Origin of the sequence: Cryobacterium sp. M25, assembly GCF_002929635.1 — a bacterium.
In the GTDB taxonomy this organism is placed as follows: domain Bacteria; phylum Actinomycetota; class Actinomycetes; order Actinomycetales; family Microbacteriaceae; genus Cryobacterium; species Cryobacterium sandaracinum.
The window spans coordinates 1-57,671 of the sequence record NZ_PJJU01000044.1 but is presented as its reverse complement, the minus strand read 5'-3'; the positions used below and the strand labels follow the sequence as shown (position 1 = coordinate 57,671).

General features: G+C 63.5%; 49 protein-coding genes, 2 tRNA genes and 7 pseudogenes (1 of these 58 running past the window's edge). 23 read left to right on the top strand and 35 right to left on the bottom strand.

Annotated elements, in window-relative coordinates; all coding sequences use genetic code 11:
* The 4 genes and pseudogenes from CXY81_RS05625 to CXY81_RS05610 form a co-directional block, all read left to right on the top strand.
* Window positions 1–70 (top strand): annotated as a pseudogene (locus tag CXY81_RS05625) (IS30 family transposase) (its annotated part extends 167 nt beyond the left edge of the window); the annotation flags it as partial.
* A 42-nt stretch (window positions 71–112) separates the two neighbouring features.
* Window positions 113–334: pseudogene (locus CXY81_RS17415) on the top strand (transposase); the annotation flags it as partial.
* A 100-nt stretch (window positions 335–434) separates the two neighbouring features.
* Entirely contained in the window at window positions 435–1,379 is a 945-nt protein-coding gene (locus CXY81_RS05615) for an IS3 family transposase (RefSeq protein WP_104194251.1), read from the top strand.
* The gene (locus tag CXY81_RS05610) at window positions 1,262–2,458 is read left to right on the top strand and encodes an IS30 family transposase (protein WP_104194250.1); all 1,197 of its coding nucleotides are present in this window, start codon (window positions 1,262–1,264) and stop codon (window positions 2,456–2,458) included. The genes CXY81_RS05615 and CXY81_RS05610 overlap by 118 nt, the downstream gene beginning before the upstream one ends.
* Window positions 2,459–2,695: 237 nt before the next feature.
* Here CXY81_RS05610 and CXY81_RS05600 read toward each other — a convergent pair whose 3' ends face one another.
* The 3 genes and pseudogenes from CXY81_RS05600 to CXY81_RS05590 form a co-directional block, all read right to left on the bottom strand.
* A complete protein-coding gene (locus CXY81_RS05600) occupies window positions 2,696–4,474 on the bottom strand; it encodes a molybdopterin-dependent oxidoreductase (RefSeq protein ID WP_199182973.1) in 1,779 nt (592 codons plus the stop codon).
* Window positions 4,475–5,086: 612 nt separating this feature from the next.
* Window positions 5,087–5,317 (bottom strand): annotated as a pseudogene (locus CXY81_RS17410) (transaldolase family protein); the annotation flags it as partial.
* A gap of 443 nt (window positions 5,318–5,760) precedes the next feature.
* Window positions 5,761–6,780, bottom strand: a complete 1,020-nt coding sequence (locus CXY81_RS05590) for a type I glyceraldehyde-3-phosphate dehydrogenase (protein WP_104194246.1) — start codon at window positions 6,778–6,780, stop codon at window positions 5,761–5,763.
* 545 nt (window positions 6,781–7,325) lie between these two features.
* Here CXY81_RS05590 and CXY81_RS05585 point away from each other — a divergent pair.
* Window positions 7,326–8,219 carry an IS30 family transposase gene (locus CXY81_RS05585; RefSeq protein WP_255408680.1) on the top strand — a complete coding sequence of 298 codons (894 nt, stop codon included), beginning with the start codon at window positions 7,326–7,328 and terminating at the stop codon, window positions 8,217–8,219.
* 308 nt (window positions 8,220–8,527) lie between these two features.
* Window positions 8,528–10,306, top strand: a complete 1,779-nt coding sequence (locus CXY81_RS05580; protein ID WP_104194245.1) for a glycoside hydrolase family 15 protein — start codon at window positions 8,528–8,530, stop codon at window positions 10,304–10,306.
* On the opposite strand, the gene CXY81_RS05575 is transcribed toward CXY81_RS05580, so the two are convergent.
* On the bottom strand, window positions 10,293–11,336 hold the full coding sequence (locus CXY81_RS05575) for an SMP-30/gluconolactonase/LRE family protein (RefSeq protein WP_233194009.1): 1,044 nt from the start codon (window positions 11,334–11,336) through the stop codon (window positions 10,293–10,295). The genes CXY81_RS05580 and CXY81_RS05575 overlap by 14 nt on opposite strands.
* On the opposite strand from CXY81_RS05575, the gene CXY81_RS05570 reads away from it, so the two are divergent.
* The 3 genes from CXY81_RS05570 (at window position 11,271) to CXY81_RS16035 (ending at window position 13,881) form a co-directional block, all read left to right on the top strand.
* Window positions 11,271–12,071 (top strand): SDR family NAD(P)-dependent oxidoreductase, encoded by an 801-nt coding sequence (locus CXY81_RS05570; protein ID WP_104169451.1) that lies wholly within the window; start codon window positions 11,271–11,273, stop codon window positions 12,069–12,071. The genes CXY81_RS05575 and CXY81_RS05570 overlap by 66 nt on opposite strands.
* Before the next feature lie 25 nt (window positions 12,072–12,096).
* The gene (locus tag CXY81_RS05565; RefSeq protein WP_104169450.1) at window positions 12,097–12,993 is read left to right on the top strand and encodes an SDR family oxidoreductase; all 897 of its coding nucleotides are present in this window, start codon (window positions 12,097–12,099) and stop codon (window positions 12,991–12,993) included.
* A 531-nt stretch (window positions 12,994–13,524) separates the two neighbouring features.
* Window positions 13,525–13,881, top strand: a complete 357-nt coding sequence (locus tag CXY81_RS16035; protein WP_146067624.1) for a hypothetical protein — start codon at window positions 13,525–13,527, stop codon at window positions 13,879–13,881.
* A gap of 173 nt (window positions 13,882–14,054) precedes the next feature.
* On the opposite strand, the gene CXY81_RS05555 is transcribed toward CXY81_RS16035, so the two are convergent.
* Entirely contained in the window at window positions 14,055–15,026 is a 972-nt protein-coding gene (locus tag CXY81_RS05555) for an ATPase (RefSeq protein WP_104194242.1), read from the bottom strand.
* 484 nt (window positions 15,027–15,510) lie between these two features.
* On the opposite strand from CXY81_RS05555, the gene CXY81_RS05550 reads away from it, so the two are divergent.
* From CXY81_RS05550 to CXY81_RS05545, 3 genes are all read left to right on the top strand, one after another.
* Window positions 15,511–15,975 (top strand): cytidine deaminase, encoded by a 465-nt coding sequence (locus tag CXY81_RS05550; RefSeq protein WP_199182969.1) that lies wholly within the window; start codon window positions 15,511–15,513, stop codon window positions 15,973–15,975.
* Between the two features lie 292 nt (window positions 15,976–16,267).
* On the top strand, window positions 16,268–16,537 hold the full coding sequence (locus CXY81_RS16030; protein ID WP_158252005.1) for a hypothetical protein: 270 nt from the start codon (window positions 16,268–16,270) through the stop codon (window positions 16,535–16,537).
* A 78-nt stretch (window positions 16,538–16,615) separates the two neighbouring features.
* The gene (locus tag CXY81_RS05545; protein ID WP_104194241.1) at window positions 16,616–17,152 is read left to right on the top strand and encodes a GNAT family N-acetyltransferase; all 537 of its coding nucleotides are present in this window, start codon (window positions 16,616–16,618) and stop codon (window positions 17,150–17,152) included.
* Window positions 17,153–17,272: 120 nt separating this feature from the next.
* Here CXY81_RS05545 and CXY81_RS05540 read toward each other — a convergent pair whose 3' ends face one another.
* On the bottom strand, window positions 17,273–17,761 hold the full coding sequence (locus CXY81_RS05540) for a MarR family winged helix-turn-helix transcriptional regulator (RefSeq protein ID WP_104194240.1): 489 nt from the start codon (window positions 17,759–17,761) through the stop codon (window positions 17,273–17,275).
* 44 nt (window positions 17,762–17,805) lie between these two features.
* Between CXY81_RS05540 and CXY81_RS05535 the strand changes: the two genes are divergently transcribed.
* The 4 genes and pseudogenes from CXY81_RS05535 to CXY81_RS05520 all read left to right on the top strand — a co-directional run bounded on the left by CXY81_RS05535 (window position 17,806) and on the right by CXY81_RS05520 (window position 22,202).
* On the top strand, window positions 17,806–18,762 hold the full coding sequence (locus CXY81_RS05535; protein WP_104194239.1) for a DMT family transporter: 957 nt from the start codon (window positions 17,806–17,808) through the stop codon (window positions 18,760–18,762).
* A 53-nt stretch (window positions 18,763–18,815) separates the two neighbouring features.
* Entirely contained in the window at window positions 18,816–19,346 is a 531-nt protein-coding gene (locus CXY81_RS05530; protein WP_104169443.1) for an AAA family ATPase, read from the top strand.
* Window positions 19,347–19,601: 255 nt separating this feature from the next.
* Window positions 19,602–20,430 (top strand): annotated as a pseudogene (locus CXY81_RS05525) (Abi family protein).
* Window positions 20,431–20,792: 362 nt separating this feature from the next.
* The gene (locus CXY81_RS05520) at window positions 20,793–22,202 is read left to right on the top strand and encodes a CoA transferase (RefSeq protein ID WP_104194238.1); all 1,410 of its coding nucleotides are present in this window, start codon (window positions 20,793–20,795) and stop codon (window positions 22,200–22,202) included.
* 90 nt (window positions 22,203–22,292) lie between these two features.
* Here the strand turns inward: CXY81_RS05520 and CXY81_RS05515 are convergent.
* The 3 genes and pseudogenes from CXY81_RS05515 to CXY81_RS05505 all read right to left on the bottom strand — a co-directional run bounded on the left by CXY81_RS05515 (window position 22,293) and on the right by CXY81_RS05505 (window position 25,167).
* Window positions 22,293–22,907 (bottom strand): annotated as a pseudogene (locus tag CXY81_RS05515) (recombinase family protein).
* A gap of 439 nt (window positions 22,908–23,346) precedes the next feature.
* Window positions 23,347–24,174 carry an SDR family oxidoreductase gene (locus CXY81_RS05510; RefSeq protein ID WP_198411902.1) on the bottom strand — a complete coding sequence of 276 codons (828 nt, stop codon included), beginning with the start codon at window positions 24,172–24,174 and terminating at the stop codon, window positions 23,347–23,349.
* Between the two features lie 399 nt (window positions 24,175–24,573).
* Entirely contained in the window at window positions 24,574–25,167 is a 594-nt protein-coding gene (locus CXY81_RS05505; RefSeq protein WP_146067622.1) for a DUF416 family protein, read from the bottom strand.
* A 407-nt stretch (window positions 25,168–25,574) separates the two neighbouring features.
* Between CXY81_RS05505 and CXY81_RS05500 the strand changes: the two genes are divergently transcribed.
* Window positions 25,575–26,192, top strand: a complete 618-nt coding sequence (locus CXY81_RS05500) for an AbiV family abortive infection protein (protein ID WP_104194236.1) — start codon at window positions 25,575–25,577, stop codon at window positions 26,190–26,192.
* Between the two features lie 462 nt (window positions 26,193–26,654).
* Here the strand turns inward: CXY81_RS05500 and CXY81_RS05495 are convergent, their stop codons facing one another.
* Together CXY81_RS05495 and CXY81_RS05490 are read right to left on the bottom strand one after the other, a co-directional pair.
* Window positions 26,655–26,945 carry a DUF1905 domain-containing protein gene (locus tag CXY81_RS05495; RefSeq protein ID WP_104169438.1) on the bottom strand — a complete coding sequence of 97 codons (291 nt, stop codon included), beginning with the start codon at window positions 26,943–26,945 and terminating at the stop codon, window positions 26,655–26,657.
* Between the two features lie 589 nt (window positions 26,946–27,534).
* Window positions 27,535–28,596 carry a zinc-binding dehydrogenase gene (locus CXY81_RS05490; RefSeq protein WP_104194235.1) on the bottom strand — a complete coding sequence of 354 codons (1,062 nt, stop codon included), beginning with the start codon at window positions 28,594–28,596 and terminating at the stop codon, window positions 27,535–27,537.
* A gap of 73 nt (window positions 28,597–28,669) precedes the next feature.
* Here CXY81_RS05490 and CXY81_RS05485 point away from each other — a divergent pair, with 73 nt between their 5' ends.
* Window positions 28,670–29,065 carry a TetR/AcrR family transcriptional regulator gene (locus tag CXY81_RS05485; RefSeq protein ID WP_199182967.1) on the top strand — a complete coding sequence of 132 codons (396 nt, stop codon included), beginning with the start codon at window positions 28,670–28,672 and terminating at the stop codon, window positions 29,063–29,065.
* A gap of 457 nt (window positions 29,066–29,522) precedes the next feature.
* Entirely contained in the window at window positions 29,523–30,059 is a 537-nt protein-coding gene (locus CXY81_RS05480; protein WP_104194234.1) for a GNAT family N-acetyltransferase, read from the top strand.
* 84 nt (window positions 30,060–30,143) lie between these two features.
* On the opposite strand, the gene CXY81_RS05475 is transcribed toward CXY81_RS05480, so the two are convergent.
* From CXY81_RS05475 to CXY81_RS05465, 3 genes are all read right to left on the bottom strand, one after another.
* A complete protein-coding gene (locus CXY81_RS05475; RefSeq protein WP_104194261.1) occupies window positions 30,144–30,800 on the bottom strand; it encodes a CatA-like O-acetyltransferase in 657 nt (218 codons plus the stop codon).
* Between the two features lie 82 nt (window positions 30,801–30,882).
* The gene (locus CXY81_RS05470) at window positions 30,883–31,224 is read right to left on the bottom strand and encodes a hypothetical protein (RefSeq protein WP_146067621.1); all 342 of its coding nucleotides are present in this window, start codon (window positions 31,222–31,224) and stop codon (window positions 30,883–30,885) included.
* 75 nt (window positions 31,225–31,299) lie between these two features.
* On the bottom strand, window positions 31,300–31,737 hold the full coding sequence (locus tag CXY81_RS05465) for an ASCH domain-containing protein (RefSeq protein ID WP_104194232.1): 438 nt from the start codon (window positions 31,735–31,737) through the stop codon (window positions 31,300–31,302).
* Between the two features lie 352 nt (window positions 31,738–32,089).
* Here CXY81_RS05465 and CXY81_RS05460 point away from each other — a divergent pair.
* Window positions 32,090–32,305 (top strand): annotated as a pseudogene (locus CXY81_RS05460) (transposase); the annotation flags it as partial.
* Window positions 32,306–32,614: 309 nt separating this feature from the next.
* Here CXY81_RS05460 and CXY81_RS05450 read toward each other — a convergent pair.
* From CXY81_RS05450 to CXY81_RS05435, 4 genes and pseudogenes are all read right to left on the bottom strand, one after another.
* A pseudogene (locus CXY81_RS05450) lies at window positions 32,615–33,853 on the bottom strand (IS110 family transposase).
* A 662-nt stretch (window positions 33,854–34,515) separates the two neighbouring features.
* Window positions 34,516–34,589: transfer RNA gene (locus tag CXY81_RS05445), tRNA-Ile, on the bottom strand.
* Window positions 34,590–34,688: 99 nt separating this feature from the next.
* A complete protein-coding gene (locus tag CXY81_RS05440) occupies window positions 34,689–35,933 on the bottom strand; it encodes a glycosyltransferase (protein ID WP_369828343.1) in 1,245 nt (414 codons plus the stop codon).
* Window positions 35,934–36,116: 183 nt separating this feature from the next.
* Window positions 36,117–37,031 carry a DMT family transporter gene (locus CXY81_RS05435; RefSeq protein ID WP_104169698.1) on the bottom strand — a complete coding sequence of 305 codons (915 nt, stop codon included), beginning with the start codon at window positions 37,029–37,031 and terminating at the stop codon, window positions 36,117–36,119.
* A gap of 41 nt (window positions 37,032–37,072) precedes the next feature.
* Here CXY81_RS05435 and def point away from each other — a divergent pair, with 41 nt between their 5' ends.
* Window positions 37,073–37,639 carry a peptide deformylase gene (def, locus tag CXY81_RS05430; protein WP_104169697.1) on the top strand — a complete coding sequence of 189 codons (567 nt, stop codon included), beginning with the start codon at window positions 37,073–37,075 and terminating at the stop codon, window positions 37,637–37,639.
* 40 nt (window positions 37,640–37,679) lie between these two features.
* Here def and CXY81_RS05425 read toward each other — a convergent pair whose 3' ends face one another.
* The 15 genes from CXY81_RS05425 to recO form a co-directional block, all read right to left on the bottom strand.
* Window positions 37,680–38,558 carry a sensor histidine kinase gene (locus CXY81_RS05425; RefSeq protein ID WP_146067620.1) on the bottom strand — a complete coding sequence of 293 codons (879 nt, stop codon included), beginning with the start codon at window positions 38,556–38,558 and terminating at the stop codon, window positions 37,680–37,682.
* A gap of 88 nt (window positions 38,559–38,646) precedes the next feature.
* A tRNA-Asn gene (locus CXY81_RS05420) sits at window positions 38,647–38,719 on the bottom strand.
* Window positions 38,720–38,783: 64 nt separating this feature from the next.
* The gene (locus tag CXY81_RS05415) at window positions 38,784–39,791 is read right to left on the bottom strand and encodes a D-isomer specific 2-hydroxyacid dehydrogenase family protein (protein ID WP_104194230.1); all 1,008 of its coding nucleotides are present in this window, start codon (window positions 39,789–39,791) and stop codon (window positions 38,784–38,786) included.
* Complete coding sequence (locus tag CXY81_RS05410) at window positions 39,775–40,686, bottom strand: ATP-binding cassette domain-containing protein (protein ID WP_104194229.1); 912 nt, start codon at window positions 40,684–40,686, stop codon at window positions 39,775–39,777. Before CXY81_RS05410 ends, CXY81_RS05415 begins: the two co-directional genes overlap by 17 nt.
* 4 nt (window positions 40,687–40,690) lie before the next feature.
* Window positions 40,691–42,379 carry an ABC transporter ATP-binding protein gene (locus CXY81_RS05405; protein ID WP_104194228.1) on the bottom strand — a complete coding sequence of 563 codons (1,689 nt, stop codon included), beginning with the start codon at window positions 42,377–42,379 and terminating at the stop codon, window positions 40,691–40,693.
* On the bottom strand, window positions 42,376–43,452 hold the full coding sequence (locus CXY81_RS05400) for an ABC transporter permease (protein ID WP_104169692.1): 1,077 nt from the start codon (window positions 43,450–43,452) through the stop codon (window positions 42,376–42,378). Before CXY81_RS05400 ends, CXY81_RS05405 begins: the two co-directional genes overlap by 4 nt.
* Before the next feature lies 1 nt (window position 43,453).
* The gene (locus tag CXY81_RS05395; protein ID WP_104099982.1) at window positions 43,454–44,542 is read right to left on the bottom strand and encodes an ABC transporter permease; all 1,089 of its coding nucleotides are present in this window, start codon (window positions 44,540–44,542) and stop codon (window positions 43,454–43,456) included.
* Between the two features lie 110 nt (window positions 44,543–44,652).
* The gene (locus CXY81_RS05390) at window positions 44,653–46,290 is read right to left on the bottom strand and encodes an ABC transporter substrate-binding protein (protein ID WP_104169691.1); all 1,638 of its coding nucleotides are present in this window, start codon (window positions 46,288–46,290) and stop codon (window positions 44,653–44,655) included.
* A gap of 166 nt (window positions 46,291–46,456) precedes the next feature.
* Window positions 46,457–48,319 carry a DNA primase gene (dnaG, locus tag CXY81_RS05385; protein ID WP_104169690.1) on the bottom strand — a complete coding sequence of 621 codons (1,863 nt, stop codon included), beginning with the start codon at window positions 48,317–48,319 and terminating at the stop codon, window positions 46,457–46,459.
* 94 nt (window positions 48,320–48,413) lie between these two features.
* Window positions 48,414–49,664: a deoxyguanosinetriphosphate triphosphohydrolase gene (locus CXY81_RS05380; protein ID WP_174843654.1), complete on the bottom strand. Its 1,251-nt coding sequence runs from the start codon at window positions 49,662–49,664 to the stop codon at window positions 48,414–48,416.
* A complete protein-coding gene (gene dusB / locus CXY81_RS05375; RefSeq protein WP_104169688.1) occupies window positions 49,657–50,829 on the bottom strand; it encodes a tRNA dihydrouridine synthase DusB in 1,173 nt (390 codons plus the stop codon). The genes CXY81_RS05380 and dusB overlap by 8 nt, the downstream gene beginning before the upstream one ends.
* Before the next feature lie 45 nt (window positions 50,830–50,874).
* Window positions 50,875–51,000, bottom strand: a complete 126-nt coding sequence (locus CXY81_RS17200; RefSeq protein WP_255408566.1) for a hypothetical protein — start codon at window positions 50,998–51,000, stop codon at window positions 50,875–50,877.
* On the bottom strand, window positions 50,997–51,656 hold the full coding sequence (locus CXY81_RS05370; RefSeq protein WP_104169687.1) for a DsbA family protein: 660 nt from the start codon (window positions 51,654–51,656) through the stop codon (window positions 50,997–50,999). The genes CXY81_RS17200 and CXY81_RS05370 overlap by 4 nt, the downstream gene beginning before the upstream one ends.
* 40 nt (window positions 51,657–51,696) lie before the next feature.
* Window positions 51,697–52,527: an isoprenyl transferase gene (locus CXY81_RS05365; protein ID WP_104194227.1), complete on the bottom strand. Its 831-nt coding sequence runs from the start codon at window positions 52,525–52,527 to the stop codon at window positions 51,697–51,699.
* On the bottom strand, window positions 52,524–53,246 hold the full coding sequence (recO, locus tag CXY81_RS05360; RefSeq protein WP_104099989.1) for a DNA repair protein RecO: 723 nt from the start codon (window positions 53,244–53,246) through the stop codon (window positions 52,524–52,526). The genes CXY81_RS05365 and recO overlap by 4 nt, the downstream gene beginning before the upstream one ends.
* A 78-nt stretch (window positions 53,247–53,324) precedes the next feature.
* On the opposite strand from recO, the gene CXY81_RS05355 reads away from it, so the two are divergent.
* A complete protein-coding gene (locus CXY81_RS05355) occupies window positions 53,325–54,023 on the top strand; it encodes a trimeric intracellular cation channel family protein (RefSeq protein WP_233194007.1) in 699 nt (232 codons plus the stop codon).
* A gap of 110 nt (window positions 54,024–54,133) precedes the next feature.
* Window positions 54,134–54,874, top strand: coding sequence for a hypothetical protein (locus tag CXY81_RS05350; RefSeq protein WP_199182964.1), 741 nt, complete (start codon window positions 54,134–54,136; stop codon window positions 54,872–54,874).
* 134 nt (window positions 54,875–55,008) lie between these two features.
* Here CXY81_RS05350 and leuA read toward each other — a convergent pair whose 3' ends face one another.
* The gene (leuA, locus tag CXY81_RS05345; protein WP_104169685.1) at window positions 55,009–56,781 is read right to left on the bottom strand and encodes a 2-isopropylmalate synthase; all 1,773 of its coding nucleotides are present in this window, start codon (window positions 56,779–56,781) and stop codon (window positions 55,009–55,011) included.
* Between the two features lie 280 nt (window positions 56,782–57,061).
* On the bottom strand, window positions 57,062–57,671 hold a 610-nt coding region (locus CXY81_RS16880; RefSeq protein ID WP_233194006.1), incomplete at its 5' end, for a transposase.

Here is a 57,671-nt window from a genome sequence, read left to right as displayed (position 1 = left end):
TGCGATCGCCCGGACCATCACCGGCCTGCCCGAGACCCTGCGCAAGTCACTGACCTGGGACCAGGGAGCGAGATGGCCCTGACCCCGTTGAGTGGACACCTCACAAGAGAGAATGTTCACTATGGCAAGATCACGTCGGGAGTTCACTCCTGAGTACAAAGACGAGGCTGTAAAGCTGGTCATCACTACCGGCAGAGCGGTCGCGACCGTTGCCCGCGAGCTCGGAGTCAACGAGGCCACACTGGGCCGGTGGGTGACCGCGTTCAAGGCTCGCAACGAGACTGGGCAGACTGAGGTGACGGAGTCCGAAAGGGCCGAGCTGCAGCGGCTTCGGAAAGAAAACGCGGACCTGCAGATGGACAGGGCGTTTCTAAAAATGCGTCCATCTTCTTCGCCCAGGAAGCGTCGGATACGAACGGAAAGCGTTCGAACTGATGCTGGCGGAGAAGACCAACTTCACCATCACCCGCATGGTCCGCCTCCTCGAGGTCTCCCGCTCTGGCTACTACGCCTGGATCGACCGGGCACCATCGCCGGCGTCGATCCGGCGGGTGCACATCGAGCAGAAAGTCACCTTCTTCCACGGTGATTCCGACGTGGTTTACGGGTCCCCGCGGATCCTCGCCGACCTCCGCGCCGATGGCGAGATCATCTCCCGCAAAACCGTGGCCAGCACCATGCGCCGCTTGGGTTTGGTGGGCATCAGCCCGAAACGCTGGCGCACCACCACGGTCAGCCAGGCCGAGGACGCCTACCCGGTCGACGCCGTCAAACGGCAGTGGGACACCGGGGCTCTGAACCAGGTCTGGGTGGGCGACATCACCTACCTGAGGACCTGGGAAGGGTGGCTGTATTTAGCCACCGTGATCGACGCGCACTCGCGCCGCGTGATCGGCTGGGCCATCGCCGACCACATGCGCACCGACCTCATCCAGGACGCCCTGGTCATGGCCATGGCTCTCCGCGGTAAGCGGCCCGAGCAGGTGATCTTCCACTCCGATCGCGGCACCCAAGGCAGATTCAACCGGTGGAAGCAACACCTCGATTATGAAGGTGGAATATGGGACGTCCGAAGGGTTGGATGGCCACGCAACTCGGGCGGGAGCCGATGCGGTCGCCGGGCCGACCGCCGGCGTGGCGCCGGGAGCACCGGCAGGATTTCTGGGACCTCGTCGGGCAGGGTGTCTCGAGCGAGGAGGCTGGCGAGCGGGCCGGCGTGTCGGCGCCGGTCGGGACTCGCTTCTTCCGTCACGCTGGCGGGATGCGAGACGTCAGCAAGGCACCGCTCTCAGGAAGATTCTTGTCCTTCGTCGAGCGTGAGGAGATCGCGATCCTGCGGGCCCAGAGCGCTGGAGTTCGTGAGATCGCGCTGGCGTTGAGCCGATCCCCGTCGACGATCTCACGTGAGCTGCGGCGCAACGCGGCATCGCGCGGCGGCAAGTCTGAATACCGTGCCACGAGCGCCCAGTGGCACTGCGACCGGCGTGCCCGCCGACCCAAGACCGCCAAGCTCGCGGGAAGCCCCCGGTTGCGCGAGTACGTGCAGTCTCGGTTGGATGGAACGGTCACGCGCGCTGACGGCACGCCCGCTGCAGCTCCCGGGATCAGGGCGTGGAACGCGCGTCGTCATGGGCCACGCCAGGATCGCCGCTGGTCCACAGCGTGGAGTCCGGAGCAGATCGCCGGTCGGCTCAAAGTTGATTTCCCAGACGATGGGAGCATGAGAATCTCGCATGAGGCGATCTACCAGGCCCTCTACATCGAAAATCGTGGCGCGCTGCGTCGCGAGCTGACCACCGCCTTGCGGACTGGTCGGGCGCTGCGAGTGCCGTGGGCCCGTGCCAAGCGCGGCAAGAGCTTCCTGACAGAGGAGGTCATGATCGCCGCCCGACCCGCGGAAGCCAACGACAGGGTCGTGCCCGGGCACTGGGAAGGGGACCTGATCGTCGGGCTGGGCGGGGTCGCGATCGGGACCCTCGTCGAACGCACCACGAGGTTCACGATGCTGTTGCACCTGCCTCCGATGGGCAAGCACAAGATGGTCGGCGCGCAGGCCAAGAACGGGCCAGCGACGGCCGGACACGGCGCCGATGCCGTCTGTGATGCGATCGCCCGGACCATCACGGGCCTGCCCGCGACCCTGCGCAAGTCGCTGACCTGGGACCAGGGCGCCGAGATGGCCCAACACGCCCGACTCCGCATCCAAACAGGACTGCCGATCTACTTCGCTGATCCCCATTCGCCCTGGCAGCGGCCCAGCAACGAGAACACCAACGGGCTACTACGCCAGTACTTCCCCAAAGGCACCGACTTCACCCGCTACGCCCTCGTCGATCTCGAAGGCGTCGCCAAGACCCTGAACGAACGCCCTCGTAAGACACTCGGATTCAAGACGCCAGCCGAAGCGATGAACGAGCTACTCTTCATCGCAAACACCGGTGTTGCTTCCACCGGTTGAATCCGCCCAATACGCGTCAGCGCAGATCACCGCGTTCGCTGCCGCACATGGCATTACCCGGTCGATGGGACACACCGGAATTTGCTGGGACAACGCAATGGCGGAAAGTTTCTTCGCCACGCTCAAGACCGAGTTCTACCCGCAAAAGACATCCAATACGAAGTCTTCGGCCCCGACCTGTAGCTAGCCGACTTCCAATCGTAAGTTGTTCCGACCTGTCGGTCAGTGCGTGGGATGTCAGATGGATTGCCGATAGCCGAAGAACTCATGGTCGTTGTCGTACCCACCCAGACCACCGCCGACCTCGGAGAAGTCTTCGACGAATTCGATGCCCTTAATCCACTTGACCAGCTTGAAACCGAGCTGCACCTCGTTGCGCAACCGCAGCGGAGCACCGTGACCGAACGACAGCGTTTCATCATTCATGTCATAGGCCAGCATGGTCAGTTTGTAACTCATCTGCTCGATCGGTTGAGCGTCGTAGTAAATCCCACCATCAGGACCGACCGCAAAGGAGTAAAAAATCACCCACTTCGCTTCCGGCTTCGGCTTCGCGATGTCAAGAATGGTCTGCATTGAGACGCCGCCCCACTTCGCGACACCCGACCAGCCCTGAATGCAAAAGTGCTGCGTGATTTGCTCGTGGTGTGACAGCGCCCGTAATTGCTCAAGGTCCAACTCCACCGGATTATCAACGAGCCCACCGATTTGCAGCTTGTAATCCGTGAAGGTGCCAGCTTGGAGCTTCTTGTACTCCTCCGATTCCGGGTACTTACCGTTATGCCAGAAATAGGGAGAGATATCTTTCTCCGTGTACTGACCCGGCTTCGAATCGATGTGCTCGAACAACCGCTGCGCGGGACCGATCAGCGCATACCCCACCTTCTGCACCACACGCGGATGCCGGTACGTGAACGGTGTCGCCGCCACCCAGCCGATGATGATGACCACCATCGAGGCGGCGAAGATCAAAAACCCGCCCCAGGAGCTGTCGTCCCGTGACGCATACATGTGGTTGAGGTTGCGGAGGGCGCCGGTGGTCAGCACGAGGGTCACGTGGATGATGATGAACATGACGAACCAGGCGAGCACCAAGAAATGGAGTGATCGTGCGACCTGGATACTGAAGACCGAACTGATGGTCCGGAATTTGGTCGACAACGCCGGTGACATCCCGAGCCCGGTGATGAGAGCGGCCGGAGCGGCGATGAACACGGTGATGAAGTAGGCGATCAGTTGCAGACCGTTGTAGTTGACCCAGCCGTTTTCCGTCGGCCAGTCTAGCGACAGATATTGGATTGCGACCGAAATGGAATGCGGGATGACGTCCCAACTCATGGGGACCAAGCGCATCCACTGGCCGGTGACGAAGATCAGAACGTAGAACACGATTCCGTTGAGTAACCACAACGTGTCAACGCCGAGGTGCCACCAGCGGGCGAGCCCGATGGAGTGACGACGCCCCGGCAAGCCGACGCCGTCCGGCAAGGTGATCGATTCCTGCTTCGACGTATACAGCGGATCACTCGGCACCGGCTTCTGCATACGCAACCAGTCTTTACCCGGTGTGGAGTGTCTGGACCAGTACAAACGCGGGTGATCGGCGATGATTGTAACGCCGGAGCGGATGATGAAGATCATCAGAAAAGCATTCAGGAAGTGCTGCCAGCCCAGCCATGCAGGGAAACCCACCGGCGCGTTCTCCGGAAGCTCAGACTCGCCAGGATACTGCTGAATGAAATCCTGCACGGCAGGGAGCTCGCGTATCCCCTTCGCTACCGCGATGCCGATGACCAGGAGCACCAAGCCGATTGGAATCAACCACAACAGGTTGAACCACTTGCTCTTACCAATTCGCACCCGCGGAGCGACACCGTACTGGGCTGGGAGACCGCCTGCCCAGTGTTCGTCGACCGCGGTGTAGTGCGTGCTGTCAAGCTCCGAACGGAAGCTTCGCATCCCCCCCGGCCCACGATCGGGGGCGGGAACATTCTGCTCTTCCAGTCCGGGCGTCATGTCGTGAGCTTAGCAACCGCTAAACTGCCAGCACCAGATTGACGGGATCTGCCCGCACGTAGATGATTGTCCCCGACATGGACATGGACACGGAAGCGGCCAAACTCTGCCGATATCCGGCTACATGGGAGTCGATCACCGTCGAAGCTAGCTTTATACCGAAGCTAAATAAGACTGACCGGCCTCCATCACCCCTGCGAACTGAGATCGATCCCACATGTTGCGGAAGGGGCCGCACCCACGGGTGCGCCCCCTTCGCTCTGCTGAACTAACATCCATCCACGACCGGGTGGAATGGCTTCATCCCGGCCTGAACTGACTTACTGTCGACGCCAAGCGTCTCCGGTCTCTTCCTCATAGCCTGCAAAGGCTTTTTCCAGCCCAGTGAGGACCTCGGCCGTTGTCTCGAACAGTGCCTTTGGCCCTGACCCCGTTGAGTGGACACCTCACAAGAGAGAATGTTCACTATGGCAAGATCACGTCGGGAGTTCACTCCTGAGTACAAAGACGAGGCCGTGAAGCTGGTTTTGACGACCGGCACGTCCCAGGCCGCAGAGATCCAACTCGCCGCCTAACCCGTGTCCACTCTCCGGGGTCAAGGCCAGTTAGCGCTCACTGATGACGAGCTTGGTGAAGCGGCATAGGCGGCGCCCCCGCTGGCGATGCCGACCTTCCCCCGCCGCCGACCAACCGGTCCTCCACTCCGAACAGGTATGCATCGACCATGTTTTCGTACACTTTTGTTGAGAACAGCAGCGTGCTGTTCACGCTGATGCCCTGACCGATCAACCGCCGGATCGCCGGGATGCCCTCCGTGATCATCGGATTGGGCCGGTCGGCCGCGGCCCATAACCGCTGCGGTAAGTGCGCCCGTTCCCGCGGTGTTGTGGGCCAGGTCGGGTGCTACCTCCATCACGTATCGTCGCCAGCATCCGTGCCTTCATACACGCCTCGTCGCAGGTCCGCCGCCCGCCGCAGATCGATGATGACCCGAATCTTATACACGAATTTGGGAGTCAAGGCCGTAGCATCCGCTGACGACTCGGTGTGAGCCCGAGTCAGCGCGTGACTACAGTCGGTTAAGCCGACGATCACCTTCTCGAAGATCGACGGGTTCGAGGTGACCGTTCAATCCGTCCTCACGCACCATCCGTTCGCACTTGCCGGAAATAAGTAGGCTGCAGCGGATGTAATCGAGCCAAACGACTTTGCCCTAAAGTCCCAATGTCGCTGATCGGGCTACGTACCCTATGGAAGGTGACATCGAAACCTCAGTGTATTTCTCGTCACGGAGATGTTTCCCCGCTGGAAGGTAACCCAAGGGTGGCCCTAGCCTCGCGGATCATTTGGTGGGTGAAGCCCCACTCGTTGTCGTACCAGGCCATGATCTTTATCAGGGTGCCGTCCACGACCTGCGTCAAATCAAGGTTCACCACGGCGGCGCGTGAATCGCCGATGATGTCGGAGGAGACCATCGGGTCCGCCGAAACGCCGAGGATGCCTTGATACCGGGGCGTCTTCGCCTCCTCGATGAACACGGCGTTGACCTCCTCTACGCTGGTCGGGCGGGAAGTGACAATGACAATGTCGGCAATGGAACCAACCTCGATCGGGGCGCGGATCGCAACCCCGGCGAAGAGCCCGGTCAACTTCGGCAATGCCCGGATTGTCGCCTGTGCAGCACCGGTAGGAGCGGGCACCAAGTTCGCTCCACCCGCCCGCCCACGTCGGAAATTGTCACTTGGAGAGTCGACCAGGCGCTGGGTCGCGGTATAAGCATGAATTGTGGTCATGATCGCACGCTCCACCCCCAGACGCCTTGTCGCGATCTCGATGACCGGTGTGATGCAGTTCGTCGTGCAACTGGCGCAAGAGATGATCTGCGGATGCCCATCCGGCCGGTTCACCCCGTGCACAACCGTCGGGACGGATTCGGACTTCGTCGGGGCAGACAAGATGACGAACGACGCGCCCGCCTGAATATGTTTGGTCAGGTCCTCCGCCCGAGTGAAAGCACCAGTGCACTCCAGCACTAGATCGACTCCGAGCTCCCGCCACGGCAGAGCCGCTGGGTCCCGTTCGGCAAGAACAACCACCCGGTGGCCGTCGATGACAAGTGCATCAGCCTCCACAACAATCTGACGGTGGTACCGGCCGTAGACCGTGTCGTACCGCAGCAGGTAGGCAAGATTCTCAATTGACGCCACATCGTTGACCGCAACAAGTTCCAGATTCTCTGAATCGAGCAGAATTTTTAATGCAGCCCGCCCGATTCGGCCCAACCCATTGATCGCCACTTTCGGCATCTGAGATCCTCCTGATTTCCAATCATTTTCACGTCGCAGGTTTTGCACGACAAAATAGATTCCTATGTCATGCTGCGCCCCCCAACAGCTTTCGTCAACAAGCGAGAGCACATTACCGGGAGCACTTGTCGGTGCAGGTACCCGAGAGTTTGATGGGATCACGTCAGTCTTGAGGCTGTATGTGCTCATTCTTGGCGGCGGCTACATTAGCCCGTACACCGCACGGGGTTGCCGAAGCACCTGTTCTCGGCACCAACGACGATCACCCGGTTACATCCCCTCGAGTGGTGTGGTTTCCGGCTTCTAAGTATTGCTTCGTCAACATGAAGAGCCACCAGGCGGTTTCAAGGGGTCGTAGCAACACCGTTTGAGTGAGGTGTTGTTAATGGCGTCAAGATTGGTCATGAAGGTCCGCGAGAACTTGTTCTGGGATCGGGTTTGGGAAGGCATGTCGGCATCGGCCGCGTGTGAATCCATAGGAATGGGTCGCAAACAGGGATTTCGATGGAACAAAGCCGCTGGCGGACGGATACCCGTTCCGACGGTTGCGTCTTCGGGACGTTTTTTTAGGCCAAGAGGAACGTCTGCGCATCGCGGATCTGAGGTTGGGTGGTGCAGATGTCAGGGCAATCGCGCAGGATCTGGGTCGTGTCGCGTCGACGATCAGTCGGGAGCTGCGCCGGAACGCACACCCGGCAACGCGTAGGTATCGGCCCTGTGCCGCACAGAAACGGTGTGAGATCAGAGCGTGCCGGCCCAAACCCGGCAGGCTCGATGTCCGGCAGCTTGCCGCTGTCGTTGAGGAACGCTTGCGGAAGAGCTGGAGTCCGCAGCAGATCAGCGACGACCTCGCAGTCGCGTTCGCCGGCCAGGACGAACTGCAGGCATCCCACGAGACGATCTATCAAAGCCTCTACGTGCAAAACCGCGGTTACGTCGGAGTCCGCCCGCACCGGCACCTACGACGAAGGCGATCAGCTCGAAAATCGCGAGCCGCACATCTCATTACCCCCGGTCGAATTCGCGACAAGGCGCTGTTGAGTGAACGGCCCGCTGAGGCCAACGACGGAGTGATTCCCGGGCATTGGGAGGGCGATCTCATCGTTGGCTCGGCGTCAGGAGCCGCGATCGCGACCCTCGTTGAACGCACGACCAGATTCGTCGTCTTGGTCCACCTGCCCAACGGCCATAGCGCCACGGCGCTCCATGACGCGCTCATCGGCGCCCTCAATCTCATGCCCGCGATGCTGCGGCGGTCATTGACCTGCGATCAGGGAAGCGAACTGGCACGGCACGTTGAGATCACGAAAGGGACGGGCGTTCCCATCTTCTTCTGCGATCCGCACTCGCCCTGGCAACGCGGCACGAACGAGAACACCAACGGCCTGCTGCGTCACTACTTCCCCAAAGGCACCGATTTGAACGCGCACAGCGCCTAACGACTCCTCGAAGTCGCCACCGAACTCAACGAACGGCCCCGCAAAACCCTCAACCGACGCACCCCAGCCGACCTGCTCAGCAGGCTAACCTCGAAGAAAGAAATAACCCCCGTCGCTTCCACCCCTTAAAACCGCCCATGGGTTGCGACACAAATAGGTTTCGAGATACGAAAGCGCAACGGGGTGCTTGGATGCCTCGACCTGTTGGCTCGGCATAAAACGCCGCATGCTCAACGAGCCCCGTCGGTGCATCGAGGCTAAGCTCAAGGCGGTTCAGTTCACGGATGTCGTCGACGAGTGGGAGGCGAATGAGCTCTCAACGCCGGGATGGCTATACGGACTTACGCTCGTACGCTGCGATCGGTGACGGACGCACGGTGGCGTTGGTCGCACTGGATGGCGGCATCGATTGGCTTCCCATATCGGCACTCAACTCTACCCCTGTGTTCGCGCGGCTGCTGGACGCACGAGAGGGCGGCAGCATTGAGCTCGCGCCCGCGGGGACTTACACCGTCACGCGCCGGTATGTCCCCGGAACCAATGTGCTGGAGACCACCTTCACAACGGATGCGGGTGTCGCCCGAGTCACGGATGCTCTCGTTAACGGATTCGCCGGCCGGCTTCCGTGGGTGGAGCTGGCGAGGCGTGTCGATGGCATCCGTGGTGCCGTGCGTTTCCGATGGCGCGTTACTCCCGGTACATGCCTTTCGACTGCATCGCCATGGGTCGACACGACGATTCACGGAAAGGTCATCCGCGTTGGTAGCGTGACGATTGCGGTGCGCGGACTGGCGCATGGACCGCGCGGGGGTGGCAGCCGCGCACTGGCCGGAAGCTTTACGACGGCGGCGAAGTCCCGCCACCTCATCACGGTTGCGGGTACCGCGAACGAACCGGTTCATGTGCCGGTGCCCGAGTTGACTGACGAGAGTGTGAACCGCACGATCGAGAGCTGGCAATTGTGGTCGCGTGACTTCAACTACGACGGGCCATGGGCGGACGCTGTCCAGCGCAGTGCTCTGGCTCTCAAACTACTGATCTACAGCCCGACGGGAGCGATTGCGGCGGCGCCGACGACATCGCTTCCAGAGAACCTCCGTGGCGGCAAGAACTGGGACTACCGCTTCGCGTGGGTGCGGGATACGGCATATACGGTGCGTTCTCTCGTTCGTTTCGGCCTTCGCGAGGAGACCCACGCGGCGGTCGCATGGCTGCTTCGCACGATCAGGGAGTGCGGCCCGGAGTTGCACATTCTTTACACACTGGACGGCGCTGTTCCCGGTGATGTTGAAACCCTTGACGTGCCGGGGTGGCGCGGAATTGGGCCGGTCACCATCGGTAATCGCGCAGCCAACCAGCTGCAGCTCGGGGTATACGGTGACCTGTTCAACGTCATGCGTGTGTACGTCGAGGCCGGAAATGTGCTCGATGTGGATACGGGCTTACTGCTGGCTTCACTCGCCAACCACGTGGCGGACATCTGGCGACAGTCGGACTCCGGGATATGGGAACTCACCGAGCAGCGCCACTACACCTCGTCGAAGATGGGATGCTGGCAGGCCCTCACCGACGCGACGCGCCTCTGCGAGATGGGCCAGATCCCGGGAAACCCCACACACTGGCGATCCGAATCCGAACTCATCGCAGCGTGGGTACGCGAGAACTGCTGGTCCGAAGCGCGAAAGAGCTTCACGGCCTGGGCGGGCGGCGACGATCTGGATGCATCCGTACTCCTCCACGCGGCCAGCGGGTTCGACCGAAGTTCGCGGATGTCGTCGACGATAGACGCAATTCGTACGGAACTTGGCGATGGTCCACTCACGTATCGCTACACCGGGGCCGCCCACGAGGAGGGAGCATTTGTTGCCTGCTCGTTCTGGTTGGCATCCGCACTCGCATGCGTCGGTCGCAATGACGAGTCCGTCGTGCTCATGGACGAGCTCATTGATTTGGCGAACGATGTGGGTCTCTATTCGGAGATAATCGATCCGAGCGACAACGCCTTTCTAGGTAACCTGCCACAAGGGCTGAGTCACCTCGCACTCCTCAATGCCGCAATCACAATCGAGGAACTCACCCGCGACTGAAGAACGGAGTGGGTTGGCGTCCTTGAGTGTCCGTTTGAATCGCAAATACGCTACCGGACAGCGGATACGCCTCTAACTGTGCTTGCGTCAGGTTTTCGCGCGCGCTTGCAACATACAGCATGGAGAGGTCGGCGCCGCCAAATGCAACAGAGGTGAGGTTCAGTGCCGGTATATCGATGGCGAAGACCTCAGCGCCATTCGAGTTGTAGTGCACGACCTTGCCGCCCCCGTACAGCGCGCCCCAGAAGTTACCGTCCGTATCGATCGTGAGGCCGTCGTGCGGTGCGCCGCGGGTGAACACATTCACATCCGTGATGTCGCCGTTCGCGCTGTACGCACCCGTGTAGATCGTGCCGACACTTGTGTCTGTAAAGAAGATGCGACGACCGTCCAGGGACCATTCCAGCCCGTTCGCGACACCGATACCGCCCCGGAGCAGACGCACGTCCCCATCACCGGAAACCGAGTAGAACGCGCCGACCGGATCGTCATTGAAAAGGTTCATCGACCCAGTGATCCACCGGCCCGCTGGATCAACCTTTCCTTCATTGAGCCGGAGACCAAGGCGACTGTGATGGATCTCTGCGACTGTTCGGATCGAGTGACCCGAGGAATCCGTCACGACGATTCGATCTTCGAGCGACACGATGAAACCCGGGCGTCCTCCTATTTCTGCAACGGAAAATGAGGCCACAGGCGGGGGCAGCGTGATCGTGTCGTCAGCCGAGCCGTCCGCGGGCATGCACAGCGGACTTCGGTGGATGAGCCCCGCAGTGATGTCGCACCAGAGCATTGCGGGATGGTCCCCACGAGCATCCCAGATGAGGCTTTCCCCCAGGATCGCGCCGGTGCTCCTGAATACCTCCGGGTCTCCAACGGCATTGCGCACTTGAATACCACAACATTGTTGAGCGGCGATGTCAAGGAATAGAAAATTGTTGAGTGCGCGGCGTACGGTGAAGTCATGGATCTTGGTATCAAGGGAAAAATAGCGCTCGTCTCCGGCGGTGACTCGGGGATCGGCTGGCACACCGCTCACCGGCTACTTGCCGAAGGCGTCACGGTAGTCATCACCGATCAGTACCAGGACAAACTGGATGCGGCGGCCGAGCAGCTGAACGCGAAACCGAATCAGCTGTACGCATTCACTGCCGATATCACCAGTGTCGACTCGATCGCGACCCTTCGAGACAGGGTGCTTGACGCGGTCGGCGACATCGATATCTTGGTGCAGTCAGCAGGTATTACCGGCGCCCAAGGCCTCTTCCATGAGCTGACGGACGAGGGCTGGATGGAAACGCTCCTCGTCGACCTGATGGGCCCGGTGCGGCTCGTCAGCGCCTTCCTGCCGTCGCTTCGCAAAGGCGGCTGGGGCCGGCTCGTGTTTCTGGCGTCCGAGGACGGGGTGCAACCATACGACGACGAACTGCCGTACTGCTCGGCGAAAGCCGGCGTCCTCGCGCTTGCCAAAGGCTTGTCTCGCAGCTACGCCATGGAAGGGTTGCTGGTCAACTGTGTGTCACCGGCGTTCATCCATACCCCGATGACGGACGCGATGATGAAGAAGCGGGCACACAAGCTTGGCATTTCGATTCCGGATGCGATCACCACCTTCCTCGATGAAAAGCGCCCATCCATAGAGCTAAAGCGCCGCGGCACACCGGACGAAGTGGCTAGCGTGGTCGCGTTCCTTTGCTCAGATCTCGCTAGCTTCGTCAACGGAGCGAACTACCGCGTCGACTCCGGCTCTGTAGCCACGATCTAAAGCCCCGCCCCACGAAAGGAACATCATGGCGACCGACCAATACTCCCTCACGGATCCGCGCACACGTTACCCCTCCATTTCTCCACCCATCCAGCAACAGCCAGAGCCGGGCATCCAAGCGAACATGGACCCGGTGCCAGACCTCGGAGAGACAAGTTACCGCGGCTCTGGGCGGCTCACCGGACGCAAGGCGCTCATCACTGGTGGAGACTCCGGAATCGGCGGTGCAGTCGCCATCGCTTTCGCCCGGGAGGGCGCCGATGTTGCGATCTCCTATCTGCCAGAAGAGGAAGAAGATGCTCGCCACATCGTCGGCCTGATCAAAGAGGCCGGCCGTACTGCTGTCGCATTCCCTGGTGACCTAAAAGACAAAAATTACTGCCGTGAACTGGTCGAAGCTGCCGTCACCGGGCTGGGTGGCCTGGACATCGTCGTGAGTAACGCCGGAAAACAGGTCTTCGTCGAAAAACTGGAAGACATCAGTGACGAGCAATTCGAGGACACCATGCGCACGAATGTGTTCGCGATGTTCTGGATCATTAAGGCAGCCGTACCGCATCTGAAGCCCGGCTCGACCATCATCGCCACGGCATCCTTGGAGGCCTACCACCAGCTACCGTTCCTTCTCGACTATGCGACCACGAAAGGCGCCATCAACAACTTTTCAAAGGCGCTCGCTCAGCAACTCGCGCCCCGCGGCATCCGCGTCAACGCAGTGGCTCCCGGCCCCACCTGGACGGCGTTACAAGTGACGCAGGGGTATCCGCCCGAGAAACTGCCCGAGTACGGCAAGGACAACCCACTCGGCCGCTCCGGACAACCAGCCGAACTCGCGCCCGCCTATGTATTCCTCGCCTCCGGAGAGTCCAGTTTCGTCATCGGAGAAACACTCAACGTCAACGGAGGAATGCCGACACCCTAGAAAGTATCGGGCGCAGCGCTTCAATCGGGGATAGATCAGCTAATCAGCCGCGTATCTACGTCAGCTTCGGCTCTCGAAAACGAGACCCACGACTGATGAGCGTTCAGATCCTGCGAGGAACACCCTGCTACTAGAGGTCAGAAGCGGGTCGTCCACAGATCCGATGGTCTGGCAGCGGCAGCTTTTCAGTGAGGTTCGACTAGGACCGACGCTGCGCGGGATCGTTTCCGGCAGGAGGTGCTTCACGAAGGCGTTGGGGACCAAACCGAACCAGGTCAGGAAGCCGAATCCGCCGGCGCACACGACCCACGACGCAGCGGCGACGGCGGCCGGAATCCAGGGAAATGGGCTTTGGCCTGGTCTTGTCATCCCCCGAGCCTAGGTCACCGCCGAGCAGGCATCGCTCTCGGCCTGGTCGACGCACCGGAACTTTCGCCTCGCCAGGTTCGGCTCGTGACTCGGCACGAGTGGTAATTCGGACACGCGATTCAGAGCCGGCGAGGTACCGGGGTGATGTAGCAAGCTGACCTCATGGGCGACAAGGTGATCTATGTGGAGATCGAGATCAATGCCGACGCCGATCGGGTATGGCAACTCACACAAGATCCGGCTCAGCATCCGCGCTGGGATCTCCGATTCAGCAGCATCACACCCGTCGCCGCACTACCGACCAGGGGCAACCGCTTCGTCTACCAGCGCCGCACGCTCCTCCACACGATCACGGGAACAGGTACCTCTCTGGGAGAACGACAACGACCAGACGGAACACGCACCTCGGCACTTCGATTCACGACTAGCGACAAGCTCTCCACTCCGGGCAGGTCGGGGCGAGTGGCGTTACCTTCCCACGGCCAACGGGACGACTTTCATCACCGGCTTCAACTTTGAGCCCGGGTGGGGTCGATTGGTCGACAGGCTGGTCATTGTCAGCTACGCGCTTGGTCGCTTGGGATCCCCATGGCCGTTACCACCTACAGACGCGGAAGTCTGGATGTAAGTAGACGGTGTCGACGTCCGCGCAGGCATGAGCAGGTGCCGACGTCGGCGCGGATGATTCGGGGCTACTCCCCTTGTCTGCCGATGAAGTCAGCCATGCCGGGCACGGTGAATGCGACGAAACCGCGTTCTGGTGTGTAGATGTGACCGCTCCGGATCAAGTCTCGGCGATTGACGGAGAGGTCCGTGGTGCGCTTCTTCCGCAACCGGGTCACGAGTTCGGCCATTGATGAGGAGGCATCATCGTCGATGGCCATTGCGGACATGAAGGCCCGCTGAGTCGGGGTAGCCCGCTCCCACCTCGATTGATAGAGACCTTGTTCCACTTCACTTCGCGCTGACTCGATCCCGATTTGGGCGTCCTGCAGAGAAATGGTATCCGTGGCCCTGACAGCCCAAACATGACTGCCACAGGCTTGGATGAAATATGGGTATCCCCCCGTAGCTGTCACCGCGGCATCCAGGGCGTCAGGCTCCCAGTCGACTCCGTTGAAACGTGCCGGGGCAGTGAGGGCGTCAGACGTCGCGGCAGTGTCGAGCAAACCGATCTGACGATAGTCGTAGAGGGGCTCCGCGTAGCTAGTCGCGTCAGCGAGCACGGCAGGCAGGGAAGGTAACCCCGCGCCGACGAAAACGACCGGGACGGGGAAGACGTCTTGACCGAGGTTATGCAGGGCGACATTGAGAGCAGTGAGATCCTCGGATGAGGCTTCTTGGAGTTCATCGACGGCCAGAACGATAACCGTGTTGGCCTCACGCGCAGCAAGCCCAATGGTCTCCAATAGCTCCTGGAGATCGACAGCGAGATCGCCGCTGTCGGCTACGCCGCGCTCCGGTTCAACGTCGACAGTGAAGGAGTAGGTCCCTGACGGGTCGACACGCACTTGGAATGAACGAAGCACGCGGGCGGCCTTGGACCAAAGCGCTTTGGCACAGTCAGAGCTTGAGAGGACTCGTCGAAGTGCGAGGTGGAGCTCTTTAGCCAGCGCGACGGCCAGGGGCTTGCTGCTCGATGCCTCGACTTTGATGAAGATCAATCAGCTCGGCCGCGTCGCGTCCGAGCTGATTGAGCAACGCGGTCTTCCCTACTCCGCGGAGCCCGGAGAGGATCCAAGGCCGTTCCCCCTCCCCTGTTTCCCGTGCCTGGTACAGCCGTGTACGGAATTCACTCAGTAAGTCGGAGCGGCCTGCCAGAACTGGTGGCACCCGCCCTGCGCCTGGCTTGAAAGGATTCGTCTAAAGCTCCATAAATAGAACAATATAGCCCCGAGTAAACAGATTGTTTACTCGATCGTATAAGCCCTTATAAAAGAGCGGTGATATCGCTTTGCTTCACGAATGCGCGGCCCGCGCTGTCGCAATTCGCGCACCAGATCGCGAAGCTGTTTCGGTCGGGCTATCGGTCACCCAGTGCAGCGAGGGCTCCTCGCGCTGTCATCGCGTGGATGTGTGCGCTCAAGGTCCGTCTTGCGGGCATGCCAGCCAGGAGTTGGATCCGGTTCGATCCGTAGGATTACCCTCATGCTCCCGAACGCTGAACTCGCAGTGCTGACGGCCGAAGACCTTGAGCTCGTTGAGCTCGCAAGAGAGGTCATTGACGCGAACACGGATGCCGGGCCGGATGAAGATGGTGCGCACACGATTGGCGCGGCAGTTCGAGACGCCGACGGCCGCATGTTCGCTGGGGTGAATTTGTTCCATTTCACCGGTGGTCCGTGCGCTGAGCTGGTTGCACTTGGCGCGGCGCGTGCACAGGGCGGGCGAGAAATCACGACAATCGTCGCTGTTGGCAATCACTGGCGCGGTGTTGTCGGCCCGTGCGGGCGTTACAGGCAGGTCCTTTTCGATTACTACCCAGGCATCAGGGTGCTGCTCCCGACTGCCGAAGGAGTTCGGGTCGCCACCATTGAGGCCCTGATGCCGTTTGCCGCGGCGTGGACTCTGGAGGGTGGCACTCGGCAGTTCGACGAGGAGCGTTTTCGCTGATGTCGATGGGAATTGGATGAGGATCGATAGTGAGAAGCTAGCTAAGTGATGCTGACACGCAGGCGAAGGTGGGGTGCTCTCTTCGTGTTCGTCGGGATTGCACTCTCCCTCACTGGTTGCAGCACCGAGTACCACGGCTACGACAGTGGGATCGATGGCACGCTGTGGAGACAGATCGTCACCCTACCAGCCGTCAGTAAACGAACCGGGTGGCTACCTCGACTCACTGCAGGGTGAGCGATGGAATGGTTCGGTTGTATCAACATCCGATCTCGATCTTCGGAAGGGCGGTGTGGTCCTCTATGACATCTCCTCGACGGATTCTGCTGCAAAGCTTTCGGTATTCATTGCGCCCGGACCTCGACCCGATGTTCCAACGGATGATGGTAAGCACTACAACGGCCCAAGCCAGGTATTCACGTGTTACCGGGTGGAAGCCACCCTCTCCTCGGTAGTGGCGCCTTCTGTGGGTCGGGTCACGTTTGATGACTGCCCGGCGGCCCTCGTCGAACTGATGCCTGAAGGTGCAGTCTTCGCGAGTGGTGAGGTCTTTGATGGCTGAACGCGTGAGCGCAACTATGCCACGCCCGTAAACCGTTCGGCCTGCGGGTAGGTCCTGCTGGAGCGGGAGGATCGAACGGTGCGACGTCTTTCCAGTCTCGAGGACCACTTCCGGGTCACTGAGATCGAGCGAGCCGCCGGCGAGTTGTTCCGCAACATCAACATGGCGATAGTCGCCGATGATCAACCGATCAGCAGGCAGGATTTCCAGCGCTTCGTCACGGACCATGGGGCGTTTGTGCGGCTGGTCGACGGTGTGACCGTCGCCTACTTACTCCTCAAGCAGCTTGACGGAGCTGCTCATATCGAGCAGGTCACGGTCCACCCAGAGCACGCGCGTCAGGGTATCGGAGCGCAACTGATTGTCGTGGCTGACTCTTGGGCCTGTGAACGCGAACTCCCCGCTGTGACGCTGACCACATTCCGAGACGTTCCGTGGAACGCGCCATACTACGAGCGCCTCGGCTTCCGTGCCTTCTGGCCACGTGACTGGGGCCCGGCGATGGGCGCTCGAATGGATACAGAAGCTGCGCGAGGGCTCGAAGCCTGGCCGCGCGTGGCGATGATCCGACCCGTGAGCAAAGTCAGCACAGCAGAAGCTGTCGTTCACGGATAATCGCCCGCAAATCGTTCCCAACCGCCACTCCCCGAGATGTCGAAACTTCGGCGAGTTGGTGTCGAAACTGCGTCCGTCGAGGTCCGGCTTGTGGACAACGTGAATGTGGGGTGGCGTTTGTTAGGAGCTGGCAGCTTCATGGATTCGTTGAAGGAGCACTGCGAGGTTCGCCTGCTCCTCGACGCTGAGTGCCGCGATGATCGCATGCTCGGTTTCGAGGTGGTCGGGCAATGCCGCCTCAATGAGTTCGCGTCCGGAATCGGTGAGCGCGACGAGCGTGCCGCGGCCGTCATTCGGGTTTGCCTCCCGACTGACTAACCCGCGCGTTTCGAGCTTGTTCAGCCGCTGGGCGACCGCGCTCGTGGAAATCATAGCGTCACGCGCCAGCTCTATCGGGGCAATCCGATAGGGGGCACCACTTCGCAGCAGCGTGGCGAGCACATCGAATGATGCGGAGTCCAGAGCATGCCGAGCGAATGTCTTGGCCAGGCGCGATTCGACAGCGACTGCTGCGCGAGTCAACCGACCGATGACCGCCATCGGCGAGACATCGAGATCGGGTTTCTCGAAATGCCACTGGTCAAGGATTCGATCCACATGGTTCGCCATGCGTCCAGACTAGCAATTGCTAAGCACTTAGGTATTATGACTAAGTGCTTAGCAATCGAGTCCTCCTGTTGGTGACCACGGCCGTGGCCCCCGCATTGTGGGGAACCACATACCTGACGACCACGTTGTGCCTTCCGGAGGACCGGCCGTTGCTCGCGGCAACGTTGCGCGCGCTTCCTGCCGGAGCCCTACTCCTGCTGCTGTGCCGTCGGCTGCCGCGCGGCGAATGGTGGTGGAAGTCCTGGGTACTCGGCGTCCTCAATATTGGCGCGTTCTTTGCGTTGCTCTTCATTGCCGCCTACCGGCTGCCCGGCGGTGTGGCCGCCGTCGTGGGCGGGCTTCAGCCTCTCGTCGTCGCGGTCTTGGCGACCCGTGTTCTCAACGAGAAGCTGACCTGGCGCGTGGCAGCGGCCGGCATGACCGGAGTGTTCGGCGTGTCTCTCATCGTGCTTCAGGCGCAAGCACGCCTCGACACTATCGGCGTCCTGGCCGCCGTCGCCGGCACTCTATCCATGGCATCCGGGATCGTGCTTTCCAAGAAGTGGGGGCAGCCGGCACCCCCGCTGACCACAACCGCATGGCAGCTCCTCACGGGAGGACTCACCCTTCTGGTCATCCTGCTGGTCATCGAGGGTCTCCCTACCGCGCCGCTAACAGCACAAAACATCATGGGGTACGGCTATCTGTCCGGGGTCGGAACCGCGTTCGCTTATGTCCTGTGGTTCCGCGGCGTCGCACGCCTTCCCGCGAGCACTCCAGCTTTCCTCGGCTTGCTCAGCCCGGTCTTGGCCTTACTCCTCGGTTTGATGATCGGAGGAGAGGTCCTCGCCCCACTGCAAACTGCAGGAATCTTCATCGTCCTGGTTTCGATCGCAGCTGCCCTCCCCAAAGCCGCGAAACCTCGCCGCGTTGGGGGCAGTACCCGTGAAGGAACCCGCCGGTGCGACATGAGCTTGTTACGGTCAGTCCTGCAGCGTGAGAGAGCAGGACGCACGCGGTAACCGTTGGACGTTCCACTTCCGGCGGCGGAGTCCTGCAGCTATAGAGTCTGAACGTGATTATCTGGCTCAACGGACCGTTCGGCGGCGGCAAGACGACTGTCGCTCAAGAACTTTGTGAACGTGATGAGTCCTTCGTTCTCTTCGATACCGAGGCAGTCGGGCAGATGCTGCGTCACGCGCTCGACGTCAGGCGCCCGGTCAATGATTTTCAGGACTGGCCGGCATGGCGCACCCTGGTCGTCGCCACTGCAATCGAGTTGGTAGCCGACCTTGAGTGCGATCTCGTGATCCCACAATCCGTGTTCGCTCACGCCTACTGGAACGAGCTGACCACCGGATTCGCTTCCGCGGAATTGGCAATGCGCGCATTCACCCTCCTGGTTCACCCCGAGGAACACGAACGACGAATCCTTCAGGACGTGAATGAGTCCGACGCGGTGGACTGGCGTCTCTCAAGGATCCCGGACTTTGAGAGAGCCTTGCCTTGGCTTGAAGGAGAAACCACTGCCATCGACACAACCAGTCGCACGCCAGCCGAAGTCGCATCCTTCATCCGCGAGGAATTGGCCACGACGCGACCTTGAGTCGCAGGAACCAGACAAGTCGGCCGCTCAGGGTTGCTCCAAGAAACACGTCCGGGCGATGGGCTCCGTTCGAGGCTCCGGGATCGCGATTCTGAAGGGACGAGCTGCCGATCCGTTTCAAAGTCGCTGCAGGCTGGCTGTGGTACGGTGATCTCATCACGATCAGTCCGCTCGCCTCACGGCTCGGGCTGATTTTCTTTAACCAGGAGACTCGTGGCTGAGTACATCAAGAAGTGGCTGTCGCTTGAAGACCAGATGGCCAAACTCGCGTCTCGCGGCGTCGAGGTGCGAGACCCAGAGAGCTGCCGGCAGATACTCCAAGCCGTTGGCTATTACCGCCTCACTGGCTATCTCTACCCGCTTCGCGAATCTGAAGCGTTCGTGGATGATGAAGGCCGACGACGGGTCCGCATCCTCAACCACTATCGCTCTGGTACCTCGGTCCAATATGCCGCCACACTCATAGATTTTGATCGTCGCCTGCGGCTGCTCGTCCTTGACGGCATCGAACGAATCGAAATATCTTTTCGCATGCAGGTGGATCGAGCGCATCAATGCGCGGCAGGCAGAGTCTGACGAAGCATTCGTTGCGCACTTTCGCGAAAAGTACGACGACGAAAGGCCCATCTGGGCACTGACCGAAATCTTGGAGCTGGGGCAACTTGGGCGACTCTACTCAGGATTGAACAATTCGATCGCGACCGAAATCGCAACTGCCTACGGGGCACCATCAAAAAGAGTAATGAGCAGCTGGATCTCAAGCTTGAACTACGTCCGGGACGTCTCAGCCCACCATGCACGCCTCTTCAACCGCAAGCTCGTCAGCGCACCAGCACGCCCCACCCACGGACAGGTTCCTCTTCTGGGTCATCTCAAGCAGGCAACGACCGCGAAGCAGGTGTTTGGCCTGTACAACGCCCTCGCGGTAATGGCATACCTATTGCGTTCGATTGACCCGGATAGCGGATGGCCCGCCCGCGTAGTCGAGCTCATTCAGGCCTTCCCCGATTCTGATTATCTGACTGCGGAGTCAATGGGCGCGCCCCCAGGCTGGTCGAAACTCGAGCTCTGGTCCTCACAATAGTTGGCGCACGTTCCTTCCCATTCGGCGCTCCCGGAGGCTTGTGGCACCGGATGACCGCGCAGGGCAACCCGCTGAGCGCTCCCTACCAAGCCCCCATCAGCTCACCAAACACAGGCGCCAACGTGTTGATCGTCGCAGCCGCTGAGAAGACGTCATCAACTCGGCGGTAGTTTCGCCCCTCAGGGTTCCTCGGCTGGCCTGGCGAGTAACGCAGGCTCTCCCCCATCTTGATTCCGTCCCGTGATTGCTCGGCCCCTCATGACATCAATTGCAATCCGTGCCGTGGGGATAAAGTAGGGGCCACCGATGATCGCCTGGCTTCACGCCCTCGTGTGAACGGTCGAGGGCGTGGGAGGCAACCGATGGGCACCTTCCTCAGCACGTTTCTCTCCGATTCCTCGGAACTTCCGGAGCTAGCCGATCGTGTTCGTTCGTCCGGGCCGGTGCCGCTTTCGTCGCCATTGCTTGTCGGGGATCTTGCCGCGGACAGCATCGCGGCGACCAGGCTCATGGCCTCGTTGCTGCACCTTGTCCGCATGGGAGTGCGGGATCCGAAGGCGAGCGAAGTTCCGCAGGTGAGCATTGCGCCGCAACTCGTCGCCGGCGCCTACCGGAGTGACCAACTGTTCCGGTGGAACGGGAACCCCGCGCCAGCGTGGGCGCCCCTGTCCGGATTCTTCGCCTCGAGCGACGGCTGGGTTCGCACTCACGCCAACTATCCCCATCACGAAGCGGCTTTGCGCTCACTTCTGAGATTGGATGGCTCCGCCACCGCCGAGGCTGTCGCTCGCGCAATTTCGCGCCGCAGCGCCCTCGATCTGGAGGATGAAGCATCAGATTCTGGTGCGGTCATCAGCGCGGTTCGCAGCCCGAGCAGTTGGAGAGGACATCCTCAAGCCCAATCCCTGAAAGCAGCTCCCTTCATCAGCCTGGTGCAGCAGGCAGGAGACTCGGGCCTCCATAGCCTGAGGTCGGCCGACAGACACGCGCCCCTGGAGGGCGTTCGGGTGCTCGACTTGACCCGCGTCATAGCCGGGCCGGTGGCCACTCGCAGCCTCGCGTTCTTCGGGGCAGATGTCTTGCGCATCGACAGCCCTGGCATGCCGGAACTCCCCTGGCAGAGCCTCGATACCGGGCAAGGGAAGCGTTCCGCGCTCCTTGATTTCCGCGACAAACCGGATCGAGACTGCCTCGAACAGCTACTGACGGACGCCGACGTTGTTGTCACGGGATACAGGCCGAACAGCCTTGACCGGTTCGGCCTCTCGCCGGTCGAACTCCACGACCGCCATCCGGGGCTGGTCATCGGCCGGGTGAGCGCGTGGGGGCAAAGCGGACCTTGGGCCGAGCGCCGTGGATTCGACAGTATCGTCCAGGCAGCCAGCGGCATCGCCCAGATTCACGCAGACGGCACCGGCAGACCAGGCGCCTTGCCAGCCCAAGCTCTGGATCACTCCGCCGGGTACCTACTTGCCGCCGGGATCATGTCAGCACTTCGACGTCGACACCTCGACGGGCACGGGTGGACGGTCGACATTTCACTGGCCCGGGTCGCTCAAGAGCTACTCGCCCAGCCTCATTCCCCGCCGACCGAAGCCGGCCCATACGAGATCCAAACCGTGAACGCAGAAACGCCAGAAGGAACCGTCACCTGTGCCGCACCCGCGATCAGCATCAGCGGCGGCCTGGATCGCTACAGGTGGATCGGCCGCCCGTGGGGAGCGGACCAGCCGGAATGGGGCGAGCCACGATCCGCGAGCGTCCAGCGATAGGTCCCACCCGGAAGGTGCGCCATCGGCAGGTGCAGCATGGCGAAAGCCGCCCGCTGAGGGTTCCCATCTGACAGTGACCAGGTGGAACCACTACTTCTTCGATAGGAGCTTCGCACCGTCCGACCGCAGCGCCCCCGCAGGTGAGACATGGCGGTACAACGTCTGCCGGGTGATCCCGAGCTCCTTGCAAAGGTCACCGACCTTCGTTTCCCTCTGACCCATCGCGGCCATGGCCAGGCGGACCTTGGCCGGCGTCATCTTGAACGGCCGCCCACCAGTCCTTCCCCGTGCTCGAGCTGCGGCAAGCCCGGCGACAGTGCGCTCAGAGATGAGCGCCCGCTCGAACTCGGAGAGAGCAGCAAAGATTCCGAAGACGAGCTTCCCAGGTGCCGTCGTGGTGTCGATCGCAGCGCCCTCTCCGGTGAGCACCTAGAGGCCGATGCCATGGTCGGTGAGGTCATGCACCGTATTGACCAGGTGACGCAGGTCTCGGCCGAGCCGGTCCAGCTTCCACACCAGGAGCGTGTCACCATGGCGCAGCGTCTTTAGGCAGGCCGCCAGGTGTGGCCGGTCGTCCTTCTTTCCGGATGCCTGGTCCTCGTAGAGATCCCCTGCAGCGACGCCGGCGGCCAGGAGTGCGTCTCGTTGTAGATCAGTGCTCTGCGACCCGTCGGCTTTTGACACGCGCATGTATCCGACGAGCATGCTCGACTCCTGTCATTTATACGTTCGATTGCGTGACAGAGGCGGCTCACCCTCGAGGAAGACAGAAACTGTCACACAACCCGTCATCCAGCCTCCGTATCGCAAACAACGCAGAAACAGTCCAAAGTGACGGCTACAGGAGGGCCACCCATGTCACCTTCCGAACCCGGTATTGTGCGATCGCTTGATGACCCATTGAGCTGAGCTCGCAGACTCCACAGCGGCCCGAGTGTCTCGTATCCCCTGGGGTTTCGCGACGGTCATTCGGCCAGCGCGGCAATTCGTCGCCTAGCCGATCCGGAATGGCGGGCAGCTCTTGCCACCGATGATGGGTCCTGGCGGTGGAGCAGTTGGAGGCTCGAGCTAGGTGTTGGTCCCACCGACGTTGTGAGCACGGTCGGTGCGAACAACACCTAGCCCTCGGTAGGGGCTTGGTCTTCTAGATGCTGCGGTGGTCGCGTACCGCAAGTTCAAGGGCCTCGAGGCCGGGCGCGAGGGCGGCGTCCACCGCCATCGCATCGGTGATGTTAAGTTGCTGCATCTCGCGGCGACCCTCCGGTGCGGTGTTGATTTCATGTTCGCCAGCCTCGAGCGCAGCGATGAGGTCGGTGATGACGTCGTCGAGCGGTCGACGTCCCCACCCGAGCTCGGCACCGGCGGTCTGTGAGGTCATCATCGCCGTGTCGGTCGCGCCGGGATAGACGGTTGCCACATGCACACCCGTTCCGATCAACTCTCGGCGAAGCGACTCGCCAAACTGCGAAATACCCGCTTTCGTTGCCGCATAGATCGAGTAGAACGGCATACCGACAAGCGCAATCCCGCTTGAGATGTTCACAAGGATGCTGCCGCGTTCTTTCCCGCTCTTCCGAAGCGCGGGAAGCAGGGTCTTGGTCAACAGAATCGGAGCAGTGAGATTCAGATCGATCATCGAGTGGACATCCGCATCGCTTGTCAATTCGAGCCTGCCCGCGCGCACATTCCCGGCGTTATTGACGAGAAGATCAACGATGCTCCACGACGAGACCAAATGCGCGATCCGCTCAACAGCGCCAGGCTGAGTTAGGTCTTCAACCAGGACCTCAGTGGTTCCGCCTGCGGCGGCCACGAGCCGCGCAGTTTCTGCGAGAGTATCCAACTGCCGACCGACGAGCAGCAGATGACCACCACGGCGACCAAATTCGAGGGCGAGTGCCCGACCAATGCCCTGCCCCGCGCCCGTGATGATTCCGTGCCTATTGGTGAGGTCCAACTTACTGAGATCCATGGACTGGCTTCTTTCCGTTGATTGTGACTGGCTGACGGCAGCGGGTATCTCCGACTATTCTCAGACGTACTTCCACCACAACCAGACACCACCGTGCTTTATTCACGATCCAGCGACCGCTTATCCCAATGTCACCGAGCAACCTGCAGAGTCTCGTTGCTGATCTGACCGAGGCAACCGATAGACAGCCATTGCTCCGGCGGCCGCGTCTTTGGTTGGGGGTCTGACCAGTAATGGAACGGTACTGAGGCTAAGTCCGCGATGCTCGGCCGCAGCCCCACCGTCTCATATCCCATGGGTTACAAGACGTCAGGGTTGCGCGACACCCATATCCTTCACGGGATGCCGCGGGAAATCTAGCACTGTTCTGGTGGAGACTTGGCGGCACCGCAGCCAGCCCTAAGGGAGAATGGCGGCCCAAGTTAGCCCCTCGGATGTGGTTCGCTGGCGCAGCTCAAGCCAAGATAGCGGCGACGACGCAGCGGCATCGAGGTCGCGGTCGATTGCGGATAAGGCCGTCTGCACGAACTCGGACCCCAAGACTGCCGAATCAGGGCCTCTGTCGTTTACGTCAGCGTTCGGCTTGGTCCGCCAGAAAGCGTAATCGGCCACTTCATACATCTGCAGGGCTGCCCAAACAGCGTGCTGGGCGTCGTCCTTACGCCAGGTGCTGATTGTGTAGGCCACGGCGGCTGCAGCGTTCTGGGCGTACCCCGACTCCAGAACCCAGCCGTCATCATCTTCATCGGGAACCATCGTCGACGCCTCAGCCTCCATCTGCTGCATGTCGTCCGCCTGCCCAGACGCAAGACCCCACGCGCCCGCGAGGATCAGCGCCAACCGTTGGGATTGTGCAGGATGGTTAACCACACGTGCATAGCGCTCGAAGAGAGGAAACAGCCGCTGGGCGCAGGCTGCGGCGAACGCGGTTTTTGCCCGGCGGTCCAACGGCTCCAACCGCGCCAACACGGCACGCTCGTCATAGGTTCGCATCAACTTCACCAGTTCTACCGACGAGCATGTCGTGGTCGCTGTTCCCCCGGTAGCGACAAACCTAGTCGTTAGACCGCACAACACGCCCCGCCAGCAGAGGCATCTCTTATCCCCAGGGATTCGAGCGTCTACCCACCGCTCGTCGCGACTCCATGAAATGATCCCTGCGTCTCGTATCTCATGGATTATGAGACGAATAGGTTGCGAGACGGCTTGCGCAGCCCGGAAGCCCGTTGCGACACGCAAACGCCTTGGCTAGCGGTTCGGAACCGAATCGGTCATTGAGGATCAGGTTTGCAACTTTTAAGCGCTAGTCAATGCGTCCCCTCAGTGGAACGACCGCCCATCAGACACTGTGGCGGTCCTGCCCCGCACGTCGTCCAGACGTCTAGTCTGGCAATGTGACGATGCTGACGCCGACGGCCGCCCGAGCATTTTGGCTGGCACTCCTGGACAACGCAGCACGGATCATCATCGAGGCCGACGCTCTGTTCCCATCACCGCGCGCGCAGTCGCTGGTTATCCTTGCGCAGGAGGAAGTGGGCAAGGCGGTCTGGGTCTACAAGACGTTCTGGAACGCCTGGAATGACGGTGACGAGACGCCGCGCGAGGTGACTGAACTGCGCAAGCAGGGGTTTCATCACCTCGCAAAACTCATAGAGGCCACCGACTTCTTGACCACACACGTCGAGGTCCCGGGCAGTCCGGAGCCCGTGGAGATCGAACTGGTGAAGACCCACGCGCCCGGTGTGCTGGTCGCCTACCTGGAGGGCCTCGCCCAGGAGGACAACGAGGCGAAGAAGAGGGGCTTCTACGTCGATCTCCGAGCGGACGGCTCATTCACGGTGCCGCATGAGATCGACAGGCCACTCCTGAGGTTTCAGATCTGGCAGGCCGCTGACATGATCCAGTGGTTCCTCGTCGAAGATCAACTTCGAGCCAGTGTGACGGGCAAGCCGGTCTCCTCGACCGAGGAGGTTGAGGCACTGCTCGGAGCTGTCTTGGCTCACGGCCCGGACGATTAGGTCGGCAGGGCGCTCGGAGTGGAGAGATTCACGCCGAGGACGTGGCTCAAGGGCTCGCGGAGGGATCCCCCGGAGAAATCACTTGGCAGCCCTCAACGTCTGCACTCAGCGCCAGCCGAAGTATCTGTCTTCGCTGTTCCCGCGAGGAACCGGGACCTTGACCCATGCACACCCAATCAATCGTGGGCGGGATGACCATCACCTTCGAATCCCTCGCGCTGCCCTCCCCACCCGGGCGATTTCACCGAACCCGGATCGACCTCAACCGACGCCCTCAACCTCATGCGCAGCTGGATTGCCGACCAACACCCCGTCTCGAAACCCTAGCGATATAAGACGTCTCACCGACGTGACCTGAGCTTCCTCTGTGAGTCGCAGCGATGAATGGCGCGTTTCTCGCAGCGCTTTATGGCCGATCGCCCAGTCCCGCAGGATCATCCTCAACCGGATGCAGGAGGCTGCTCAGGCGGTGCGCACGGACAGGTGCACGTTTACCACGTCTCCGAGTCCTTTGCCGAGGGTCTTTCGCAAAGCTGCCCGGATGGGCATCATGTGGGTGCCACCGCCAACGGGCAGCATAGAGGCGGCGTACTCGTGGCCGTTGACGGTGCCTTCGACTTTGACGGCTTTACCTGTGCCGAATGCCTTGGCCGAGCCTGGCATTTGGACACACAGCCATCCGCTGTTGTTGTCGGCAATGATCTGCGCCGAGAATGTTATGTCGAGGGCGGGGAAGTTGGGAGTATCTGTCATGCTCGGGCTCCTGATGGAAGGCAGTACGGGACGAGGCTGCTCATTGAGACGCTTGTTCTAGCTTTCGTGCGAATGTTGCGGCACCTTCACCTGAGAAATCTTCCTTATCGACGGGGCGCCCCGAGATGGCCATGAGAAGTGCCAACGAGGTTCCTTTGACCTCTGAGCCAGAACCGTGCTCAAACCTTGAATCGGAAGCTTGCAGACGTACTACAGCGATGAGAAGTACTCGAGCTACGCTCGCCACATGCAATCTGGTTGGGTTCCCTACAAGTGGTTTTGGCGATCGGCGGGCTACTCATCGTTCTCGCCGTGCTAGCTGTGTTTCAAGGAAGCGTACTTCTCCTCGTGACCCTAGGAGCCACCGGAGTGGTCCTGATCATCCTTGGCTACGTTGAACGGCAGCACGGCGCTCCGCCAATCCGATCGCGCAAAAGTGACACGGTTCGACTGTGCCACTCAAGATCGGATTCCTTATCTGTCTCGTATCCGAGCTGTGCCGAAACCCATCTGTTAGGACACAAATCGATTAGGAGACAGTGCGGCAACATAAGCGTGTGCTCTCATGTCCACCCCTCGCTGGCCACCCTTAGTGGCTCGGCTGAGGGTGCATGACGATCTTGCCGACGTGCCCCCTGCGGGCAAGTTCTTCTTGCGCTTGAGCGGCTTGGTCCAGTGGGAAGGTCGCGGCGATGATGGGATGGATCTCGGACCGCCGAGCCATGTCCATGAGGAGATCGAAATGTTTGGGCGTGTGCATCGCGGAGCCGATTACCTGCGCGTTGTGCAGATAGAGACGGCGCACGTCGAAGGTCACAGCGTACCCGCCGAGCGCACCGGCGATAACCCATCGGCCACCTTCGCGCAGCAGCGGCAGCCCCTCACCCACCAGCTCACCAGCGACGACATCGAGTGCCACATCGATACCCTCCGGGGCGGCAGCGCGGACCTGCTCGGCAACGTCTCCCGCGCGGTCGACAACTTCGTGTGCGCCCGCCTCGCGCACCGCATCGATCTTGGATCCGCTGCTGATGGCGACCACCCTCGCGCCTCGCGCGCGGGCGATCTGCACCAGCGCAATACCGACACCGCCGGACGCTCCCGAGACCAGCACGGTCTCTTTCTCTTGCAGTCTGCCCCGCTCGATCATGCCCAGCGCAGTGCCGTAGGCGGTCGGCAACGCGGCGAGCTGATCGTCGGTGAGCAGGGATTCAGTCACGTCGTGCACACGTTTCGCCGGCGCGGTTACGTACTCGGCGTAACCACCGTCGCGTTCGCTCCCCATCAGGCCCACCGGATTCGCGTTGGGCTCTTCCGCGTCGTAGATCGCTGGGTCGACGACCACTCGCAGGCCCACGAGACCCTCGTCCACATCGGCACCAACGGCAACGACGCGGCCAGCGACATCGGCGCCCTGGATGCGCGGGAAGTCGAGCGGACCGCGCCAGCCCGATAGCGCCTTTGGGTCTTCCGGACGACCATATGCCCCCGCTCGAGTCCACAGGTCGGTGTTGTTCAGCGCCACGGCGCTGACTTGGACCAGCACTTCTCCTGACTTCGGAGCAGGCACGGCCACCTCTGTCAGCTCAAGAACCTCCGGCCCTCCATGTTCTGCGATCCGGACGGCGCGCATAGTCTTGGAAACACTCATCGTCTAATCTCCTTATCGGTAGACTGATCTGTGAAGACAACCTAGTGCACACCGATCGGTGAAGGTGTGTCCGATGCGGGAAGCAAAGCACTTGACGGCTGCTGGTCATCGCGTCCTGGCGGCTGCTGGCGAGCTGTTCTACAACCGCGGGATTACAGCGGTCGGTGTAGATCTGATCGCCGAACGCTCAGGTGTGACGAAGCGGACCCTGTACAACCAGTTCGGCTCGAAAGACCACCTCGTGGCGACCTACCTCGAGGAACGTGACCAGCGCTGGCGATCACTTGTCCGCACCACGGTCGATACCTGCGACTCTCCGGTCGAGGCCGTCACTGCGCCCTTCGATGCGCTGTGCACCTGGAGTGAGACCAACACCCGCGGATGTGCATTCATCAATGCACTGGCCGAACTCCCAAACCCTTCCCATCCCGCGCACGGAGTCGCCTCGAATCGGAGCTCTGGCTGTTGAACTTGTTCAAGGAACTCGCCACTGCGGCGGGCTGCTCCACTCCCACCGCGCTCGCCACGCAGCTCCTCGTACTGCATGAGGGTGCTCTCGCCACGCAACCGCTTCCGCTCGACACCCTCGCGGGAAGCGCTGACCTGGCGCGAGCGCTAGTTCAAGCCAGCATTCCACCTCACCAATAAGCGGAGCTAGCCGAAACACGCGTGCACGGCCTCGGCCCGACCGCCCGGTGTAGGACCGGAAACGCCCACCACGACACGAAGCGATACAGAACTTGTCGATCTCGGCCAGATCGACATGCGCCGGCACCGCAACGACCAGGCCCGCGCTGACGAGACCTACTGGGAATGACACGGGGGCGGCTCGGGCACAGCGCGCGGGCCGCTACCACCTCGTCAGAACCGCGCTACCACCTGCCTGGACTAGCGCTACCATCAAGCGCTACTCGCCAGATCGAAAGGTGCTACGTCTTTCCAGTCTCGAGGACCACTTCCGGATCACTGAGATCGAGCGAGCCGCCGGCAAGATGTTCCGCAACATCAACATGGCGATAGTCGCCGATGACCAACCGATCAGCAGGCAGGATTTCCAGCGCTTCGTCACGGACCATAGAGCGTTTGTGTGGCTGGTCGACGGTGTGATCGTCGCCTACTTGCTCCTCGAGCAGGTGGACGGAGCTGCCCATATCGAGCAGGTCACGGTCCACCCGGAGCATGCGCGTCAGGGCATCGGAGCGCAACTGATTGTCGTGGCTGACTCTTGGGCACGGGAACGCGGATTCCCCGCTGTGACGCTGACCACATTCCGAAACGTTCCGTGGAACGCGCCATACTACGAGCGCCTCGGCTTCCGTGCGTTCTTGCCACGTGACTGGGGCCCGGCGATGGGCGCTCGAATGGAGACAGAGGCAGCGCGAGGGCTCGAAGCCTGGTCGCGCGTGGCGATGATCCGACCCGTGAGCAAACTCAGCACAGCAAAAGCCGACGTTCACGAATAATCGCCCGCAAGGCGTTCCCACATGGCACCCCGCCGTTCAACGTCGACTCGAAGCCCTGGCAGCGAATTCTGTGCCCCTGAAGCGTTATTTGGAGAGCCACGACGGGTCGGAAAAGAGCGCTTGCAACTCTTGAACAAGGCGAGCCGTATGGAAACCGTCAGCCGCCGCATGGTGCACCTGAATGGCGACAGGCATCACGGTTCGCCCCCCAGCCTCCCGGTACCGACCCAGGGTGAATATAGGCAAGAGATGCTTCCAGCTGTCGCGTATCTGCAAACTGAACCCAGTGAACGACGCCCACGGGATGCTTGATATGTCAAACACATTTGCGGGCATATCTGGCTGCGGCTGAAACGACGTGGCATTGCGGTATCTAGCCAAGACGTCGACCGCCTGCTCGTGGAAGATCGAGAAGTCAGCGTGGAAGGGAGACCAGACGTTGGCAAACGTCTCTCGCTCGGGGTTGAAAACGGTGAATGCAGGGTGCACAACATCCCAGGTCGCCGGGACCATCTCGCCAGTGAGGGTCATCCGAAACTCGACGTGACGATTCACTACTGAGGCGATAGCCCAGATCTGCGCAATATGGCTTTTCCACGGAACGACGCGGAGCGCCGCCACCATCTCCGTGACGTCGAGTTCCACCGTGAGGGCGTACGTGCACTCGACGCGCGTGAGGTAGTGCTCGAAGTGCTCCCGCCGAGGCCACTTGTCCAGATCGATCGCGCGCGCTTCTGTCATGCCCACGAGCCTAAGGCGGGCACCCCTCCCCACCGGTCAGCGCCAAGGAGCGTTGGGCTCGCGGGCGAAGCAGGGGGACCTTTCAGTTGCCTGAACTGCCCGGATCGGGCAATCGTCGCTGGCTTGCAGCTTGACGTTGCCCGAGCATCCAGCCGGCACCGAATGCGAGCACTGCCAGCCCGACAATGAACAGCACGATCCCGATCTGACTCCGTGGCGAGAGTTGTAGGCCTATTGGAGAGAACGTCGTGTTGCTGAGCGGCGCGTAAGCGAACCAGCCGAAGCTCGCTTGGTCACTCGGCACGAGAAGGAGCACGAGTCCGATAACGGCAGCCACGGTGCCGAGGACGACCATGGATACGCTCACACGACGTGAGGGCTCTGAGTTGAAAACTCCGCCTTGCCCGACTCGTGTCTCGCTCATGTGGCCAATGCTAGACGACCCACCGGTTCCACGATATGACAGAGCCCACAGAGAGTTGGGCTGCCGGTACGAGGGCTATCGGTCCGCCCGGCCGAGCACCTCAATCAATTGGAACCGCTCCAGCACGACGAGCGATTCGTCATCGACTTTGAAGTCTGGGTTGCTAAGGAACTCACGCATCTCCGTACTGTGCCAGAAGGCTTCGTGACCGCGGCGCCAGGCGGCTACGGAGACGAATCCTTCGCCCTCATCACGCGCATGCTCGAGGCCGACGTCAGCAAGTCGCACAATCTCAACCGCAACCGTCTGGATGGTCCCAACCGCTGAATTGTTTGAATCCACGACCGTCTGCTTGTTCCCGATGATCGGCAACGGTTCGTCCTCTATTGAGTACTCCACGAGGATTGAGCTGGTGGAGGTCTTCGTGCCGGCCAGGATGGCGGCGATTAGCCGATCCCGAAGTGCGCCCGGAAAGCCGAACTCAGCAATCTGGAATTCGCAGTGGTTAGTCATGAGGTGATTTTAGGTGCCGAGGCTCGCGACCCTGAGCCGACGGGCGTTCGCCTGGCGCGCAATTCAGCAAGGGGGCGCCCCTGTATCCGCAGTCGGGTGTCAAAAGCCACTCTGGAAAACTGTCATTGTGACCGCGGATATACAGGTAGTCCAATTCAACGTTCACGCCTACAGCATCTAACCGAGGCGGGATACCTCGTCGTCGGCGAATCGTGGGGCGCCCGCCTGCGCCTGGTTACGTCCCTGTGAGTGGTGTGGTTTCCGGCTTCTGAGTGTTGCTTCGTCAACGTGAAGAGCCACCGTGGGATGGTCAGTGAGCACCGATCAAAGAACTCACAAAGGACAGCACACGATGGCTCTAGACCAGTCTGCCCTGCTTGACCTGCTGGGAGAACTCAAACTCACCGATGTCACCGACCGCATCCGCGTCGCGACCGAAACTCTCTATCAAGAACTGATCGATGCGGGGGCGACCGCGTTCATCGGTGCCGCCCCGTTCGAACGCAACGGAGACCGCACCGCCCACCGCAACGGGACTCGATCCCGCACGTTGTCGACCACGGCCGGGGTGACGTAGTCGACGAACGCGTCGAACGGGTCCGGGGCGGCGCGGCGACGCACTCCTGGGGTGCGTTGGCCGGCGAGATAGGCGCGGATGGTCTTGCGGTCGTGGTCGGTGCGGCGGGCGATCTCACTGATCGTCATCCCTTGCCGCTTGAGCGCGTGGATGTCCACGTCGTCCTCCTCTGAAAGCATAGGAGTAGGGCCTTTCTTGAAGCTGGTGTGTGGTCGAAGACCATCAGCATCGAGGAAGGCCCGCTTCTATGTGCGGAAGCGACCCGGAGTGGGGAATTTCAGTGAGCAGATCTGGGGAATTTCAGTGAGCGCCGTCACCGTCTCGGAGCATGGCATAGAGGACGTCGCAGCGGCGTCGGGCGAGGGCAATGAGGGCTTGGTTGTGGCGCTTGCACTGGGCGATCTTGCGGTCGTAGTAGGCCAGTGAGACCGGGTCGCGAAGGGCGGCGAAAGCCGAGAGGAACAGTGCCCGTTTGAGGATCTTGTTGCCTCGCCGGGACGGGTGTTCGCCGCGGATAAAGCTTCCGGAGCGCCGAGTCACGGGGGCGAGGCCTGCGTAGGCGGCGAGGTGGCCGGCGGTCGCGAAGTCCTTCCCGGAGACTTCGGTGAGGAGTCTGGCGGCGGTCCTGATCCCGACTCCGCGCATGCTGATCAGGACGGGTTGAAGAGGGTGCGCCTCCACGAGGCGTTCAACCTCGACCGCGATCTCTGCCCGCTGACGGCGCAATGCGGCGAGTTGTTCAGCGAGCCGGGGAAGCACGGTGCTGGCCGCGTTCGTGCCTGTCACGACGACGGTCTGCTCGCCCAGTGCCCGGGTGATTTCATCTGTGAGGCGGCGGCCCATCCGGGGCGCGAGCTTGGTCAGGCGGTTGCCAAACCGGAGGGTGCCGGCGGCTTTCATCGCGGCCGGTGACGGGTATCGCTGCAGCAGATCGAGCACTGCGGGATGGTCCAGGTGCGGGCCGAGGACCCTCTCCAACGCGGGGTGGATCTGGGTGAGGAGCCCGCGGATGCGGTTGTTCGTGGCGGTGATCTGGCCAACGACGTCATCGTCGAAGCCGCAGAGCATGGAGAGTTCCGCGACCTGGTCGTCAGCGAGTTGCAGGGATCGGAGCGCGTGCGGGAGTGTTCGTGCCGCCTGGGCGATGATCGCTGCGTCGCGGGCATCCGTTTTTGCTTCGCCCGCGTGCAGGTCAGCGATTCGCCGCATCGCCAGCCCGGGGAGGTAGCCCACGAGCACTTGTTCGGATTGCGCGACGGCGATCGGAAGTGCGCCGATCGTCGCGGGCTGATCGACGACAAACAGCACTTGGCCGTGTTGTTTCAGCTTCCCGATCAGGGCCCGCAGTTTGGCTTCAACGTTCGGCAGGGCCTTGTCGAAGAGCACCTTCCCGGCCCGGTCCAGGGCGACTGCGTGGTGCTCGCCCTAGCCAACATCAACGCCGATGAAGACGTCAACGCTGTCGTAGTTCTCGATTATGAATGCTCCGTTCCAGGTCTCGTTTCCGTTGACCTGAACCGCGGCATCGAGTCTCGGCATCCACGTTACGAACGGCCTAGGACAAGTCCCGGTCCAGCCCCTATCAGCGATCACCCGATACCAGTCAAACCCGGTGACAACACCCCCCGGATCATGGGCGACTGGGGGCAACAATCATGCCGGGCCTGACAGGCCAACACCCTCAAACGATTACACGATCAAGGGCTACAAAGAAAGTAACGGGGCAAGCGGATTCCCCGGGATAGTTTGGGGCGATGTGGAATCACACTTGCCCTGACTACTAGGGCCGGCGTCGAGGACTCCGCCCGGCTGATCAGCATCGACCACCCACCGGAATCTGTACTTGCGAGCAGCGCGTGTTCCCAACGGCCTACGAGGAACGGATACGTCCTTTTAGCAGGGGTTCGACGACGTCGCCGTGTCGCTGCACGATGAATTCGACGATCCGGGAATGAGGTCGTTTTCGCAGAGCCCTGCAGCGGGAACGGTCACCGTTTCCGCCTGCCCGTGTTCTACCCGCCAAGGACTCATCAAGAAAGAGGCCCGACAGCAGTTTCTCCAGAGCCTGGTTCGGCGGATATCAGTCATTCTTTGGGGATTGAAAAACGCCCACGAAATGACCCAGGTAGCTGCATAGGTAGCTGACTTCAAACATGAAATAAACAAAAACAGAAATATACCATCTGACCAGCATATTACAGTAGGGCGGCCGGGACTTGAACCCGGGACCGACGGATTATGAGTCCGCTGCTCTGACCAGCTGAGCTACCGCCCCAATCGACGCGACTGCTCTGACGAGTGTGCGACCGATTCTGTGGTGATCGGGTGGATCACTGGATTCAACGATACAGGCTCGAAAGGCGGGCTCGCCCGCCTACTCCGCGCCGCGGGCGGCCGCGTCGGAGGTGACCGCGTCGATAACCGGTTCCCCGCGATACAGGCACTCAAACGTGTTCAGGGTGCGGTTGATGTCGTGCACACCGATGAGCCGGAGGGAGCTGTTTTTGAGCGCGTTCAGGTCGTCGGGTGCGGCCATCAGAACTGTCGTGAGCTTGTCGGCGAGGTCCTGAGCGTTTCCGGGCTCGAACAGGTAGCCGTTCTGGCCATCGTGCACGAGGTGTGGGAGCGCCATGGCGTTGGCGGCCACGATCGGCAATCCAGACGCCATCGCCTCCATAGTCGCGATGCTCTGTAACTCCGCGATCGACGGCATCGCGAACACCGTCGCGCGGGTGTAGGCGGTCGCCAGTTCGGCATCCGTCACATAACCCGTGAACGTGACCCGACCACTGAGTCCGAGCGTCTGCGACAGATGTTCGAGGTTGCGCTTCTGGTCGCCGCCACCGACGATCTCCACCTTCACATCGAGGTCGGGCGAGAGCAGGACCACGGCCCGCAGCAGCACGTCGATCTGTTTCTCGCCGGTCACGCGGCCAACGAAAAGGATGCGGTTCTCGGTGCGTGGCGCGAAAGTCGGCGAGTAGTTGTGGGCGTCGATGCCGCATGAAATTGCCAGCACGCCCTCGAGGCCGGTGTAGCGCTCCAGGAACTGGGCGGCTCGCAGGGTCGGGGTGGTGACCGCTTCCGCCCGGCCGTAGGTACGCCTCGCAGCCCGCCAAGCGGCCTTGATGAGGCGATCGTGCAGGCCCTTTGGGACCAGGGTGAATTCCAGCATGTTCTCAGGCATGAAGTGGTTCGTGCCGATAATGCGGATGCCCCGCTTCGCTGCCTCGATCGTGACGGCACGACCCACGTTGATGTGGGACTGGAAGTGGACGACATCCGGCTTGACCGTATCAAGGATTTTCCGGGTCTCTCGCGGAATGAACCACGGCAGGGCGTACCGCAGCCAATCGTGCGGGTACCAGCGCCAGCTCTGCAGACGATGCACGACCATCGGCTGGCCTTCATGCACCTCGGTCCAAGTGCCGAACTTGCGTGACGCGGCTGGAGCCATGATGTGCACTTCGTGCCCGCGGGCCACCATCCCGGCGGCAAGACGCTCGGCGAACCGGGCCGCGCCGTTCACGTCGGGGGCAAAGGTGTCCGCCGCGATCAGGATGCGGAGAGGCTTCTTCGCCGGCTCGCGGGGGGACGACTCGCTCGGCAAATCGGTCAAATCTGACAAAAGACACTGTCCCAACGTAAGTGAGCCGGAGTTCGTCATCCGGCGAGAAATCATGTTTTCGACGGCGCGCACGCTGACGAGGTCTTCTAGAACCCTATTCTAAACCGGTGCTGCAACAGCCATACCGGGGGCGGCGCGCCCACGCGGACGCCGAACGGAGTGCTTGGAGCGCCGTCAGTCGTCGGCGAGAGGGTGATACCGGGCCAACAGGAAGACCCCGACGATGGCGACGACACCCGCGACGAGGAAGGCGACAGCCGCCCACGGCGGAGCCTGTTCGATCTCGCCCAGAACGACGATGCCGATGCCGACGGCGATCAGCGGATCGATCACGGTGAGTCCGGCGATGACCAGGTCCGGCGGGCCGGACGCGTAAGCGTTTTGCACGAAGTAGGCGCCGAGCACCGACGCCAGCAAAAGCCCGATGACGCAGGTCAGGGTCAGCCACTCGAAGTTGCCGTTCTGGGTTCGGTTGATGACGACCTTGGCCAGCGTCGCGACGAACCCGTAGAGCACCCCGGCGCCGACAATGTAGAACATCGCCTTGAACCGGGTACGCAGCTTGAGGAACGCGACGCCGAAGAGGGACAACACGACGCCGAGCACGATCAGGATCGTGATCAGGTTGCCGTCGGTGACTGGTTTGTCCACGGCGGTGAACGCGGCCACGGTGACGAAAAGGGCCACGCCGCCGACGCACATCGCGATCGCGATCTTCGACGCGCGGTTGACGGGGACCCGGGTGATGCGGGAGTTCAAGATGGACGTGATCACGAGGGCGACGGCGCCGAGCGGCTGAACCATGATGATGGGGGCGAAGGCCAGACTGGAGAGCTGGAAAACGATCGCCAGCCCGAGCATTATCGTGCCGAAGACCCAGGAAGGCCGACCGAGCAGCAGCATCAACTGGCGCGGGTTGAGTCCGCCGGTGACCACAGCCGTTTTGGCCTCGACCTTCGTGACGCCGCGATGCTGGAATTGAGCTCCCAGCGACAGGAACACGGCACCCACCAGGGCGAGCGGAATCCCGATGGCCTGACGCGGATTGATTGCGATTTCCGCAGCCAGGTCGGTCAGGTCGGGGTTCACTCAAACGAGCCTATCGAGAACCGGCCCGTTATCCTTGGAGAATGGCCGTTCGTGCGATAGTAATTTCAGGAGATCCCGTTCTCCACTTCTCCGCCCTCCCCGTCACTGATTTCGACGACGATCTGCATGAACTCGTGCGGGACATGTTCGAGACAATGGATGCCGCGCCCGGCGTCGGTCTGGCGGCGCCGCAGGTGGGAGTGCCGCTCCGGCTCTTCACCTACAACTACCTCGATGACGACGACCACCTGTGGCGTGGCGCGGCCATCAACCCGGAACTGTGGATCACCCCGGTTCCCTCGGGCGAGGCCGACGAGGACGAGGACGTCGAGGGCTGCCTGTCTTATCCGGGCGAACGCTTCCCGCTGCTACGCTCCCCCTCTGCCATCCTGCGCGCGGTGGACCTTGAGCAGAAGCCCTTCGAGATTCACGCCGAAGACTGGCTGGCCCGCATCTTCCAGCACGAGTACGACCACCTCGATGGCACCCTGTACGTGGATCGCCTCGAGCACTTCTACGCCAAGATCGCCTTCAAGGTGACCCGCAAGCGTGGCTGGGGCACGCCCGGGCTCAGCTGGATGCCCGGCGTCGACAACCTTGAAGATTGACCAGGTAGGCCCGGCCTGATCCGCTGGCCCGGCGAAAGAGTCAGCTGCGGTCGAGGTCCACTCCGTGGATGCCGTTGTGGAAGCGCAATGACGGGAAGATGGCCGTGACCGTGAACCCGACGCCGGGCACGGTCCCGGCGTTGAAAATGCCACCGAACATCGCGGTGCGCTCGCGCATCTGGGTGATGCCTGCCCCGGCTACGTTCGCACTCAGTGCCTTGAGGTCGTCGTCGATCGTGTACTTCGTGCGCGCGGCGAAGTCGGCGGCGTCGGCACTGTCCCGGCGAGCCACCGCACGGATGCCGTCATCCGCGACCAGCAGCTGCAGCCCGTCCTGAGTCCACGTGATCGTGACCCGAGCCTCCGTGCCTCGTCCGCCATGGGTGAGAGTGTTGGCCAGCGCGCTCTGCAGGATACGGAAGACGGCCAGTTCGGCGCCCGGCTTGAGCGGGAACCGCTCGCCTGACTCGGTGAAGACCACGGTGACGCCCGCGTCACGCATGACCCGGAACAGGTCGTTCGCCGATTGCAGGCCCGGCTGGGCGGCGGCGACAGATTCACCCTCGCGCACGATCGTCAGTACGCGGCGCATGTCGGCCAGCGCCACCCGGCCGTCGTCGACCAATGCCGTCGCCACCCGCACGGCGCTGGACGGGTCGCTCTCGGCCGTGTAGCGGGCACCTTCGGCACGGGTGATCAGCCGCGCGACGGACAGCACGGCCACGTCCTGCAGATCCCGGATGATGCCGAGCCGGCCCTGTTGTTCGGCAAGAGACAGTTGCAGGTCAATGCGCAGCCGTTCGGCCGCCGTGCGGTCGAAGACCACGCGCCGGGCCCGGACAAGGGTGACCAGCCAGAGGGCGAGCAGCCCGACGACGAGCACGGCCAGAACGGTGCTCACGGTAAGCCAGGACTCCACGGATGCCGCCTTTTCTGCGACCGCGTCGCACGGAAGTGAACGGGATACAAAAAAGGCCACCAGGGGTGGAGCCCTTGGTGGCCTTTCGCTCCCCGACTTGGACTCGAACCAAGAACCTGCGCATTAACAGTGCGCTGCTCTGCCAATTGAGCTATCGAGGAATGTCGCTTGAACAGCTCTGCCACTTTATCAAAAGTTGGTGATCTGCCAAATCGGCGTGAACCGTCAGTAGCCGATTCGAGGGTCAACGACCCCGACGTACCGCCCATCCGCAAGGAAGGCACCCACATTCAGGCGAATCCGCTCGGCCAGGAGCGGGGCGGTCATCTCGGGCGTGTCGGCCGAATGCGGCGTGATCAAGCACCGCGCCTCGGCCCAGAGCGGATGCCCCTGCGGCAGCGGCTCCGGATCCGTCACGTCGAGGGCCGCGCCGGCGATGGTTCCTGCGGCCAGAGCTGCCACCAGAGCGTCCGTGTCGACGAGCGGGCCGCGGGCGATGTTGACGAGCACGGTCTCGGGCCGCATCAGCTCGAGTTCAGCCCGGCCGATCAGGTGGCGCGTGCCGCCCGTGAGCGCAGCCGCCACGACGACGACGTCGCTGGTCTGGAGAACGCCGGAGAGGGCGTCCGTCACCACCGTCTGAGCCGCACCGGGCACCGGCTCGGTGCTGCGGCGCACCACTGTGACGTGGGTGCCGAACGGCGCGAGCAGGCGGATCAGCTCACGGGCGATCCCACCAGCGCCGATGATGGTCACGTTGAGGCCGTAGAGCGAGCGCCCCTCGGACAGATTGCTCCAGCCCTCGGCCCGAGCGCGCTTCGGCAGCACCCGCAACAGCGCCAGGGTGAGAGCCAGGGCGTGTTCGGCGACGGGCTGCGCGTACGCGCCCTTCGCGCTGGTCCAGAGAAGGTCCGGGCGGTCCAGGCCGGCCAGCACCCCGCCGAAGGCGTCGACGCCCGCCCAGGGGAGCTGCACCCACCCGATGCCGGGATGCGCGTGCAGGGTGGCGCGCAGCTCGTCGGCCCGGCCGTAGTCCAGCCAGATCAGTCCGCGGGTCTCGTCGGAGAGCTCCGTCACGGTTCCCCCGGCAGCCTCGACCGCCCGGGAGAAGGCCGGTTCCGGCCGCGGCAGGATGGTGATCGGACCGGGGGCCGGTCGTCGGTGCGCCGGAAGGGGCGTGACCTCGTCGGTGAGAACGGCCTGGTGTTGCACGGATTCAGTTTTCGATGACATGTTCGTCGGATTCACTCTCGTAGTCGTAGTTGTCGTCGTCGTTCTCCTCGTCCGGCGCCTCCCCCATCAGAGCCGCAGCCAGGCCGGCGACATACGGATGCCACGGGTCGTCGAACACCTCGTCAATCGTGCCCAGCCCCACCAGCACGCCCTGGTGCAGCACGGCGATTCGGTCCGCGACCCGGCGAAGCACGCTGAGGTCGGAACTGATCACCAGCGCCGAGAAGGCCCGCTCGCGCTGCAGCTCGCCGATCAGGTCGACCACGGCGTCCCGGACGGTGGCATCGACGCCGGCCGTCGGCTCGTCCGCGATCAGGACCGACGGCCCGAATACCAGCGCCCGGGCCAGCGCCACCCGCTGACGCTGACCATTGCTCAGCTCGTAGGGGAATTTGGTGAGCACCGACAACGGAAGCCGCACCGCGTCGACCATGGTCGCCACTTGCTCGTCGAGGATGTGCCGGTCGTAGCGCCGGTCTCGGTCGAGCACGGGCTCGGACACGATCTCCGCCACCGTCAGAGTCGAGGGCAGCGTGTCGGCGGCATCCTGGGCGAGGTGCCCTACACCGAAGGTGAGCCGGGCCAGCTTGCGCCGACGGATGCCGCGGAGCCGGTACCCGAGCACCGTCGCCTCTCCCCCGGTGATCTCTGGTCGAACGTCGCCGGTGCCTCCGCCGCCGTGGCTGAACGCGGCGCCCGACAGAACCCGGGCCAGCGTGCTCTTGCCCGAACCGCTCTGCCCGAGCAGTCCGAGCACCTCGCCGGCCCCGATCTGCAGGGTAAGGCCACGCACGGCCGTGAATGCGCCGCTGGCACCGTGGGGCGGGTACTCGACCGTCAGGTCACTGGTGGAGATCGGACTGGTCGGACTTGTCGGTGCGGCGCCGCGGATCATGTGTCTATCCTGCCTCACGCAGCCGGCGCAGTCCCTCCCGGCGCAGGGCCTGCTCGGCCGGGTCCGGCACGGGCAGGGAGGCCAGGAGCCGCTGGGTGTAGGGATCCTTGGGTGCACCGAGAACCTCGGCGCTGGTGCCCTCCTCGACCAGTTTTCCTCGGTACAGCACCGCGATCCGGTCCGCGACGAGGTCGACGACAGCCAGGTCATGACTGATGAACAGCGCGGCAAAGCCGAACTCCCGCTGGAGTTCGGCGAACAGCTCCAGCACCCGCGCCTGCACGGAGACGTCGAGAGCGCTGGTGGGCTCGTCGGCGATCAGCAGTGGCGGCTCCAGGGCGAGCGCCCGCGCCAGGCTCGCGCGCTGGCGCTGGCCGCCGCTCAGCTCGTGCGGGTAACGGTCGCCGTAGGCACGCGGCAGCTGCACGGCCTCGAGGAGCTCGTTGACCCGCGGGCGAGCGTGGGCGGCGTTCTTCGCCCGACCGTGCACCACCAGCGGTTCAGCGACGCAGTCGGCGATGGTCAGCAGCGGGTTGAAACTCGACGCCGGGTCTTGGAAGACGAACCCGATGTCGCTGCGGAACTTCCGGAACGCACGCTCCTTGAACCCGTTCATCTCGTGGCCCATCACGGTCAGGGAGCCACCGGTCACCCGGGTCAGGCCGGCGATGGCCCGCCCGATCGTAGTCTTGCCGGAACCGCTTTCCCCCACCAGACCGAGAACCTCACCGGGCCGGATCAGGAAGCTCACGCCGTCGACGGCGGTGAAACCGGACCGGCCGAGCCGGCCGGGGTATTCGATTCGGAGCTGGTCGGCGACGACGACCGGCGCCTGCTGCTCCCAGTCGGCCGCGCGGGCCGTGGCACGGGCGGCGGCGTGCACGACCCCCTGGCCCACGTGAGGCACGGCGGCGAGCAGCTTCTTCGTGTAGTCGTTCTGCGGCGAGCGGAAGAGGGTTTGGGCATTCGCCTCTTCGACGACCTTGCCCTGGTACATCACCGCAACCCGGTCGGCGAGGTCTGCGACCACGCCCATGTTGTGGGTGATGAGCACGATCGCCGTGCCGAATTCGTCGCGGCAGCGGCGCAGTAAGTCCAGGATCTCGGCCTGCACGGTCACGTCGAGCGCCGTGGTCGGCTCGTCGGCGACGATCAGGCCGGGGTCGAGCACCAGGGCCATGGCGATCACGACGCGCTGCTTCTGGCCGCCGGAGAACTGGTGCGGGTAGTAGTCGACGCGGGTTTCCGCGTCGGGGATACCGACCCGCCCGAGGATCTCGATGGCCTTCTTGCGGGCTTCCTTGCGACTGAACTGGCCGTGCGCGCGGATGCCCTCCATGATTTGCCAACCCACCGTGAAGACGGGGTTCAGCGCGGTCGAGGGTTCTTGGAACACCATGGAGACGTCGGTGCCGCGAACCTGCCGCAGCTGGGCTGTGCTGAGCGCGATGACGTTGCTCTCGCTCGAGCCATCCTTGCTGCTGAGGATGACGGCCCCGGAGGCGGTCGCCGTCTCCGGCAGCAGCCCGAGGATGGTCTTGGCGGTGACGGTCTTGCCGCTCCCGCTCTCGCCGACGATGGCCAGGACCTCGCCGGGAGCGACCCGCAGGGTGACGCCGTCAACGGCCCGAACGGCTCCGGCGTCGGTCGCGAACGAAATGCCCAGATCGGTGATGGTGAGCACGTCGGTCATGGTCGCTCCTCGAGTCCTTCGGTGGGATGGGTTGCGGCGCCTTCCAGTCCGTCGAGCCCGCCGGAGCCGGCGACGAGGGTGCCACCGGGAACGACCGAGGTCTGCGCGACGATCCCGGCCGACTGGCCGACTGCGCGGCGTCCGCGCAGGCGGGGATCGGCCAGGTCGTTGAGGCTTTCGCCGACCAGCGTAATGCCGAGCACGACGAGCACGATGGCCAGGCCGGGGAACAGTGACGTCCACCAGATGCCGCTGGTGACGTCCGAGAGGGCCTTGTTGAGGTCGTAGCCCCACTCGGAGGCGGCCGTCGGTTCAATGCCGAACCCGAGGAAGCCGAGGCCCGCGAGGGTCAGGATGGCCTCCGACGAGTTCAGGGTGAAGATCAGCGGAAGGGTGCGGGTGGCATTGCGGAACACGTGCCGGAACATGATCCGGCCGCTGCCGGCACCCAGCACGCGTGCGGATTCCACGTAGGCCTCCGCCTTGATCCGCACCGTTTCGGCGCGGATCACCCGGAAGTACTGCGGGATGAAGACCACGGTGATCGAGATCGCCGCCGCCAGCACACCGCCGATCAGGTTGGACTTGCCCCCGGAGATGACGATCGACATCACGATGGCGAGAAGCAGCGACGGGAACGCGTAGACGGCGTCGGAGACGACCACCAGGATCCGGTCGAGCCAGCCGCCGAAATAGCCCGACACCAGCCCGAGGAACACCCCGGCGAAGATCGACAGCAGGACGGCCACAATGATCACGAACAGGGCGGTCTGGGCACCCCACAGCACCCGGGAGAGCACGTCGTAGCCGCTGACGGTGGTGCCCAGCGGATGCGCGCCCCCGGGCGGCTGCTGGGCTCCGAAGGCGCCGTTGGCGTCGCGCAGTTGGCTGAAGCCGTAGGGCGCGAGCACGGGGGCGAAAATGGCGGTCAGCACGAAGAGAGTGGTGATCACCAGGCCGGCGATCAGCATCCCGCGCTGGAGTCCGATGCTCTGCCTGAGCTGGTGCACGACGGGGAGGCGGGACCAGACGCTGCGCTTCTGCCGGGCGGAGATCACGGTGGCGTCACTCATCTCAGTACCTCACTCTCGGGTCGATCAGTGCGGCGATGATATCGACGACAAAGTTGGAGAGGGCGACGATCACGGCGAGCAGGGCGACGATCCCCTGCACGGCCACGAAGTCCCGGGCCTTGAGGAACTCGGAGAGCATGAAGCCCAGGCCCTTCCATTCGAAGGTGGTCTCGGTCAGCACGGCGCCGCCGAGCAGCAGGGCGATCTGGAGGCCGATCACGGTGATGATCGGGATCAGGGCCGGCCGGTAGGCGTGCTTCCGCACCAGGCGGAACTCGCTCACCCCACGCGAGCGAGCGGCGTCGACGTAATCGGTGCCGAGGGTTCCGATCACGTTGGTGCGCACGAGGCGGAGGAAGACCCCCGCAGTGAGCAGCCCGAGCGTCAGCGCGGGGAGCACGGCATGCTCGAGAACGTCCCCGAGCACGGTCGGGTCCCCGGTCAGGATGGCGTCGATCGTGTACAGGCCGGTCTGGTTCGGCAACAGCTGCATCTGCAGCTCGGAACCGGTCGAGGCCCGCCCGGAGACAGGAAGCACGTCGAGGTAGACGGCGAAGACGAGTTTAAACAACAGCCCGGAGAAGAACACCGGCGTGGCGTAGCAGAGGATCGCGAAAACCCGGAGGAAGGCGTCCGCGGATTTGTCCCGCCAATAGGCGGCGACCATGCCCAGGGGAATCCCGACGATGAACGCGACGACGAGGGCGTAGAAGACGAGCTCGAACGTGGCCAGCCCATAGGTGACCAGAATCTCGGAGACGGGACGGTTGGTGCTGATGGTCGTGCCGAAGTTGCCGGTGAACACCTGGCCCAGGTACTCGATGTACTGCACGAAGATGGGCCGGTCGTAGCCGGCGGCCTGGATGCGCTCGGCCAGCTGCTCGGGCCCGAGACGCCCGCCGAGAGCGGCCGTGATCGGGTCACCGGTCGTGCGCATCAGCCAGAAGACCATGGACACAAGGATGAAGATGGTGGGAAAGATCAGCAGAAAGCGGATCAGGATGTACCGGCCGATCCCGCCGTCAGTTGCGGGACGTTTCTTGCGTCCCGTCGCGCGGGGCGACGGGGGGCGCGTGGTCACAGTGGTCATTCCTGCCTAACGATAGGACTGTGCGATTAGAACGTGACGGGGGCACCCAGCGCGCAAGCGACTGGATGCCCCCGGGTTTCAAATTAGAGAAACTCTAACCGGTCGACGAACTAACCTTTGACCAGTGCCGCGTAACGGAACTTGAACGACGCGTCGAGCGTGTCGCTGGTTCCGGTCACATCGGGGCCGGTGACGGCAACCTGGGCGCCCTGGAGCAGCGGCACGGTCGACAGCTGCGCGGCGACCTTGTCCTGGATCTCCTCGATCAGCTTGGTGCGCTCGGCGGGATCGGCGGTGACGGCCTGCTTCAGGATCAGGGCGTCGACCACCGTGTCGCTGTAGTGGTTCTTGAGGAAGCCGCCTTCGAGAAAGAACGGGGTCAGGTAGTTGTCGGCGTCGGAGTAGTCCGGGAACCAACCGAGCTGGTAGATGGGGTAGACATCCGTCGTGCGGTCCTTCGAGTACTGAACCCACTCGGTGGTCTGCAGGTTGACGGTGAAGAGGCCCGAGGCTTCCAGCTGGTCCTTGACCAGGGCGTACTCGTCGCCGGACGACGGGCCGTAGTGGTCGTTACTGTACTGGAGGTTGAGCTTTACCGGACCGGTCACGCCGGCGGCCTTGAGGGTTGCCGCGGCCTTGTCGACGTCGGGGGCACCCTCACCGTCGCCGTAGAGGCCCTTGAGGGACTCGGTGGCACCGGTCAGTCCGGCGGGAACGTAGGAGTACACCGGGGTGTACGTGCCCTTATAGACCTGCTCGGCGATTTCGTCGCGGTCGACCAGGTCGGCCACGGCCTGGCGCACGGCAAGGGCCTTGGCCGGGTCGGCCTCGGCGGTCTTGGCGCCGAACGGCTGGGTGTCGAAGTTGAAGACGATGTAGCGGAGTTCGCCGCCGGGTCCGTCGACGACCTTGACCTTGTCGTTGCCGCGCAGGTCCTCGATGTCGGTGGCCGACAGGCTACGGAACGCCACGTCGATATCACCCTGCTGCACTTCGAGCTTCAGATTGGAGGCGTCGGCGTAGTACTTCACGTTGACGACGTCGGTCTTGGCCGCGCCCAGGAGACCCTCGTAGTCCGGGTTGGCCTTGTAGCCGAGCAGGTTGTTGAAGTCGTAGCTGGTGATGACGTACTGGCCGGCGAACGCGTTGGCGTCGACGATGTCCTGGTCCGGCGTGAGTTTCGTGGCCGAGAAGGTGTCCTCGTCGACGATGGGGCCGGCCGGGCTGGACAGGATCTGCGGGAAGATCTGGTCGTCCGCCTGCTTGAGGGTGAAGACAACCGTGGTGTCATCGGGGGCCGCGACGCTGTCCAGGTTATAGAGCAGCGAGGAGGGGCCGTTGTCGTCCGCGATCGCTAGCTGGCGGTCGAAGGTGAACTTGACGTCGGAGGAGGTGAGCTCGTTGCCGTTGGCCCACTTCAGACCGGGCTTGAGGGTGACCGTGTACTCGTTGGGGCTGGTGAACGCGGCGGCCGTGGCGATGTCGGGCTCGACGTCCGGACTGCCGTAGGGCGTGTTCATCAAGAATGGGAAGACCTGGTTCTGAACCGCGAACGAGCCGTTGTCGTAGGAACCGGCCGGGTCGAGCGACGTGATCTTGTCGGTCGTGCCGATCGTGATGGCTTCGCCACCCGAGCTGGTCTCGTCGTCGGTTCCGCCGGCGGAGCAGCCCGCCAGGGTCAACGCGGCGACCGCGACAACCGCGGCGGCGCTGAGCCCTCTCGCGCGTGAAGTGGATGAGAATGCCATAGCCGTGAGCCTCTTCCTCTAGAAAACCGATGCCGGGCGCAGGAATCGTGCGCGGCCAGCATTGCTGTAGGAAAAGAAGTAGCACAGAATGCGCGGTGTCCCGTCGCAATACGATGCATCTTTATCGAGCTGCAACCAAGGAGGAGCCGGGCGAGACGAGCCCGGTCTACTCCTCCCGGAGGTTGCGGCGCTCGGACTCGACTCGCACCAGCTCCCGCTGGAGTGCCACATAGACGTCGCGATTGGTCGCATCCGCGCGCTGGAGCCGACCGAGGAGTTCGGCCTTCTGGCGAAGCAGGTCCCGGTCGATCAGGGCCACGGTGATGTCGCGCACGTAGCGGCCGATTTCGCGTTCGGACCGTTCGGGCAGGGAAGCCATCGCCAACTCCTTGACCAGGTTTTCCAGCGTGGCCGGGACCTCGGCGACGATGCGGTCGAGCCAGTCGACGGCGTCGTGGTGGGGCGCGGTGGCCGCGATGGCGTCGCGCACCACCGCCAGGGAGGTGTTCACGAAGTTCGTCGCCGCGGCGCGCTGGATCAGATCCACCCCGACGACGGTAGGGCGCTGCAGCATGGCCATCAGGCCGTCGCGTTCCAGCCGGGTGACGGGGTCGGTCGCCAGGTCGATCATGGAGAACGGCTGCTCCCGGGGCGCCGGCTCGTTCTCCCCCGACCGAGCTCCCGGAGTGGCCGTACCGGTGCTCCGGGAGCGCGACAGGGCGGCGGAGACGGCCTTGCCGACCTCGCCGAGCTCCATGCCGAGCATGCGCGCCAGCTCGTGCGTGTAACCGGGTCGCAGGGTCGGGTCACGGATGTCGCCGACGATCGGCGCCGCGGCGCGAAGCGCGGCGACGCGACCCTCCACCGTGTCGAGGTTGTATTGGCCGAGCAACTGCCGGATCATGAATTCGAACATGGGCTTTTTCGAGTCGATCAGCCGGCGCACGGCGTCATCGCCGCGCTGCAGTCGCAGGTCGCAGGGGTCCAGTCCCTCGGGCGCGACGGCCACGTACGTCTGGGCGGAGAAACGCTGCTCCTCGCTGAATGCGCGCACGGCGGCCTTCTGGCCGGCGGCATCCGGATCGAACGTGAACACGACCTCGCCGACCCCGCTGTCGTCGCCGAGCACGCGACGCAGCACCTTGATGTGGTCGACCCCGAAGGATGTGCCGCAGGTGGCGACCGCGGTCGTCACCCCGGCAAGGTGGCAGGCCATGACGTCGGTGTAGCCCTCCACGACGACGACCTGGTGGCCTCGGGAGATGTCGCGTTTGGCGAGGTCAAGCCCGTAGAGCACCTGGGACTTGTGGTAGATCGGCGTTTCGGGGGTATTCAGATATTTGGGTCCCTTGTCGTCTTCGAGGAGCCGACGCGCCCCGAAGCCGATGGTCTGCCCGGTGATGTCCCGGATCGGCCAGACCAGGCGGCCGCGGAACCGGTCGTACACGCCGCGGTCGCCGCTGGAAACGAGACCGGACAGCGTGAGTTCCTCGGTGGAGAACCCCCTGGCGCGCAGGTGGTTGGTGAGCTCGTCCCAGCTTTTCGGGGCGAAGCCGACCCCAAACCGGGCGGCCGCGAGGGAGTCGAAGCCGCGTTCACCGAGGAAAGTACGCCCGACCAGGGCGCCGGGGCTGCCGAGGCGTTCCACGAAGAAGTCGGCCGCGGCCTGGTTGGCGGCGTACAGGCGGGCCCGATTGGTGTGGTCGGGAGCCTCGCCGGCGCCGCCCTCGTAGTGCAACTCGATACCGACCCGGCCGGCGAGCCGTTCGACGGCCTCACTGAAACTGACGTGGTCCATCTTCTGCAGAAAGGAGTAGACGTCGCCGCTCTCGCCGCAACCGAAGCAGTGGTAGAAACCGACCTGTGGGCGCACGTGGAAGCTTGGGCTGCGCTCGTCGTGAAAGGGGCACAGTCCCTTCATCGATCCCACGCCGGCGGACTTGAGACTCACGTAGTCGCCGACGATGTCGGCGATGTTGGTTCGGGCCTTGACCTCTTCGATGTCGTTTTGTCGAATCAGGCCTGCCATAGTTGAATGTTAGTCCTGCCCGTGTCGGTGTTCGGTGTGGTGTCGTCGTTCTGTGCGGTGCTGCCCGTGCTGTCCGTGCTGTTGTTCGCGCGGGTCAGTGCTTTACCAGGCGTTCGTACCAGGCCAGCGCGGACTGGTCGGTAAGGCTGGCGACCTGGTCGACGACGACGCGTTTGCGGGCTGCGGCGTCGGCGGCTGCGTGCCAGTCCTCCCGGTATCCCGCGTCGAGGTGTTCGTCCCCCGTCGCGTGCAGCGTGCGCGCCAGCAGGGTGAGCACCTGCCTCTGCTCCACGTAGATGGGCTTGCGGGTCTGTCGCGTCATCACGAAGGTCGCCACGATGCCCTTGAGCACGGCGATCTCCGCCTCGACCTCCCGCGGCACGACCACGTGGGCGCCGAACCGAATCAGGTCGCCCCCCGGGTTGGCGTCGCGGGTGGCGCGCACGGCGGCACCGCTGAAGCGGCCGATCAGCTGGCTGGTCAGGTTCTTCAGCAGGCCTTGCTCGCGGCGGCTGCCCGACCAGGTCTCAAGCCAGGCGTTGAGCGAGTCCAGCCGGTCGAAGGCGTCGGCCAGGTCCTCCTCGGAGAGACCATCGCCGGTCCACTCGGTCATCGTGGCCAGAAGCGACTCGTGGTTGGTCCGGCTGCCGAGCTGGCCGACGTCGATGTAGCCGTTGAAGACGGCGTCCTCGAAGTCGTGCACGGAATACGCGATGTCGTCGGAGAGGTCCATCACCTGCGCCTCGATGCAGCGCCGGCGCTCCGCGGCGCCGGTGCGCATCCACTCGAAGGCCTCCCTGTCGTCCGGGTAGAAGCCGTACTTGGCGCGGCCGCTCGGATCGGCAACCGACGAGTCGGCCGGCCAGGGGTATTTGCAGCTCGCGTCGAGGCTCGCCCGCGTGAGATTGAGCCCATAGCTGCGGCCGTGGCGGCCGAAGACCTTGGGTTCGAGTCGGGTGAGCAGGCGGAGCGTCTGCGCGTTGCCCTCGAAGCCGCCGATGTCTGCAGACCAGGTGTTGAGGGCCTTCTCGCCGTTGTGGCCGAAGGGCGGATGGCCGATGTCGTGCGCCAGGCAGGCGGTGTCGACGATGTCCGGGTCGAGGCCCAGCCGCAGAGCGAGTTCGCGCCCGACCTGGGCGACCTCGAGAGAATGGGTGAGACGGTTGCGCGCGAAATCGAGACCGGCGGCCGGGCTCAACACCTGGGTCTTCGCGGCCAACCGGCGCAGAGCGCTCGAGTGCAAAAGCCGGGCCCGGTCGCGAGCGAAATCGCTGCGCCTGGAGCCGTGCTCCTCAGGCAGCCAGCGTTCCTCGTCGTGCCTGCTGTATCCGGTCTCATTAGCCACCGCTTGTGTCCCCTTCACCTTCGGTCAGATTGGCGCGCTCCGCCGACACCAGCTCCTGGGAGTCGAGCCAGTGTTCAGGAAGTGAGGTTTTCTTCGGGCTGCCGGCCCGACCCCGGGGCCCCTCAGCGCCCTCGCCGGGGTAGTCCTGATCGCCGTCGAGGGTGCCCAGCAGATCGTCGAGCTGCGCGAGCGAGACGACCGAGGCCAGGCTCGCCCGCAGGTCGCCGCCGACCGGGTAGCCCTTGAAATACCAGGCCACATGCTTGCGGATGTCCCGGCAGGCTCGCTCCTCGCTCTCGAAGAACTCGGTCAAGAGCACCGCGTGGCGGCGGAAGGCGTCGGCGACCTGGCCCAGGTTGGGCTGGATCCTGGCAGCCGCCGCGCCGGACTCGCCGCCGCGGAAGGCCGCGGCGAGGTCACCAAACAGCCAGGGGCGGCCCAGGCAGCCGCGCCCGACGACGACGCCGTCACAGCCGGTCTCCGCGACCATGCGCAGGGCGTCCTCGGCGGACCAGATGTCGCCGTTGCCGAGCACGGGCACGCTCGTGACGGTTTTCTTGAGGGTCGCGATGGCGGACCAATCGGCCTGGCCGGAGTAGTACTCGGCGGCCGTGCGGGCATGCAGGGCGATGGCCGCGACACCGGCGCCCTCCGCCGCCTTGCCGGCCTCCAGATAGGTCAGATGGTCGGAGTCGATGCCCTTGCGCATCTTGACGGTAACCGGCACGTCACCGGCCGCGGTGACGGCACCCTCGACGATCTGACGGAAGAGCCCGAGCTTCCAGGGCAGGGCGGCGCCGCCGCCCTTGCGGGTGACCTTGGGAACCGGGCAGCCGAAGTTGAGGTCGATGTGGTCGGCCCGGTCCTCGGCCACAAGCAGGGTGACCGCCTCGGCAACGGTCTTCGGGTCCACGCCGTACAGCTGGATTGAGCGGGTCTTTTCGCTCTCGTGATGGTTGATCAGTCGCATCGACTCCGGCGTGCGTTCGACCAGCGCACGGGAGGTTATCATCTCGCTGACATAGAGGCCTGCGCCGTATTCACGGCACAGACGACGGAACGCCGTGTTGGTAATCCCTGCCATGGGCGCGAGAACGACGGGCACGTCGAGCGTGAGCGGGCCGATCGTGAGGTTCGCCGGGCTGGTCTGGGTTACGGAAGTCATCCGTTCAATTCTCCCCCACGCCGGGACGCCTACCTGACGACCCGGCTAGACGCCGCAGGAGCCGCCGCCGCAGCATCCGCCGGCCGCGGCTTGGCCGAGAAGTTCGATCGTGGGAACGGACGCGGCCTCGGCGGGGGCGACCGGGGTGGTGGTGTCGGGTGCGTCGCTCATTTGTTCTTGTCCTCGGATTTTTCGGTGTGCGCCTGGCGGAGGGCCTGGGCGAAGGTGTCGGGGTCCTGGGCGCCGGAGATCCCGTATTTGCCGTCGATGACAAAGAAGGGCACCCCCTGGATGCCGTAGGCGTTGGCCTGAGCGACGTCGGCCTTGACATCCGAGAGGAAGTCGTGGGCGGTCAGGGCGCGGATGACGTCGTCACGGTCCAGGCCGATTTCGGCGGCGAGGTCTGCGAGGTCGGCGATCCGGCCGACGTGGCGGCCGTCGACGAAGTAGGCCTTGAGCAGTCGTTCTTTCATGTCGAGCTGGCGGCCGTGCGCCTTCGCGTAGTGCAGCAGCTCGTGCGAGATGACAGTGTTGGTCTGATGCACGGAGTCGTAGTCGTAGTGCAGCCCGACGCTCTCGGCAATGCCGGTGACGCGCTCGAGCATCTGCTCGACCTCGGCGACCGGCAGGCCCTTACGCTGACTGAGGTAGTCGACGGGGCTGCCATCGAAGTCGACCGGGGTATCCGGGGCGAGTTCAAAGCTGTGATATTCAACCTCGACGTTCCCGTCGAACAGGGCCGCCCCGGCCTCGAACTTGCGCTTTCCGATGTAGCACCAGGGGCACTGAACGTCGGACCAGATGTCTACTTTGATGGCTTCACTCACTGTGAGGTCAACCGATGGAGCCCCACGTTGTATTCCCGGCCTAGACGGTCGGCGCGTCCACGGCGCCGCCGTAGCGGCGGTTACGGGCCGCGTAGAGCTCGATCGCCCGCCACAGGTCCCCACGGCCGAAGTCCGGCCAGAGGGTGTCCAAAAACACCATCTCCGCGTAGGCGCTCTGCCAGAGCAGAAAGTTGCTGGTGCGCTGCTCCCCCGAACTGCGCACGAACAAGTCCACGTCGGGGAGGTCCGCGGTGTACAGGTACCGCTGGATCGACTTCTCGGTGATCCCGGCGGGCTTCAACCTGCCTGCGGCCACGTCCTCAGCCAAGGCGCGCACGGCATCCGCGATCTCGGTGCGCCCGCCATAGTTCACGCACATGGTGAGGGTGAGCACGTCGTTTCCGGTGGTCAGCCGTTCGGCGAACTGCAGTTCCTTGATGACGGATGCCCACAGCCGGGGCTTGCGTCCGGCCCACCGCACGCGCACCCCCCATTCGTTGAGCTGATCGCGCCGGCGGTGCAGAACGTCCCGGTTGAATCCCATCAGGAAGCGAACCTCGTCGGGTGACCGCTTCCAGTTCTCGGTGGAGAACGCGTAGACGCTCAGGTGTTTGACGCCGATCTGGATGGCCCCGGCGACGACGTCGAGAAGCGCGGCCTCCCCCGCCTTGTGGCCTTCCACCCGAGGCAGCCCGCGCGCGTTCGCCCACCGGCCGTTGCCGTCCATCACAACCGCCACGTGCTCGGGAACGGCCTGCTTCGGCAGGGCGGGCGGGTACAGGCCCGTCCAGTCCAAGGGTTTGAACGGCACCGCATCCTTGTGGGTCAGGGGCTTCTGGCCGAAGGGATTGAGGAAGGGCGCAGGGGTCATCGACTCACGTGTTCCAACGATCGAAGGCCGCGTCCGAGGTGCCACTGCGTGTAGGCGGCGACAACCCCGGTGGCCTGGGCTCTGGTCTGGGGCGGGGTGGATTTGGTGTGCTCCCAGTCGCCGGTCAGGAGGGAGCCGAGCAGGGTGATGGTGGCCGGATCGAGCCTCGGCGAACCAGGGGCTGCGCAATCGTCGCAGACGATCCCGCCAGCCTGCACAACCATCGCGGAGTGGGCTCCCCGGGCTCCGCACCGTGCGCAGTCCTGGAAACTGGGTGCCCAGCCGGCCATCGACAGTGCTCGGAGCAGATAGGAGTCGAGGGTGAGGCCGGCGCCGTGCTCACGGCGGGAGAGCGACCGGAGGGCACCCACGAGCAGCAGGTATTGCTGCAGCGAACCCTCCGCCTCGGTGAGTTTGTCGGCGGTTTCGACCATGGCGCTGGCCGCCGTGTAGCTCGGGTAGTCGGCCGTGATCAGGGCTCCGTAAGAAGCGATGGACTCCGCCTGCGTGATGACGTCGAGGCTCCGCCCCTCCCAAAGCTGCACGTCGGCAACCATGAACGGTTCGAGCCGGGCCCCGAATTTCGACGCGGTGCGGCGCACACCCTTGGCGACCGCGCGCACCTTCCCGTGCTGGCGCGTGAGCATGGTGACGATGCGGTCGGCTTCGCCCAGTTTCTGGGTGCGCAGCACGACGACATCATCACGGTAGACAGGCACCCTTGAATTCTCCCACCTGGCGGGAGCGCGGGGTCGTCAAGCGCGCCGATACCCACCGTTTCAGTGGTTTCATTAGGGGTGCCCTCCACCTCATTCTTCATCCCGCTCTGGCTCGACCTCACGGCCGTGGCCATCGGAGCCGTGCAGGGCGCCATGTTCGCCGGCCGCTTCACCGACCGCCGCTTCGACCTGCTCGGCATCGCGCTGATCGGCGTCACCGTGGGGCTCGGCGGCGGTTTGCTCCGCGATATCCTGCTGGGCGGCGTGCCGGCCGCGCTGCAGAGTAACTGGTACCTGCCGGTGTGCGCGGGGGCGGCTCTGCTCGGCATGCTGCTGCAGAGCCTGTTCAACCGGCTCGGCCCGTTCATCATCGCCCTCGACGCCGTGACCATCGGGCTGTTCGGCGCCCTCGGCACGAGCAAGGCACTCGCCGTCGGCCTGCCGGAGGTCCCGGCCCTGTTCGTCGGGGTCGTCACGGCGGTGGGTGGGTCGGCCCTGCGGGACATGATGCTGAACGTGCCGATCGCCGTGATGCACGTCGGCTCGTTCTACGCCGTCGCGGCCGGGGTCGGCAGCGGCCTGCTCGTGGTGCTCTTCATGCTGCAGGTGCCCGTCACCATCGCCGGGATCGCCTGCGTCGTGGTGACGACGCTCATCCGGATCCTCGCCGCGCGGTACGGCTGGAGCCTGCCGCAGCAGCGCGCGATCGGCAGTTGGCCCCGGTGGCGGCGCGACAATATCGTCGCCTTCCGGCGGCGCAGGAACCGCGGGGCCTGAGGCCCCGACTGGGCCCGAAACTGGTCCACAAACGACGGATTCCGCTCTCGCCTTTCATTGCGTCCCGGGTCAGACTGGTAAGAAGATCTCACGTCGTTTGGAGGAACCTCATGAACATGATGAAGGGCAACGTGCCCGATTCGATGCCGGATTTGATGCCGGTCCTGTCCCGAGGCAAGCACAGAAACCCGCGTTCCGGCGCCTGTTTCATGGAGTTCGCCTCCTATCTCGCCGGAGTGGCCTGGAGTGACCACCCTGCCTGCACTCATCCGTTACTCGCCTCCGTCGCTCGGATGGTGAACGACTGCACGTCGGACACCGCCCGGGCCCGGCTGGTCCCGCTGATCCCGTCGGTGATCGGTTTGCGCGGGGACAACCCACGGGTGCGCCTGCTGATCGCTCTGCGGGCGGCCACATCCGCCCTCCCGGTCACGAGTGCAGACCACCAACGGGCCCTCGCCGTGGGGATCCTCAACTGCGAACGGTACCTGACCGAGGCCAACGGCACCATTCCCGACGACGTCGCCCTGCGCATCCGCAATTCGTTTGACGCGGCACCGGCGACCGAACGGTGGGCGCGAGAATTCATCGCCTCGATGGGGTCCTGGTCTCGGAGCAAGTTCACGGACCGCACGGCGGAGACCATCATCCGGGTGTCCGTGCAGGGCATCGCGGAAGCGTGCGTTCCCGACCCGGACGGCCAGCTCTACGACCTGCTCGCCGGCGCGATCGACGACTGCACGATGGTGCTGACCCCTGCGCCCAAGGCACGACCGGCCAGGGCGACTGCCGACCCGACTCACGTCACTCCGACGCACCGGGCGAAGACGAAGGACACGGCGCGGGTCTAGAGCCGGACTGACAGCACGCAGCCGAGAACCATCGCTCCGGCCGAGCGCCTCCCCCGGGGAAGGCACTCGGCCGGGCTGGCGATTTTCTGCTCACGCGCCGACTGAGTTCACGTGCCGGCTGAGGCTACCCGGGGTCAGGCGGTCGCGTCCGCCAGAGACCGCTCGCCAGCCTCGGCGCGGATGCCGCGGTTGACCGCCGACACCACCGACTTGAGCGAGGCGGTCGAGATGTCCGCGTCGATGCCGACGCCCCAGAACCGCGTGCCGTTGACGTCGAGTTCGACGTAGGCCGCGGCGAGGGCGTCGCCGCCGGCCGACATGGCGTGCTCGACGAAGTCGTAGAGGGTGATGGCGATGCCGCGTTCGGCCATCACGCCGAGGAACGCCGCGATCGGGCCGTTGCCCGCGCCGACCGCGCTGGACACGGTCGTGTCGTCGCGCAGGTCAACGGACAGTTCGACCGAACCGGAGAGGTCGCTCGAGGTGCGCGTGGCGTGCAGCTCGAACCGACCCCACTTCGCGTCGGGCGTGGTGTGGCTGGCCGGCAGGTACTCGTCGTTGAAGATCTCCCAGATCTGCTCACTGGTGACCTCGCCGCCCTCCTGGTCGGTCTTGGACTGCACGACGCCGGAGAATTCGATCTGCAGCTTGCGCGGCAGGTCCAGGGCATGGTCGGTCTTGAGCAGGTAGGCCACGCCGCCCTTGCCGGACTGGGAGTTGACCCGGATCACGGCTTCGTAGCTGCGTCCAAGGTCCTTCGGGTCGATCGGCAGGTACGGGACCGCCCAGAGCAGGTCGTCGACGCCGCAGTCCTGCGTGGCGGCATCCACTGCCATGGCCTCGAAGCCCTTCTTGATGGCGTCCTGGTGCGAGCCGCTGAACGCGGTGAAGACCAGGTCGCCGGCCCAGGGGCTGCGCTCGGGCACAGGCAGCTGGTTGCAGTACTCCGCGGTGCGCTTGACCTCGTCGATGTTGCTGAAGTCGATCTGCGGGTCGATGCCCTGGGTGAACAGGTTGACGCCCAACGCCACCAGGTCGACGTTGCCCGTGCGCTCCCCGTTGCCGAACAGACAGCCTTCGATGCGGTCGGCCCCGGCCAGGTAGCCCAGTTCCGCGGCCGCGATGGCTGTGCCGCGGTCGTTGTGCGGGTGCAGGGAGATGAGCACGTTCTCGCGGTGGGCGAGGTGGCGGGACATCCACTCGATGGAGTCGGCGTAGACGTTGGGTGTGGCCATCTCGACGGTCGCGGGCAGGTTGATGATGACCTTGCGCTCCGGCGTGGGCTCGAGGACCTCCAGCACCTGGTTGCAGACGTCGACGGCGAATCCCAGCTCGGTACCGGTGTAGCTCTCCGGGGAGTACTCGTAGTAGACCGTGGTGCCGGGGACGGATGCCTCGGCGGCGCGGCAGAGACGCGCGCCGGCCAACGCGATGTCGATGATGCCCTGCTTGTCTTCGCGGAACACGACCTTGCGCTGCAGCACGCTGGTGGAGTTGTAGAGGTGGACGATGGCCTGCCTGGCGCCCGCGATCGACTCGTAGGTGCGCCGGATCAGGTGCTCACGCGCCTGGGTGAGCACCTGGATGGTCACGTCGTCTGGAATGGCATTTCCGTCGATCAGGCTGCGCACGAAGTCGAAGTCGGTCTGGCTGGCCGACGGGAAGCCGACCTCGATCTCCTTGTAGCCCATCCGAACGAGCATGTCGAACATGATGCGCTTGCGCTCGGGACTCATCGGATCGATCAGCGCCTGGTTGCCATCCCGCAGGTCGACGGCGCACCAGCGCGGGGCCGCGGTGATGTGCTTGTCCGGCCAGGTACGGTCGGGCAGCTCGATCGTGAACTGCTCCTGATACGGGCGGTACTTGTGAATCGGCATCTGGGATGCGGTCTGATTGTTTTTCATGATCTGGGATCTCCTCGCGAATGGTGGGTAGCCAACGACGAACTCCGCGACGAGGGAGGCCTCAGATTAGGACTCGACGCGGCAGCGAAGAAGCAGCTCACCGAAAAACATAAGTGCAGGCTACCACCCTCGGCAGCACCCTCGGCAGCGGATCGGGTCACGCCACCCGATCGCATCCGGCGTTGAACGAATTCGACGGAGAATTTCGGGAAATGGCCGGTTTTCCGGCTGTCCGGGGCCGATACAGGCAAAATCTCGGCTCTCCTGTCGTAACCGTGGGTTAATCCCGGCCGGGGAGTGCGGGTTTGTGGCCGCCGAGGCTGAGCATGGCGAGGGCGATGAGGGCGTCGGGTGATTTGAAGCCGAAGGCGATTCGGGTGAGCAGTCGGATCTTGGTGTTGACGGATTCGATGCGGCCGTTGGAGAGGCCGTGCTCGATCGATGCAAGGATCGCGGCCCGGTGCTTGACGATGGAGCGTTGGAGTTTCACGAAGGACGGGATTCGGCTGCGGCGGGCCCAGCCGATCCACTTGTCCAGGGCCTCNTCGATGCGGCCGTTGGAGAGGCCGTGCTCGATCGATGCAAGGATCGCGGCCCGGTGCTTGACGATGGAGCGTTGGAGTTTCACGAACGACGGGATCCGGCAGCGGCGCGCCCAGCTAATCCACTTATCCAAAGCCTCGGCGGCTTCGTCGCGGGGCAGCTTGAAGACCAGCCGGAGGCCTTCCTTGAGGTAGTAGGCCCGGCCCAGGGCCGGGTTGGTGTGAACGACCCAGGCGAGCTTGATCTGTTGTTTCTCGGTGAGGTTCTCGGGGTTTTTCCAGAGCGCGTAGCGGGAGTTCATCATCAACTTCGCGTGCTCGCTGTGAGGCCGGGCCGGGGCGTCGTGC

Coding starts and splice junctions, on each gene's coding strand:
- CXY81_RS05615 (WP_104194251.1), top strand. CDS start 435: ATGCTGGCGGAGAAGACCAACTTCACCATCACCCGCATGGTCCGCCTC.
- CXY81_RS05610 (WP_104194250.1), top strand. CDS start 1,262: ATGCGAGACGTCAGCAAGGCACCGCTCTCAGGAAGATTCTTGTCCTTC.
- CXY81_RS05600 (WP_199182973.1), bottom strand. CDS start 4,474: ATGACGCCCGGACTGGAAGAGCAGAATGTTCCCGCCCCCGATCGTGGG.
- CXY81_RS05590 (WP_104194246.1), bottom strand. CDS start 6,780: ATGCCGAAAGTGGCGATCAATGGGTTGGGCCGAATCGGGCGGGCTGCA.
- CXY81_RS05580 (WP_104194245.1), top strand. CDS start 8,528: ATGAGCTCTCAACGCCGGGATGGCTATACGGACTTACGCTCGTACGCT.
- CXY81_RS05570 (WP_104169451.1), top strand. CDS start 11,271: ATGGATCTTGGTATCAAGGGAAAAATAGCGCTCGTCTCCGGCGGTGAC.
- CXY81_RS05565 (WP_104169450.1), top strand. CDS start 12,097: ATGGCGACCGACCAATACTCCCTCACGGATCCGCGCACACGTTACCCC.
- CXY81_RS16035 (WP_146067624.1), top strand. CDS start 13,525: ATGGGCGACAAGGTGATCTATGTGGAGATCGAGATCAATGCCGACGCC.
- CXY81_RS05550 (WP_199182969.1), top strand. CDS start 15,511: ATGCTCCCGAACGCTGAACTCGCAGTGCTGACGGCCGAAGACCTTGAG.
- CXY81_RS05540 (WP_104194240.1), bottom strand. CDS start 17,761: ATGGCGAACCATGTGGATCGAATCCTTGACCAGTGGCATTTCGAGAAA.
- CXY81_RS05520 (WP_104194238.1), top strand. CDS start 20,793: ATGGGCACCTTCCTCAGCACGTTTCTCTCCGATTCCTCGGAACTTCCG.
- CXY81_RS05510 (WP_198411902.1), bottom strand. CDS start 24,174: ATGGATCTCAGTAAGTTGGACCTCACCAATAGGCACGGAATCATCACG.
- CXY81_RS05505 (WP_146067622.1), bottom strand. CDS start 25,167: ATGCGAACCTATGACGAGCGTGCCGTGTTGGCGCGGTTGGAGCCGTTG.
- CXY81_RS05500 (WP_104194236.1), top strand. CDS start 25,575: ATGCTGACGCCGACGGCCGCCCGAGCATTTTGGCTGGCACTCCTGGAC.
- CXY81_RS05495 (WP_104169438.1), bottom strand. CDS start 26,945: ATGACAGATACTCCCAACTTCCCCGCCCTCGACATAACATTCTCGGCG.
- CXY81_RS05490 (WP_104194235.1), bottom strand. CDS start 28,596: ATGAGTGTTTCCAAGACTATGCGCGCCGTCCGGATCGCAGAACATGGA.
- CXY81_RS05485 (WP_199182967.1), top strand. CDS start 28,670: ATGCGGGAAGCAAAGCACTTGACGGCTGCTGGTCATCGCGTCCTGGCG.
- CXY81_RS05475 (WP_104194261.1), bottom strand. CDS start 30,800: ATGACAGAAGCGCGCGCGATCGATCTGGACAAGTGGCCTCGGCGGGAG.
- CXY81_RS05470 (WP_146067621.1), bottom strand. CDS start 31,224: ATGAGCGAGACACGAGTCGGGCAAGGCGGAGTTTTCAACTCAGAGCCC.
- CXY81_RS05465 (WP_104194232.1), bottom strand. CDS start 31,737: ATGACTAACCACTGCGAATTCCAGATTGCTGAGTTCGGCTTTCCGGGC.
- def (WP_104169697.1), top strand. CDS start 37,073: ATGGCCGTTCGTGCGATAGTAATTTCAGGAGATCCCGTTCTCCACTTC.
- CXY81_RS05415 (WP_104194230.1), bottom strand. CDS start 39,791: ATGTCATCGAAAACTGAATCCGTGCAACACCAGGCCGTTCTCACCGAC.
- CXY81_RS05410 (WP_104194229.1), bottom strand. CDS start 40,686: ATGATCCGCGGCGCCGCACCGACAAGTCCGACCAGTCCGATCTCCACC.
- CXY81_RS05405 (WP_104194228.1), bottom strand. CDS start 42,379: ATGACCGACGTGCTCACCATCACCGATCTGGGCATTTCGTTCGCGACC.
- CXY81_RS05400 (WP_104169692.1), bottom strand. CDS start 43,452: ATGAGTGACGCCACCGTGATCTCCGCCCGGCAGAAGCGCAGCGTCTGG.
- CXY81_RS05395 (WP_104099982.1), bottom strand. CDS start 44,542: ATGACCACTGTGACCACGCGCCCCCCGTCGCCCCGCGCGACGGGACGC.
- CXY81_RS05390 (WP_104169691.1), bottom strand. CDS start 46,290: ATGGCATTCTCATCCACTTCACGCGCGAGAGGGCTCAGCGCCGCCGCG.
- dnaG (WP_104169690.1), bottom strand. CDS start 48,319: ATGGCAGGCCTGATTCGACAAAACGACATCGAAGAGGTCAAGGCCCGA.
- dusB (WP_104169688.1), bottom strand. CDS start 50,829: ATGACTTCCGTAACCCAGACCAGCCCGGCGAACCTCACGATCGGCCCG.
- CXY81_RS17200 (WP_255408566.1), bottom strand. CDS start 51,000: ATGAGCGACGCACCCGACACCACCACCCCGGTCGCCCCCGCCGAGGCC.
- CXY81_RS05365 (WP_104194227.1), bottom strand. CDS start 52,527: ATGACCCCTGCGCCCTTCCTCAATCCCTTCGGCCAGAAGCCCCTGACC.
- CXY81_RS05350 (WP_199182964.1), top strand. CDS start 54,134: ATGAACATGATGAAGGGCAACGTGCCCGATTCGATGCCGGATTTGATG.
- leuA (WP_104169685.1), bottom strand. CDS start 56,781: ATGAAAAACAATCAGACCGCATCCCAGATGCCGATTCACAAGTACCGC.